This is a genomic window from Nitratireductor sp., from assembly GCF_017794765.1.
Taxonomy (GTDB): Bacteria; Pseudomonadota; Alphaproteobacteria; order Rhizobiales; family Rhizobiaceae; genus Nitratireductor.
On record NZ_CP051236.1, the window covers coordinates 627,474 to 684,299 of the forward strand.

Genomic DNA, 56,826 nt, shown 5'->3' on the forward strand with positions numbered 1-56,826 from the left:
ATCGAGGTATCGAGGCCGCCCGAATAGGCAAGAACGACCTTTTTCACGTCTTTGAGTTTCGTCATGGTCTTTCCCGGTATGAGAGGTTCGGCATGGCCGGCCGGCTCCGCACGACGGAGCCTTGGAAGTCGAGGCGACTAATATCAGGAATGGCGGCGCGGGCAAGGCCAGTCCCCGCAAATGCCGAAATCTGGACATGAAAAGGGCCACACCGTTTCCGGCATGGCCCGGGCCCCCTCCGCCAGGGAAAATCAGGCCGCCTTCAGTGTCTCCACTGTCTTGAGCGCCCCATCGAGCAACTCGCCCTTCTCGTCCTTGAGGGCGGCTTCGCGCAGCCGCCGCAACCAATCTGCCGCATCGTCGCGGCCCTCCAGCAGGGGCAGACCGGAGAGCACGCGGTCGAATTTGGAATGCGCGCGCACATGCGTGTCGCTGTAACCCTTGATGAGCCGGCGACAATTGAGAATCTCAACCGCCAGCGCATAGTCGCGCTGTGCCGTGTCGAGCGCCAGCGCGTACCATCGCTCCAGATGCGCTTCTTCCACCTGGTGACGCAGCAGCGACCGGCGCCATGGCCGCAGCGTTCCGATCAGCCAGAGCGCACCAAAGCCAAACAGGCTGTCGGTGCGGATGCGCCGGCCGCGATTGATGCGACGGTCGACCCAGTGGGCAAGGCCCGGCCGGTTTTCGATGAAGCGGCCAAGCCTCGCCGGCAGCGTGCCACAGAATTCTTCCACGCGCGGGTGAAAGAACTCGGTCACCTGGAGCACATTGGCTTCACCGACCTTCATTTCCGTGCGGATGCGTTCAGCGCGTGCAGTTCGCGTTTTGAGATCGGCAACGCGTAGAATGTCGTCATAGCACATGGCGTTTGCCACATGCTTTGCCGCCGCTTCTCCCAACGCATAACTCTTTTCCGCACTGTCCGCTGCCAGTGCCTTGTCCAGCCGGTCGAGATACTCCGCGCCATAAGCCAGGTCCTGATAGTCGACCACCTTGCGCAACCCGGCAAGCGCCATGCTCCTCACAGGTTCGGGATAGGCCTCTGCACGGGCGGCCAGCGCGTTCCAGCGCGCCACAAGCCTCTGCGGTCCGTCCACAGTGATCTGCTTTGAAGCCGGTGCAGCATCCGGGCGGCCTTCTTCCACACGCGCACCGGACACGGTGAGATCGTATGCCCTGCCGAATGCGGCAAGGCTGGCTTTCACCCCGCGCCCGGACGCCTCGATGGTCTTCTCGTAGCTTTCGCGCGGAAATGGCAGGGCACCGGAACCGGCCAGCGCCCCGAACAGGCTCGATGAAATGACGGAGCCGGCTTCCACGGCCACCTTTTCCATATCGAAGCAGATGTAGCGGCTCGCCGCCTCGCGCGCGTTTCGGTGAACGGTGGGCGAATCCGCCCGCCCGTCGCCTGGCTCGACCTTTTCCGAAACGGCGGCAATGCGGTGCGCAGAAGCAATCAGCGTCGTGCGGTCGGGCGTCACGAAACCGCGCATCACCGCACGCCCCGCCTCCATGAGCTCCGCCGCAATCAGAATGTCGATATCGCCCTGCGCAGGGGCCAGGGAGAAAACCGGACGGCGTCCCGTATCAGGGCACATTTCCACATAGTAGATCGTCGCACCCGTGCGCTGCGCCACGCCCGCAACGGAGGTCGCCTGAGCGAGATAGCCATTGCGCTCTGCCACATCGGTGATCCAGTTGGTGAGAACACCACCGCCCTGTCCGCCCACGGCGAGAATGGCGAGCTTGATGATTTTCTGGTCTTCTTTTGCTTTCATACGCTTGGCCATGATCGATCCCTCAAGCGTCGGCGAATGTCAGGCGCCGCTTTTCACGACGGGATTGCAGGAAGCCTGTCACCCCACGGCGCACCCTGTCGGTAAAACGGTCCCACCAGCCCGGATTGTGAACCACATCCGCGCGATAGAAGGACGGGCACAGAACCGCCGCGTCCGCCACCTCGCCGCAATTACCGCACCCTACACAGGTGTGGTCGATTGAGGCCACCGGGTCGTCCCGCAGCGGATCGTCCAGCTTCTTGACGGAGAGCGACGGACAGCCTGAAAGGCGCATGCAGGCGTGATCGCCCGTACAGACATCCTCATCGACACCGAAACGCGGTTTCACCACCCGCTCGCCGCCGGAGATCGCCTTGGCGGTCAGGGGCTTTTCGCGGCGCTGGCGGTTGAGCATGCATTCGGAAGAGGCCACGATCACCTTCGGCCCCTTCTCCTTGGTCGTCAGCGCCTCACGCAGCGCCGCGCGCACCTTCGTCACGTCATAGGTGCGGTCGATGTGCCGGACCCATTTCACGCCCATCCCCTTCACCGCATCGGTGATCGGATGTTTCGTGGACTTGGTGGGATTGTCGGCACGAGAGGAGAGAATGTCCTGCCCGCCGGTCGCCGCCGAATAGAAATTATCGACCACGACAATGACACCGTCATTCTCGTTGAAGACCGCATTGCCGATCGAGGAGGTCAGGCCGTTGTGCCAGAAGCCGCCATCGCCAACGAAGGAGATCGAGCGGCGTTTGGCGTCTGGCGAATTGAATGCGGATGCAGACGCCGGTCCGAGACCATAACCCATGGTGGTCGCGCCCAGCTCGAAAGGCGGCATAATCGAGAACAGGTGGCAACCGATATCCGATGAAATGTGGTGTGGCCCGAGCTCCTGTTCGATCAGCTTGGTGGCAGCGAAGATTGGCCGCTCGGGGCATCCGGTGCAGAAGCCCGGCGGCCGGCCCGGCACTACTTTGGCGAGATCTGCTGCCAGCGTGTTTTCGCCTGGTGCATTGGGGGCCAGCACCTGGGCCGCCAGAAGCTCCGGCGCATTGGCACGCAGATAGGCGCTGATGCCGTCGAGCATGACCTGGCCGGTATATTCACCCGCCATGGGCAGAATATCCTTGCCGAGAATGCGCGTGTCGACACCCTTCTTGTGCATCATCGAGGCGATCGCCTGCTCCAGATAGTTGGGCTGCCCTTCCTCCACGATCAGGACAGATTCCTTGTCCTCGCAGAAGTCGATCACCTCGTCATCGATGAGCGGATAGACCGCGTTGAGCACATAGAGCGGCACATCGGTCTCACCATAGACATCGGCAAGGCCGATGCGCTGAAGCGCCCGGATGACGCTGTTGTACATGCCACCCTGAAGGATGATGCCGGCCTTGCCCCGCTCTGGCCCGAAAAATTCGTTGATCTGGCGCGAGCGGATGAAATCCACCGCAGCCGGCATGCGCTTTTCCACCTTCTCCTTCTCATGCAGGAAGGAAGCGGGCGGCAGCACGATGCGGTTGGTGTCGCGACGCGGGTTTTCCAGCGCATCAGCCACCGTCATCTCCGGGCGCTTGTTGTCTTTCGTCTCAAAACTTCCGGTCACGTGGCAGCTTCGGATGCGCACCATCAGCATGACCGGAGTGTTCGAAACCTCCGACAGCTCGAACCCGTCTTCCACCGCCTTGACGATGGAAGGCAGATTGGGTCGTGGATCGAGGAGCCAGACCTGGCTCTTCATGGCGAAGGGATGGCTGCGCTCCTGCATGATGGAGGAACCTTCGCCATAATCCTCGCCGACGATGATGAGTGCACCACCCGTCACACCGCCTGAAGCAAGATTGGCAAGGGCGTCGGACGCCACATTGAGACCAACCGCCGACTTGAACGTGCAGGCGCCGCGAATGGGATAATGGACGGAAGCCGCCAGCATGGCGGTTGCGGTGGCTTCCGAGGCACTGGCCTCGAAATGGACGCCGAGTTCACCGAGAATGTCCTGGGCATCAGCAAGAACGTCCATAAGATGGCTGATCGGCGCGCCCTGATAGCCGCCGACATAGCCCACACCGCATTGCAAAAGCGCCTTGGTGATGGCGAGGATCCCTTCGCCGTGAAAGGTTTCACCGGCCCCGAGCCTGAGCTTCTGGACCTCTTTCACAAACGAACGTTCAGCCATAATCCAGTCTCCCGTCGCTGGCGCCGCGGTTTCGCACCGCAGTCAAGCTCGCTAAAAGTTATGCTTTCTGATGTTGCCGAGGATTTTCTGTAGCGTTGCGACGAACGCTGCGTACTCCGCATCGTCAATATCCCTGAACATCTCGGCAAAAGCGTCGTGCATGGCCGGCCACGCCCGATTGAATTCCTCCCGCCCCTTGTCTGTAAGGAAGATGTGGCGGGTACGGCTATCATCCTGACAGGCCTCGCGCCGGACAAGACCCTGCGCCTCCAGCGCGTCGAGCGTGCGGCTCATGGTCGATTGCTCGATCACCGTGTAGACAGAGAGCTCGTTGATCGACATGCCGTCTCCGACTGCCAGAACTGCAAGCGCACGCACCTGCGGCACCGTGAGCCCCTGCCGGCGCAGGTCCTGCCGCAGGGTCGCGTTGTAGCGCCCCATGATACGATTCATCAGATAGGGCGCAAATTGCTGGAGCCCCATCTGGCCCAGCGTTTCAATTCTCGAGTTCCTGCTATCCAAGCGTTCGTCCATCAAAGCTTCTCCGCCAACAGGCAACGTGAGATGCCAGCCCACCTGCCATCACACAGAAACGGGATAAGCCGCCCAGATCGTCCAGATCGCCCAGATCGCCCAGACCGAAGGACCTTTGGAGAAGCGGGCAGCGGATTGAGGCAGCTACCCTTGGTCCTTCTGTCGGGGTTCAGCATGAAGGAGCGAACCTAGTTTCGCGCCACGAGCGCCAGAACGCGGCAGGGACTTCCCGTACCATGCTCAATTTTAAGCGGTGCCGCGATGAGAATCGCTCCCTTCGGCGGCAATTTGTCGAGATTGGCAAGGCTGGCAAGTCCGTAACGATTGGCCTTGTGCAAGAGGTTGTGCGCGGGGAATGGAGGCTCCATCCCACCGGCCTGCCCGGCATCGGTTCCGATCGTTTCGCTGCCCCAGCCGATGATCCCCTTGTCAAGCAGATAGGTAATCGCTTCGGGTGTTGGCCCCGGTGAATGCGGGCCGGTTTCATCAGCGTTCAGAAAGCTTTCTTCTGAGCCATTGCGTTTGTACCAGTCGCTACGCAACACGACCCACTCGCCCTTCTGAATTTCACCATGTTCGGCCTCCCAGGCCTTGATGTGATCCACGGTCAGAAGGAAATCGGGATTCTCCGCGGTTTCCTTCGAACAGTCGATGACATTGACCGGAGCAACGAAATTCTTTGGATCAATCGTATCGGTGGAACCATCTGGATGATCGCGCCCGGTAATCCAGTGGATCGGCGCATCGAAATGCGTGCCGGAGTGTTCGCCAAGCTTGAGCCAGTTCCAGGCCCACCAGGGACCATTATCGTCGTAAGCGGAAATCTTGTGGATCTCGATCTTGGGCGTGTCCACGGCAAGCTCTGGTGGAAGCTTGAGAAGTGGCGTGTTGGGCCCCAACACCGCCGAAAGGTCGACAACCTCGACTTTGCCAGACAGCAACTGGTCCGCAAATTCGCTCATAATGGACTGACTCATAGGTCTCCTCCCAAAAACGTTCGAGACCGCTGCGGAACGTCACCGGCGGCCCAGAACGGTCTAACCGAAAAAGAATGCATATGCAAATATCTTCAAAAGCCCGGTCACATGCATAAAACCAGGAATCCGCACTTCAGAAAGCATATGCCTGCTGAAGTTGCGATATCAGCTCGAAGATCAGTAATCTCTCGTGGATCGCAACCCGCATCAGAAAGTTTCATATGCATATGAACTGAGCAAGGTTTGAAGCGTCCCGGTCGTTCACCTCCAACCGATCCGCAGGCTGGGTAAAGCATCCACCACGCCCTCCGCAGAAGAGAAGAGAGCCCCGTGTTCAACCACACTCAACGTGCTGACAGACACTCTTTTTTCACTGATGCCCTCGGCGGTCTGCTGTGGTATCCAGCCGACATGGCACAGAAGAAAGCGCATGAAGTTGACCGCTGGCTGACCAGGCCGGAGCAGGCTTACCGGATTATCCTGATATACGGACCGGATCGCGGTCTCGTCAGCGAACGCGCCAAACGCTTCGCCATGGGGACAGGCCTGCCTTTGGATGATCCCTTCACTGTAGTGCGTATGGAGGCAAGCGAAGTAGAGCAGCAGCCCGGACGGCTGGCCGATGAAGCGCAAACAGTGCCGATGTTCTCCGATCGGCGTCTGATCTGGGTGAAAGGTGCAGGCAATCAGAAGGCTCTGGTCAGCGACCTCACCACTCTCATCGCAGAGCCGCCAGCGGATTGTTTCATTCTCGTCGAAGCAGGCGATCTGCGCAAAGGTTCTTCTTTACGTTCTGCCGTGGAACGGGGCGCAGGCGCCATGGCGTTGCCCTGTTATGCCGACGACGGGCGCGGTATCGACGCCGTGATTGACGAAACCCTCGGCAGTGCGGGACTCAAAATTTCACTGGAGGCACGCCAGCTATTGAAAGCCAACCTCGGCGGCGATCGTCTGGCGACCCGCGGTGAGCTGGAAAAGCTGACCCTCTACTGTGCCGGGGCCAACGAGGTAAACCCGGAAGATATCCGGCTCCTCATCGGTGATGTGGCAGGACTGAGTGCGGATGAGGCGGTCGACGCGGTCATTTCCGGCCGCTTTCAGGCGTTTGACATTGCCTTCCAGCGCTTTCTGGCCGCTGGCAATCCACCTTTTCTGGTGCTCTCGGCAACACTTCGCCAAATACATGCATTGCAGATCATGCGACAGGCAATGGACAGCAAAGGTGTGAGTGCGAGTGCTGCCGTGGCCGGAGCCCGACCTCCGATATTCTTTTCACGACGCAAAACCGTCGAGAATGCGCTCAGCCGGTGGAATAGCATCGCATTGCAAAACGCGGCTGAAAGGCTGCAGGCGACGATCCTGCGCACGCGACAGAAGCCGGCACTCGCCGGCTCAATCGCCCGGCAGGCGCTGCTGGCCCTGACCGTGGAAGGCGCGCGCGCCCGTCGTTAACGCGTTGATAACCATGTAAAGTGCTGATCGAAAACGAAAGTTTCTCCCCGAGTTGCTTCCTGGCGTTGTCGGGAGCCAGCCTCAGGGAAAAAGGCCTGGTTCCTTTCATCAGACCTTCGGAGTTGTTCAGCGCTTCTTGGAAACGCCCTTCGACCTGTCTCGTTCTTCGCCTTTATGCGGCCGTCAGGTGTTTCTGCCAGACAGCGGGATACCCCGCGGTTTTATTGCTGAAGAAGCCGGCACAACTCATCCAACTGCTCGAGCGAGCGATAGGCAATCCGCATCTCGCCTCCACGCTCCTTGTGGTTGATCACCACTTTGAGTCCGGTGCGATCGCTCAAAAGTTTCTGGAGCGCCAGCGTATCCGCGTCCTTGTCTTTCTTGGGTGCCCGTGGCGCCTTTTCCTCACCGTGCGGCGCGGCGGCCAGCGCTTCCGCCTGGCGAACGGAAAGCCCGTCCTCGACAATACGCTGAGCAAGAGCGACAGGATCTTCGGCCGTCACCAGTGTGCGCGCATGACCTGCCGACAGTGACCCGTCGACAATAAGATCACCAATCGCATCCGGAAGCTTCAGGAGACGCAACGTGTTGGCGACGTGACTGCGGCTCTTGCCGATGACCTGCCCCAGATCGGCCTGCGTGTAATTGTGCTCATCGATAAGCTGCTGATAACCCCGCGCCTCTTCCAACGGGTTGAGGTCCGCGCGCTGAACATTCTCGATGATGGCCAGCTCCAGCGCCGCCTTGTCGTCCACTTCCCGCACAATCACCGGGATTTCCGTCAAACCGGCGCGTTGCGCGGCGCGCCAGCGGCGTTCGCCGGCGATGATCTCGAAGCGGCCTGGCGCATCTCCGGAGCGCACGACGACCGGCTGCACGATACCGTGTTCGCGGATTGACTGTGCCAGGTCGCTCAAATCGCTCTCGGCAAATTGCCGGCGCGGGTTGCGCGGATTGGGAGAAATGAATTCGATCGGAACAGAGCGGTCGGCCCGAACCGCCTCTTTCTGCTCGGCTTCCGGCTTGTCCATCTCGCCGATCAACGCGGCCAGACCGCGCCCCAGGCGCTTGCGTGAAGGATCTTCGTTCATGTCACAACACCATCAACCACAAAACTCAGTTTTCCTGCGAGCGCCTGCGCTTCCAGCTCATGCTGCGCGCAGCCGACGCTCCCGGCGAATCACTTCGGACGCAAGCTGCAGATAAGCCTGGCTGCCCGAGCACTTCAGATCGTAAAGAATCGCCGGCTTGCCATAGGATGGCGCTTCGGAAACTCGCACGTTGCGCGGGATTATCGTGTCATAAACCGTATCGCCCATATGCGCGCGCACATCCTCCACCACCTGGTTGGCAAGATTGTTGCGTCGGTCAAACATGGTAAGGACAATGCCCTGAATACCAAGATGCGGATTGATCGATCCACGCACCTGCTCGACAGTTTCCAGCAACTGACTCAATCCCTCCAGCGCAAAGAACTCACACTGCAGCGGCACCAGGATTGAATCCGCCGCAGCCATGGCGTTCAACGTGAGAAGGTTCAGCGACGGCGGGCAGTCAACCAGAACATAGGAATAGGGGATGCCGTCGGCACTGAGGGCGTTGCGCAACTTCAGGACACGATCTGGAGCGCTGGATATTTCCATTTCGATGCCAAGAAGATCGAGAGTGGACGCAACAATCGAGAGACCCGGAACCGCGGTTTCCATGGCGGCTTCAAGAATGCCCGCATTGCCTGTCAGGACGTCGTAAGATGACACCAGCCGTTTTTGACGGTCGATACCCAGACCCGTACTGGCGTTACCCTGCGGATCAAGATCAACCACGAGAACATTCTCGCCGATGGCAGCCAGCGCCGTAGCGAGATTGATGGCCGTTGTCGTCTTGCCGACCCCGCCCTTCTGGTTTGCGACTGTGATGATTCGCGTGCCGCTGTTCATCGCTGCTGCTACCCCGATCTGATCCTACTGAAAGGTCCTGCGGCAAAGCCGGCTATCGCCGAACCGGGTTACTCACCTCAAGAATGATGGCTGCCGCATCAACCTTATCCTCATGTTCTACCAGATCGAATCGCCACGTGTTACCGCTTTCTTCGACTTCCCGCCGGTAATCCCGGCCTTTGTGAAAGAGCGCTCTTGCTCCACTTCTTAGCCAGGGTTCCGTCAGCTCGATAAGCAGCGGCAACGATGCAAGCGCCCTTGCTGTGATGATCTGCGGTGTCGGGACAAGCTCATGGCAATCCTCAATCCTCTTTGCATGAACGCGGGGGGAAACGCCCACCTCATTGAGAGCAGAGATCAGAAACGCGGCCTTTTTTCGGTTGCTTTCAACAAGATGAACCTCCGCGCCGGGTTTCTCGGCCAGCAGAATGGCCATCACTGCCCCCGGGAAACCGCCGCCCGAACCCACATCCAGCCACCGCAGTGCTTCAGGTGCGAGACGAAGCAGCTGCGCACTATCCAGAATATGCCGCTCCCAAAGATCATTCAGGGTTGACGGAGCAGCCAGATTGATTCGCCTTGACCAACGTCGGAAAACGTCTTCAAACGCGACCAGCCTATCATATGTTTCACGTGAAACCGGCCCGGAAACCTCCAGCAGCCGCGAAAATCGCGCTGATTCCATCAGGCAGCGCCCCGCCTGCTCTCAAGCTGTCGCAAGCTGGCAATTATCAGCGCCAGCGCTGCCGGGGTCATGCCATCGATCCTTTGAGCATCGGCAATGCTTCTTGGCCGCCGCTCCCTGAGCTTCTGTTTGAGTTCGTTGGATAGTCCTGCAATTGAATCAAACATCAGCTCCGGCGGAATCAAGCGTGCCTCCTCACGACGTAACATGGCTGCGTCGGCGCCCTGCCGTTCCAGATAGACCGCATACCGCGCTTCCGTTTCAATACGTTCCGCGAGATCCGTTGAAATGCCTGAGAATTCGGGCCATATACAACTAAGCCGGCTCATATTCATGTCGGGGTAGGATAAAAGCTCATAAGCCGAGCGACGAACGCCGTCTTTGTTGAGATTGATGCTGTGGCGCTCAGCTTCGTTGGGACTTATATCTCGGCTTTTGAGAAGTTCGCGCGTCGTGGACAAAGCGCCCTCCAGCGCCTCGAATCTCTTCGTCCGCTCCCCGGAAGCAATACCGAGCCGAATTGCTAGTGGCGTCAGGCGGGTATCTGCATTATCAGCCCGCAGAGAAAGGCGGAATTCCGCCCGCGATGTGAACATGCGATAGGGTTCGCTCACCCCGCGGGTTACCAGATCGTCAATCAGAACCCCAATATAGGCATCGGCGCGCCCAAGCGTGATCATCTCCGCATCTGATGCAGAGAGGGCGGCGTTGAGGCCTGCTAGTATCCCCTGCGCCGCAGCCTCCTCATACCCCGTCGTGCCGTTAATCTGTCCCGCCAGGAAAAGACCGCGCACACGACGCGTCTCGAGCGTGGGTTCAAGATCGCGCGGATCCACATGGTCATATTCGATCGCGTAGCCTGGTTGCAGCATAACCGCACGCTCCAGCCCCGGGATCGTTTTCAAAAGAGCGAGCTGTGCATCCTCCGGCAGCGAGGTGGAGATACCGTTGGGATACACGGTATGGTCGTCGAGCCCCTCCGGCTCCAGGAATATCTGATGCCCCTCCCGGTCTCCAAATTTAACAATCTTGTCTTCAATTGAGGGGCAATAGCGGGGCCCGATGCCATCAATCGCACCGGAGTACATCGCAGAACGATGCAGATGCGCGCGGATCACCGAATGTGTCTCGCCTGTTGTGCGCGTAATGCCGCATTCGATCTGCCGATTGGTGATCTGATCCGTAAGCAGGGAAAACGGCGTCGGATCATCGTCCGCCGGTTGCATATCCAGCGAGGCCCAATCGATCGTCCGCCCATCAAGCCGCGGTGGTGTACCGGTTTTCAGGCGGCCCAAACGAAAGCCCGCCGCTTCCATGGAAATCGAGAGACGTTCTGCCGCCTGTTCATTCATCCGCCCCGCAGGAAAAGTCTTGTCCCCGATGTGAATGAGACCACGCAGGAAAGTTCCTGTCGTGAGAACCACGGACCCACAGGTCAGTTGGCGCTCTCCGGACACTATCAGCCCGCTTATCCGGCCAGCGCTGATCTGCAGCTCCAGCGCTTCCCCTTCGATCACTTCGAGATTGGGAGTTGCCCTGATCACTTTCTGAACAGCATTTCGATAAAGCTTCCGGTCCGCCTGCGTGCGCGGACCGCGCACAGCGGGACCCTTACGGCGATTGAGCAGTCGAAACTGAATTCCCGCTTCATCAGCCGCACGCCCCATAACACCGTCGAGCGCGTCCACCTCCCGCACGAGATGACCTTTGCCAAGCCCGCCGATAGCGGGGTTGCAGGACATCGCGCCGATCGTCTCGAAGCGAAGTGTTACGAGGGCGGTTCTGGCGCCAGAGCGCGCTGCGGCAGACGCCGCTTCGGTTCCGGCGTGTCCGCCTCCGATAACAATTACATCATAACTGCTGTTCGTCATTGTCCGGTTCCAACGGCGGTGCGGGGCATCGTGAAGACCGGGCGAAGCCCGGAATTTCGCGGGAATGAGGAGGGCCAGACATGTCCTTTTCTGCAAAAGCAGTCAAGTCATTTGCGAAGCGTATCCGTTTCACGTGAAACATTGTTGCGTAAAGCCAAAGCACGCCAGTGGATGTTTCACGTGAGTCACGCTGTGGCCCGCTTGCGCGTGTTTCACGTGAGTCATCGATCGGGATTCGGTTCCAAGTGTTTCACGTGAGTCACTTGCCTATGCAAAACTGCGAGAAAATTGTGTCGAGAAGATCTTCCACGTCAATTGTGCCTGTAATGCGCCCAAGGGCATCAGCTGCTAGTCTCAGTTCCTCAGCGCGGATCTCAAGTGGCAGGTTGTATTGCGTGGCGGCCCGCTCAACATGCTCGGCTGCTTCCAGGATCAGTTGAACGTGTCGCTCCCGAAAAGGAAGCGTCTCGGTAGCGCCGGTTGTGGCTGTCTCTGCAATCGAGCGCAGTTTGTTCAGAAGACTGTCAATCCCCTCCCCGGTACGGGCAGAGATCAGCAGGTCGTAGAGCGTACTTTTGGGAACACCGCCAGCAAGATCAACCTTATTACCGATTCTCAGATACGGTACGTCATGAGGAATATCTATGCTGACAGGGTTGCTGCAATCTTCAAGAAGAAGAAGGAGATCGGCCTGGCGCGCGCGGTCGATGGCACGGTCTATTCCCAATGCTTCAACACGGCCTGGGTTCTCTCGGATTCCGGCGGTGTCGGTGAGGATCACCTTGATGCCATCGACATCCAGAATCGCTTCAAGGACGTCGCGGGTGGTGCCTGGTTCCTCCGTCACGATGGCGATATCACGGCGCGCAAGGGTGTTCAGGAGGCTCGATTTTCCCGCGTTTGGCGCGCCGAGGATCACCACCCGAAACCCTTCCCTGATGATTTCGGCAGTACGATAGCCGGCCGCATGATGTTTAAGTGAAACCCGCAGGCGCTCCACTCCCTGCCACACCCGATCGCCAACCGAGCCCGGCACATCTTCCTCATCCGCGAAGTCGAGCTCCGCCTCGATCATTGCGCGGGTCTGAATAAGGATTTTGCGCCATTCATCGTAGAGCCTCTTATGGCGGTCCTCAGAATTCGACAGCGCGAAACGCCGCTGTGTCTCTGTCTCTGCGGCAATCAGATCAGAGAGCGCTTCCGCCTCCGTGAGATCGAACTTCCCGTTCAGAAATGCGCGCCGCGTGAATTCACCCGCTTCCGCCAGTCGAAAGTATTTTCGCCGGGAAAGCGTCTCCAGCACAGCCCTGACAACTGCACGCCCGCCGTGAAGATGCAGTTCGCCGCAATCCTCGCCGGTAAAGCTCTCCGGTCCGGGAAAGAAAAGAACAAGAGACTTGTCCAGAACCACGCCGTCCTGATCTCTCAGTTCTTTCAGCGTCGCGCGACGCGGCTGAGGCAATTCACCTGCCAGCGATACAAGCGCATCAGCAGTATCTGGCCCCGACAATCGCACGACGGCAACGCCCGATGGCAGCGCGCCGCTGGAGAGTGCGAATATGGTTTCTCTCATGTTGTTTGCTCTCGCGTGGAAAGCGCCCTACCGTGGCGCCGAAGTCGGGGTTAGATATTTTCCATAACCGTCGGATGTGCAAGGAGCCGCCATGTCGCTGCCCGCAAAAAACCTTCTGGCTGAAGAGACAAGTCCGTATCTCCTTCAGCACAAGGATAATCCTGTTCACTGGAGGCCCTGGACAGCAGATGCCCTGGAGGAGGCAAGGGAAGCCGGCAAGCCCATCCTGCTTTCGGTTGGCTACGCGGCCTGTCACTGGTGCCATGTGATGGCGCATGAGTCGTTTGAGGATCCTCGGATCGCGGAGGTGATGAACCGTTATTTCGTCAATATCAAGGTCGATCGGGAAGAGCGGCCGGAGATTGACCAGATATACATGGCTTCGCTTTCCGCGATGGGAGAGCAAGGCGGCTGGCCGTTGACGATGTTTCTCGATTCCGAAGCCAAACCCTTCTGGGGAGGTACATACTTTCCTCCGGAACAACGATACGGTCGACCCGGTTTTCCGCAAATCCTCGAAGCTGTACATGAAGCCTGGCAGAACAGGCGAAGCGAGCTTTCTAAGAGCGCCGGCGCACTCAGCGCACACGTCAAAGCGCAGCTTGCATCCGATCGGGGAAATCCAGTTTCGCCGCGCGCTACGCTTGAGTCCCTCTCCACCAGGATCTATTCGATGATCGACAAGGATCTCGGCGGGTTGCGCGGAGCGCCCAAGTTTCCCAATGCCCCGTTCATGCGCACGCTTTGGCTGAGCGGTACCGCTGATCATAGATCCGCCGTCACCGAAAGTCTCGCTGCGATGCTCGCTGGCGGGATCTATGACCATGTCGGCGGTGGGCTTGCACGCTACTCGACTGATGACAGATGGCTTGTCCCTCACTTCGAGAAAATGCTGTACGACAATGCCCAGCTCCTGCGTTTGTTGTGCTGGGTTTACAGCGACACAGCAGATCAGTTGTTCCGTATCCGAATCGAAGAGACCGTCAGCTGGCTACTGCGTGATATGCGGGTGGGGGGTGGCGCCTTCGCCTCCAGTCTTGATGCCGATACGGGTGGCGTTGAAGGAACAACCTATCTTTGGACGAAGGGACAGATCGCGGACGTACTGGGCAATCAGGCAGGCTCCTTCTTCGAGACCTTCTCTCTGGCCAGACCTGAGCATTGGGAGGGGGATCCGATCCTTCACCGCCGCGGCCACCCTCGATATCTCGGCGAACCGCGGGAAACGCACTTGCGGTCCATGCTGGATGAGCTCCTCTCTGCCAGACAGAGGCGTGATCAGCCCGACCGCGACGACAAGGTGCTTGTCGACTGGAACGGTCTCGCGATCGGTGCACTTGCAGAGGCGGCACGCCTGCTCGAGCGCCCAGACTGGTTGAACGCAGCACGACAGGCTTTTCGTTTCGTATGCGAATCGATGAAAGACGGACGTCTACCGCACAGCTTCCGCGATGGAAGAGGGGTTTTCCCAGGCCTCTCAAGTGATTACGCCTGCATGATTTCCGCCGCAGCGTCGCTTTTTCAATCAACCGCAGAGCAGGCCTATCTGGATCAGGCCAGGGATTGGGCGGACAACCTCCGTGCCTGGTACCTGGACGACAGCGGAACAGGCTACTATCTCACGGCAAGCGATGCGGCGGATCTGCCCATGCGGATACGCGGAGATGTCGATGAAGCCGTACCATCCGCCACGAGCCAGATTGTTGAGGCCCTTCTGGCGCTCTCGATGCTTTCCCACGAGACGCTGAACACGCATGTTTCAGACGTGGCGGAGGCCGCTCTGGGCCGGGCAGTGGGGCAAGCCTATGGCCAGGCGGGCATTGTCTACGCCGTGGCACTGGTTGAGATGTCCAAAAAGCTTCTTATGGTCGAACCCGACCGTCATCGCTTTTTCGTTCCGGTAGCGAATCGAAATCTGGATCCATCGCGATTCGATATTGTGATCACCGATGGCCGCCCTCAAAACCTGCCGGACGGAATGAGCATCAATGCTGATAAGAGAGCGGCCTATCTCTGCATCGGGCAAATCTGTCTGCCACCATTTCAATCGTCTGAGGAGCTGGAGGCCGCCCTGCGCCGAGCCAACCAGCCGAAAACTTCTTGGTGAACAAATGATAAAGGCGGCACATAAGCGCCGCCTTCAGTTTCGTGAGAAGCGTTGAAAAACCGCAAACCGATCAGGTGTTCATGGAATCGAAGAATTCCGAGTTCGTCTTGGTCTGCTTCAGTTTGTCATTGAGGAACTCAATGGCGTCGGTCGTGCCCATCGGTGCGAGAATACGGCGCAGAACGAAGATCTTCTGCAGATCTTGACGGGCAATGAGCAGGTCTTCCTTGCGCGTGCCGGACTTGAGAATGTCGATCGCCGGGAAGATGCGTTTATCGGCAACCTTGCGGTCGAGCACGATTTCCGAGTTGCCCGTTCCCTTGAATTCCTCGAAGATCACTTCATCCATACGGCTGCCCGTATCGATAAGCGCGGTTGCGATAATCGTCAGCGATCCACCTTCTTCGATGTTGCGCGCGGCACCAAAGAAGCGCTTGGGACGCTGCAGGGCATTGGCGTCAACACCGCCTGTCAGAACCTTGCCGGAAGACGGCACGACCGTGTTGTAAGCTCGGCCCAGACGCGTGATCGAATCGAGCAGAATGACCACGTCGCGGCCGTGTTCCACAAGACGTTTAGCCTTCTCGATGACCATCTCGGCGACCTGCACGTGGCGAGAAGCCGGCTCGTCGAATGTCGAGGAAATCACCTCACCATTCACCGAGCGCTGCATATCCGTCACTTCTTCCGGACGTTCGTCAATCAAAAGCACGATCAGAAAGCATTCCGGGTGATTGGATGTGATGGAATGCGCGATGTTCTGAAGAAGAACTGTCTTACCCGTACGCGGCGGCGCGACGATCAGGCCGCGCTGGCCTTTTCCGAGCGGTGCCACCAGGTCGATGACACGCGCTGACAGGTCTTTCTTCGTTGGGTCTTCGATTTCCATATTCAGCCGCTCGTCGGGATAGAGCGGCGTCAGGTTATCGAAATGGATCTTGTGACGGATCTTCTCCGGATCCTCGAAATTGATCGTGTTAACCTTGAGAAGGGCGAAATAACGCTCACCTTCCTTGGGGCTACGGATCGGCCCTTCCACCGTATCACCGGTTTTCAGTGAGAAGCGGCGGATCTGCGAGGGAGAGATATAAATATCGTCAGGGCCAGGCAGATAGTTTGCTGTCGCCGAGCGGAGGAAACCGAAACCGTCCTGCAACACTTCGACAACACCCTCACCGATGATCTCGATATCCTGGGTGGAGAGCTTCTTTAAGATCGCGAACATCAGCTCCTGCTTGCGCATGATGCTGGCGTTCTCGACCTCAAGCGATTCTGCGAACGCGATGAGATCGGTGGGCGATTTGCTTTTCAGCTCTTGAAGTTTCATTTCCTGCATGTGCGGACTCTGGAAGGGCAAAGGGAAGATGGAGATTGGGTAGGCGTATTTGAGGCCTGCCGGCTTCACTCAAAAAGGAAGATATGGGTGAAACCGGACAAAGAGGAAGGAACCGACTCTTACCGCTGTCGCAACCAAAGGGCAAGACAGCTTTGGCGATCCCTTTAAAAGGCAGTCCCGAAACCCGTATCAGAAGGGTTTGACGATAACAAGGATAACGATGACGATCATCAGAAGCGTCGGCACTTCGTTCATTATACGCCAATGACGCGCCGGCTTGGTGTTCTGATCTGCCGCAAAGCGCCGGACAGCGGCCGAGAAGTAGCCATGGACGCCCGACATGGCGACCACCAGTGCGATCTTTCCATGCAGCCATCCGCCGGAAAATCCAAAGCCGCTCCAGGCAAGCCACAGTCCGAACACCCAGGTGACCATCATTGCCGGGTTTATGATCAACCGTAAGAGACGTCTTTCCATAACCTTGAAGGTCTCGGACTTCTCCGAGCCCGGCTCCGCATCCGCGTGATAGACGAAGAGACGCGGCAGGTAGAGCATGCCCGCCATCCAGGCGATCACCGCGATCACATGAATGGCTTTGGCCCAGAGGTAGAATCCGGACGGGTTGTAGATGAACAGAAGCGCCGTGAGACCACCGAAGATCGCCAGTGCCGCAAAGGCCCTGCCTGCGGCTTTTCTGCCGCCCGTGTCGCTTTCAGCCATCACTCGGTCTCCCGAACGCGTTTCAGCATCGCTTCCACATGCTCAACCGGAGTTTTCGGCGTGATGCCATGTCCCAGGTTGAAAATGAACGGGCCATGCCGCAGCGCATCCACAATAGCGTCCACGCCCTCATGGAGAGCCTTCCCGCCGGCAATCAGCCTCAGGGGGTCCAGATTGCCCTGAACCGCGCCCTCGGCCTGCAGGCGGCGCGCTGTGCCCAGCGGAACCGTCCAGTCGAGACCAAGCGCCGTCACGCCCGTTTCCCGGCGATAGCCCGCATAAAGCGCACCTGCGCCCTTCGGAAAGCCGATGATCGGTGTATCGGGGTGCTTCTCCCGCACCTTTGCCACCATCCGCGCGACTGGTCTGACGCACCATTGCTCAAAGGAAAGTTCGTCAAGAACACCCGCCCAGGAATCGAAGATCTGCACGGCGTCCGCGCCAGCATCAATCTGCCGGATGAGATAATCGGCGGAGCAGTCCGCAAGGCAGTCGATCAACGCGGAGAAGGCTTCAGGCTGTTCCAGAGCAAACATACGCGCCGGAGCCTGGTCTGGCGTGCCGTGTCCGGCAATCATGTAAGTCGCCACTGTCCATGGCGCCCCGCAAAAACCAAGTAGTGTCGTCTCTTCGGGAAGTTCCTTCCTGAGCCGCCGCACCGTTTCGTAGACCGGCGCCAGATGATCGTGAAAACCCGATGCTTCAAGTTTTCCGATGCCGTCCACATCGATCGGCGTCAGGATGGGTCCTCTGCCCTCTTCAAAGCGCAGATCGCGTCCGAGGGCGTGAGGCACAACAAGAATATCGGAGAAGAGGATGGACGCATCAAAGCCGAAACGGCGGATTGGCTGCAATGTCACTTCCACCGCCAGGTCGGGATTGTAGCAGAGATCGAGAAAGCTACCCGCCTGCTTACGGATTTCCCGGTATTCTGGCAGATACCGTCCTGCCTGGCGCATCATCCAGACGGGAGGCGGAAACACCGTTTCGCCTCTAAGGACATCAAGGATTTTCCGGTGCCCCATCAGGCTGCTCCACAGTCAGGATTCAAAAGATAACTACTGATTTGATGATTCTTTTGATTCTTAGACTCTGTTTGTAATGTGGATTCAAATCTGTCCACGGTTTTGCGCATCATCATCCCGGTCTTATTGCCGCGCCCCGAGGAAACGCACATCTTCAGAAGATCGGGGATAATGCGGATTCAACGCGCAGATTCAACAGGATGACAGGACTTCATTTATTCTGCCGCAGTGGACAATGAAGGACGCTTCGGGAATTGTCGATTGTTCTCCACATGGGACGATCGCAATTCACATAGGGCTGATCTGTGGAAGAACAGGTGGAGTTATCAAAGGGTGCGGCCTCGCCATTCTTTCGGGCCCGCGTTATCAACAGGCATCCACATGGCGGGGCAAAAATCCGTGCAACAGCCACAGCGCTTCTTCCATCTTCACATGATTTCTGATGCGACCGGTGAGACTCTGCTCGCTGCCGGACGCGCCGCGGCCGCTCAATACAAGGACGCGCGGGCGATCGAGCACATCTATCCGCTGATTCGAAACGAGAAACAGCTTGCCCGTGTACTTGATGAGGTGGAACGTGAACCCGGCATCGTGCTCTATACGGTGGTGGACCAGAAACTCGCCCGCCAGGTCGACGAGAGCTGTGCTGCCCTGGGCCTGCCCTGCGTGTCGGTGCTCGAACCCGTTTTGATGGTCTTCCAGTCTTATCTCGGAACGCCGGCAGGAAGGCGTATGGGTGCTCAGCACGTGCTCGATGCCCAGTATTTTCACCGCATAGAAGCGCTGAATTTCACGATGGACCATGATGATGGACAGCTCCCGCTCGATGTGGAGGAAGCCGATGTCATACTCGTGGGCATTTCCCGCACTTCAAAAACGCCGACCAGCATCTACCTGGCCAACAGGGGTGTTAAGACCGCGAACGTACCCATCGTTCTGGACATGAAGCTTCCGGAGCAGCTTTCCAGTGCGCAAAGGCCCTTGATCGTGGGACTGGTCGCCTCGGCGGAACGCATTTCGCAAATCCGCCAGAACCGGATTTTGGGGTCGGTGGATGAAAACGCCTTCAACCCCTATACCGATCGCCTGACCATTTCCCGAGAGATCGCCTATGCCCGCCAGCTCTGCGCGCGCCATGGCTGGCCGGTAATTGACGTAACCCGCCGCTCGATCGAGGAAACCGCCGCAGCAATTCTCGCATTGTATGCGAAGTCGAAGGAGAACAGAGGGTGACGACATGACCGACAACCCCGACATCATTCTTGCGTCTGGCAGTGTCTTTCGCCAGAAAATGCTGCGCGATGCCGGAGTGACGTTCCGCGTGGAGCGCTCGCAGATCGACGAGCGCGCCGTGGAAAAGGCCCTGGAGGGCAGTGGTTCTGACCCCGAAACCGTCGCGCAAATTCTCGCTGAAGCCAAGGCCATCGACGTTTCCGAACGAGAGCCGGGCGCTTTGGTGATTGGTGCCGATCAGACGCTTTCGCTGGGCGATGAGGTGTTTCATAAGCCGGCTGATATGGAGGGCGCGCGCCGCCACCTTCTGAAGCTTTCCGGTCGTACGCATCAGCTCAACAGTGCTGTGGTCATTGCACGCGATGGCGAGGTGATCTGGCGGCATGTGGGCGTTGCCCGCCTCACCATGCGTGACCTCGATCCCGGCTTTGTCGGCAGACACCTCTCCAATGTGGGAGAAAAGGCGCTCGCAAGCGTCGGCGCTTATCAGATCGAGGGCGAAGGGATTCAGCTTTTCGAGAAGATTGAGGGCGACACGTTCACCATCGTCGGCCTTCCGCTTTTGCCTTTGCTTGCCGAGCTTCGCAGCCTGGGAGCCATTGATGGCTGAGATCCGCGCTTTTGTTTGCGGTCATCCGATCGCCCACTCGCGTTCGCCACTCATTCACGGATTCTGGCTTGAACAGCACGGCATCGACGGCAGCTATGAAAGGCTTGACGTTGCGCCACTTGATTTCCGTGGATTTCTCGATGATTTGCGAGCGACCGGGTATGCTGGGGGCAATGTCACCCTGCCCCACAAGGAAGCGGCCTTCTCGGCGGTTGATGGCCGCGATGAGGCAGCGGAGATGATCGGTGCGGTCAACACGCTCTGGTTTGAATCCGGCAAACTGATTGGTGGAAACACGGACGCTTATGGCTTTGCCGCACATTTGAGCGCCAGCGCACCGGGCTGGGCTGATGGCCAAACGGCAGTCGTGCTCGGCGCGGGTGGTGCGGCACGTGCCATCGTCCATGCCATTCATAAAGCCGGCTACAAGAAGATCTGCATCGTCAATCGCACACTTGCCCGCGCACAGGAACTCGCGACCCGCTTCGGCAAAAGCGTCAGCGCTCACAACTGGGCGGAAATACCTGCGCTTCTTGGCAGAGCGGACCTCGTGGTCAATACCAGCTCGCTCGGTATGACCGGTCAGCCACCGCTGGATATTTCGCTCGTCCCTCTGCCGGAGGGCGCGATTGTCAGCGATATCGTTTATGCCCCGCTAAAGACTGACCTTTTGGCTGCTGCTGAGCAGCGTGGGCTGAAAGCGGTCGATGGTCTCGGCATGTTGTTGCATCAGGCCGTGCCTGGTTTCGAGCGCTGGTTCGGTGTCCGGCCAGACGTGACGGATGCGCTGCGGTCGCATGTGCTTGCAGGTGGAGATTCGGCATGACAATCGTTCTCGGCCTGACCGGCTCCATTGGCATGGGAAAATCGACCACGGGCAGGATGTTCATGGACGAGGGTATCCCGGTTCACGATGCCGATGCGGCGGTTCATCGTCTATACACTGGCGTCGCCGCGCCGCTGATCGAGGCGCGCTTTCCCGGAACCGTGATCGAGGGCACGGTCGACCGGGCCCGCCTTGCCGAAGCGGTGATGGGCAAGCCGGAAGCCTTCAAAGCTCTGGAAGAGATCGTCCATCCCCTTGTACGTCAGGATGCCGATGATTTCGTCGCCGGTCACCGGGAGAATGCCACACCCCTCGTCGTGCTCGATATACCGCTTCTTTTCGAGACTGGCGGGGAAGATCGTGTCGACCGCATCGTCGTGGTAACCGCCCCTGAGGAAGAGCAGCGCAGACGTGTCCTTTCTCGTCCTGGCATGACGGAAGAGAAGTTCGCGGCGATTCTCGCACGACAGGTGCCTGACGCGGAAAAACGCAGACGCGCGGATTTCATTATCGACACGGGCGAGGGCATGGAACCGGCGCGTCAGGCTGTGAAAGCCGTGATAAGTGAACTTTCCCCAGCGGATTAGGATGCAACCTGACGGCAACCTTGCGTCTACCGCAGCGGGTGCGCATGTTGATTTGGTCCGACCTTCGGAGTGTGGGAATGCGCGAAATCGTTTTTGATACGGAAACCACGGGTCTTGATCCCAATGAGGACCGGGTGATCGAGCTTGGCTGTGTCGAACTGGATAACCGGTTTCCGACGGGCCGCTCACTCCATCATTTCATCAATGCTCAGGGCCGCTCGGTTCATCCTGAAGCGCAGGCGGTACACGGCATTTCCGACGCGGATCTGGCTGACAAACCGGTGTTTGGAGCGATTCTCGATGAGTTTCTCGAATTCATCGATGGCGCAAAGCTCGTCGCGCACAACGCAAATTTCGACATCGGCTTCATTAATGCCGAGTTCGACCGGCTTGGTGTGCCGCCGGTGGATCCCGCTCTGGTCGTTGATACACTGGCGATCGCACGGCGCAAACATCCGATGGGTCCGAACTCGCTTGATGCGCTCTGCCGCCGCTACGGGATCGACAACAGCCACCGTACCAAGCACGGAGCTCTGCTCGACGCCGAGCTTCTCGCCGAGGTGTATATCGAACTTATCGGCGGAAAGCAGGCCGCACTCGGACTTGAAGTCTCGTCCGGTGGCGATGATGCGGGGCAGGATGCGAACCATGGCTCGGTGAGAGTTTCAGCAAGGCCTGTACCCTTACCCCCCAGGATTAGCGAAGCCGAGCGGGCGGCGCATGAAGCGCTGATCGAGAAGCTCGGTGAAAAATCCCTGTGGCACGCTTTGCGCACCTGAACTGCTCTGTCTCAATGCGCCCGGCATCGGGCGTTGCCCAGAGTGTTTGATTTTAACCACAGTGCTTGATTTTAAAATGAAACGGGGCAGCGCCCGAAAGCACCGCCCCGTCTGAAAACCTGGAAATGGCTGGTTCAGGAAACCTGAACCTGCCCCTTCGCCTGTTCCTCGGCAACACGCTGCTGGAACATGCGGGCAAAATCGATCGGATCGATCATCAGCGGCGGGAAGCCACCTGCACGCGTCGTATCCGCGATGACCTGACGGGCAAACGGGAACAGCAGACGCGGGCATTCGATGAAGAGAACCGGAAGCATGTGTTCCTGGGGGAACCCGGCAACCCGGAAGACACCGCCATAGATCAGCTCGACATTGAACAGGACTTTGCCTTCTGCCTCGGCCTTGGCATTAAGCGTCAGCACCACGTCATAGTCCGTGTCGCCGAGCGGGTTGGCATTGACATTGACATTGATGTTGATCGCCGGTGCCTCGGAACGGCCACGCAGCGACTGCGGAGCGCCAGGGCTTTCGAAGGAAAGATCCTTCACATACTGAGTCAGCACATTGAGAGAGGGCTGAGCGCCATTGCCTGCCTTGGCAGCTTCGGTCTTTTCTTCTGGTTTCTTCGCCATGCGTCTATTCCTCAAGCGTGGTTCGGCAGCCGCCGCGGCTCCCCTTTTTTGAATTTGCCTGCTCGCTAGCATGGGCATTGGCGCATGACAAGGCGGCGCCAGGTCCGGAAACTAGTCCTGATCGGGTTTGCGCCATGGTGATTCGTGGTTTCCCGTATGGCTGTAATCGTCCTCTGAGAGATCGATTGTCTGAGCGCCGCGGTCAGGCCGATAGGCCGAGGTGGGTCCCGTACCATGCGGTGCCGGATCGCCAAGGATCACGATGCGGTTGCGCAGGAATGACCAGCCCGCCTCGCGGATCGCCGGGACAAAGAGCAGGAAACCCAGCGTGTCGGTGACGAAGCCCGGGGTCAACAGCAGCACCCCGGCAACCATGATCATCATGCCATGGACAAGATCCCGGCCGGGCACACCACCCTCATTCATGGTTTCCTGGATTCGGCGAACAACGCCAAATCCCTGAATCCGGAGCAGGATGGAGCCGGCAATGGCCGTCACGACCACGAGACCGAGCGTGGGAAAGACACCAATCTGGCTGCCGACCACGACAAAGGTCGCGATTTCTGCGAGCGGTATGGCGAGAAGCAGGAAGGGGACGAGGGAAAAGCGCACGAACCTGTTAGCCTTGTTGCGTGTTTCAGCCGATTCTGACCGTTCCATGCTGGCCAGTTGAGAAAACATAGGTATTCTGACCGGAAATTTGAATGATGGCTCTCTGCGTTCTATATGATTTCCAGTAGGGACGGGATGCCGTCGCCTCTGCGCCTGCCCCGAGCCGGCAGGTGCTGTGGACCATAGTGGCTCGTTTGGCTGGACGTTATGGAATTCTTCGATTTCGGCACGATTTTCTTCCTGATTGCCGCTGTGGTGATCTTTTTCCAGTTGCGCAATGTGCTGGGCCGGCGCACGGGCAATGAGCGTCCACCGTTCGATCCTTACACGGCTGGACGCAATGCTTCCCGGAAAGAACAGGCCGCCGACGGCGAAAACGTGGTTTCTCTACCGCGGCGTAAAGGCGCTGCGGAACCTGACCAGACCTATGCCGATATCGACAGGGTTGCCAAGCCCGGCACCGAACTGAACAGGGGAATGCGCGCCATACGGGATGCCGACCCGTCCTTTGCCCCCAAAAGCTTCGTTGAGGGCGCAAAGATGGCCTATGAGATGATTGTCATGGCTTTTGCAGATGGTGATCGTCGTACGTTGAAGAACCTGCTTTCCCGTGAGGTCTACGAGGGTTTTGTTTCTGCCATCGACGAACGCGAGAAGCGCAACGAGAAGATTGAATCCTCATTTGTCGGCATTGATGACATGACCATCATCGCAGCCGAGATGAAGGGCTCCGAGGCACACGTTACCTTGCGCATTGTCAGCGAACTCATCTCTGCCACGCGCGACAGCGCCGGCGAGGTGATCGACGGCGATCCGGAGACGGTGGCTGAGGTCAAGGACGTCTGGACTTTCGCGCGTGATACGCGTTCCCGCGATCCCAACTGGAAGCTCGTCGCCACCGAAGCCGAGGATTGATCCTTGCCAGGCGAAGCGTCGTGTACGGCCGCACCCTTTGCGGCGCTTTCGCCAGGCTTTGAACGCCTCTCGTTCGAAGATGTGCCGGGATGGCAGCAGGACACTGTACTCGACGCCTTTCACGCCTTTGCCCGCTCGGCGGCCCATGTCGAGACAAAGCCATATCGTTCGGGCTCTCTCGGTATTGTCCTTTCCGCCTTTGCCCCTGCGTACACGGCAGCGCGTGCCATGTCGGATGCCCCGGATGCCGATGAGCGGGCAGCGCGCGCCTTCTTTGAAGATCACTTCATTCCCTGTCGCATCAGGTCGGAGGATGGAGGCCCGGGTTTCGTAACCGGTTACTACGAACCGGAAGTCGAGGCCTCGCGCGTCAAAACCGGACGCTTCCATGTCCCCCTCTATCGGCGTCCGCGCGATCTGGTTGATGTCGATGACAGCAACAGGCCTCGTGATCTGGATCCCTATTTCGCCTTTGCCAGAGAGACGGACAGCGGTCTGGTTGCATACCATGATCGGGGCGCAATCGATCGCGGTGCCTTGACGGGCCGCGGGTTGGAGCTTGTCTGGTTGGACGACAGGGTCGATGCCTATTTCATCCACGTCCAGGGCGCAGCGCGACTGCGTCTCCAGGATGGATCGGTAATGCGTGTCACCTATGCCGCCAAGTCCGGTCACTATTTCACAGGCGCGGGAAAGGTGCTCATCGAACTCGGTGAACTCTCTCCGGAAGCGGTGACGATGCAAAGCATTAGGGCGTGGTTTTCGGAGAATCCCGACCGTATCGACGAAATTCTGTGGCAGAATCGCTCATTCATCTTCTTTCGGGAGACACAGGTAGGCGATAGCGAATTGGGGCCCGTCGCCGCCGCAAAGGTTCAACTGACACCCGGGCGCTCGATTGCGGTTGATCGGCTCCTTCACACATTTGGCACACCCTTTTTCATCGACGCGCCGGATCTTCGTGCAGTGGATGGGGGGCAGCTCCGCCGCCTGATGATCGCCCAGGATACGGGTTCGGCGATTACAGGGCAGGCACGCGCCGATCTTTTCATCGGCAGCGGATTCGCTGCCGGAGAGGTCGCCGGCGGAATCCGCCATAAAGCGGATTTTTATGCACTGGTTCCGCGCACACTCCTGGGAGGCTGAACAATGACCAGCCACCCACCCAAACGACTGAGCATGGAAGACCGCATTCTTTGGAACCGGGTGGCGCGGTCAACCGAGCCGCTAAAGGGAGAAATGCTGGAAGAGGCGTCGGAGCCTACCGACGACACGATGGCAGAACTTTCCCGCCTTGTTGCAAAGGACACGAGCAGCAAGAGCTCTGCCAGGCCGGCGCTCAGGGAAACACCCCAGCCGAAAGCGCATCCCACACGGCGGATAGACAAGCCTACCCATACCAAGCTCGCACGGGGCCGGCTTGCGTTGGAAGGCCGCGTGGATCTGCACGGGCTGACGCAGCCTGAAGCGCATAGCCTTCTCCTTTCCTTCCTGAGCCGGGCCCATGCGGATGGTGTGCGCCATGTGTTGGTCATCACCGGAAAGGGAGCTTCGTTCGGAAGTGACGGCGTGTTGCGGCGTGCCGTTCCGCAATGGCTTGCAACGCCGCCATTTTCCACCCTTGTCAGCGGAATCGACGAGGCGAGCCGCCGGCATGGTGGGGGCGGTGCGTTTTATGTTCGGCTGAAACGCAAACACAGGAGCGGGATGTGACACCGCTTGGGGAGAAAATCCGGCGCCTTCGCAGGGAACGCGGCGTTAGCCAGAAGGAAATGGCGGCTGCCATTGGTGTGAGCGCCGCCTATCTCTCGTCTCTGGAACATGGCCGCGCCAGCCCACCCAACTGGGCAATGGTTCAGAAGATCATTGGCTATTTCAACGTGATATGGGACGACGCAGACGAGATGCAGCGCATCGCGGAGCTCTCCCATCCGCGTGTTGTGGTGGACACGGCAAGGCTTTCTTCCAATGCGACCGAGCTCGCCAATCTCCTGGCGGCGCATATAGGTTCTTTGAAAAACGCCGAGATAGACCTGCTGCTGAAGCAGTTGCGTGATATCACCGGGGACCGCGCGGCCAGCAAAAAATAGAATATGTCACGAGTCCTGGAATAGCGCCTTCAGCTCGTCCAGCTTGTCGTTCACCAGCCAGCCATAATAGTTTTCTTCGGGAAGCTTGATCCGCTGCCCCTTAGCCCGGCGAATGCGGTTTTCGGCCGCGAGCCGCGCGGCGCGCGCCTCGGGATTTCCAAGATTGTAAAGCGTTGCCGTAATGCCGGGATTCCCGGAAATGTCGAAATCGGCAATGCGCTTATAAGCGGAGATGGACTTTTTCACGGTCGCCGCGACATAGGCGAGCGACTTATCCGGGTCCATGATGGTCTGGTAAACTTCCTGCGGGTTGTCATGGCTGATCCGTCTGAATCCGGAGACCTTGTGCACCATGTCGGTCATTTTAAGCGCGGTCAGCGGATTGAGCTGGCCAATACCAAAGGTCTGACCGGCATAGAAGGGCTGGAAGAAAACCGCGCCGAAACGATCATTCGGCCATTTTGTTCCATCCACGCTCTTGCCGCGAAAGGCTTTGTCCCACACTGCCTCGCGACAGCTCCATAGTTCGTAGCTGCCGTCTTCCTTCTCGCATTCGGCGAACTCGGGTCGCTTTATGAACTGCCCAACGGTCTCACCGCCATGGGAAAACGAGAAATCGCTCTTAAGATAGGAGATTGCCTTCACATAGTAGGTTTGCAGGCGGTCGTAGGCATCCACATTGTAGGTGTGTTCGCCGACGATAGCGCCGACCATGTGAACGGGATCGATCTGATACCGGGCGGAAATGGAGCGGATCTTGGAAACCAGCCCACTGTCGTTCTTCAGAAGCTGATAGACCTTTCCATATTTGGCATCATAAGTGGTTTGCGCAGACTTGGTGCGTTTTGCGGAAACCCCGGGTATGGGGGGCTGTTCGGCATTGCGATTGCCTTCGGGCACCAGGTTTGCCGCTGCCACAGGCAAATTGCCGGCGCCCATCAAGCCGGCGCAAATGCCAATAACCAATCGAGCCCGTGATGCCATGTCGCGCCGCTTGCGCCCCCGGTGCATTCTTTTTTTGGATGAAGCGCAAGTTAGGCAAAGCCTGTCAGCAAGTCGAGAGGCATTCGGATCCCTGGCGCGATGACATCGCGACCGCGGCAGAGATGTCACACTTGAAAAAGCGGTTTCACGGCCCCGTCCCGGCGGGCCATGAAACCGCGTCTGCCTAGAGTATGAAGCGCGACAGGTCTGTGTTTCTGGCCAGATCGCCGACATTCTCGTCGACATAATCTGCATCGATCTTGAGTGCGCTACCCGAGCGGTCGGGCGCATCGAAAGATATCTCGTCGAGCACACGTTCCATCACCGTTTGCAACCGGCGGGCTCCGATGTTCTCGACGGTCGCGTTGAGATCGACAGCGATGGCCGCCAGCCGGTCGATGGCATCGTCAGTGAACTCCAGCGTCACGCCTTCCGTCTCCATCAGCGCCACATACTGCTTGATGAGGCTCGCTTCGGTTTCCGTCAGGATGCGGCGGAAATCGTCCTTCTCCAATGCCCGCAGTTCAACGCGGATCGGCAGCCTGCCCTGAAGCTCCGGCAGAAGATCCGATGGCTTGGAGACATGGAACGCACCGGAGGCGATGAAGAGGATGTGATCGGTCTTCACCGGCCCGTATTTTGTCGCAACCGTGGTGCCTTCCACCAGCGGAAGCAGATCGCGCTGTACACCTTCGCGCGAAACGCCCGCCCCCACGCCGCCCTCGCGGGTGGCGATCTTGTCAATCTCGTCGAGAAAGACGATGCCATCGTTCTGCGCCGATTCCAGAGCCCGCTGGGTCACTTCGTCCTGGTCAAGAAGCTTGTCGGATTCATCGGCGATCAGGAGTTCGTAGGATTCCTTGACCGTCGTCTTGCGCTTCTTGGTCTGCTGGCCGCCCATGGCCTTCTGCAGCATGTCGTTGATGTTCAGAACGCCGATATTGGCGCCCGGCATGCCGGGAAGCTCGAAACCGGGCATGCCCCCACCGGAATCGGAAACCTCCACCTCGATTTCCTTGTCGTCCAGCTCGCCACTGCGCAGCTTCTTGCGGAAACTGTCCTTTGTGGCCGGGCTTGCCGTTTTGCCAACCAGCGCTTCAAGAACCCGCTCTTCAGCGTTCATATGAGCCCGCGCCTTGACATTCTCGCGCATCTTCTCGCGTGTCAGCCCGATTGAAACCTCGACCAGGTCGCGGATGATCTGTTCCACATCGCGTCCGACATAGCCGACCTCGGTGAATTTCGTTGCCTCGACCTTCACAAACGGCGCACCGGCGAGCTTGGCCAGGCGTCTGGAAATTTCGGTCTTGCCGACGCCGGTGGGGCCGATCATGAGGATGTTCTTGGGCATCACCTCTTCGCGCAGCTTGGGTTCAAGCTGCTGCCGGCGCCAGCGATTGCGCAGCGCGATGGCCACGGCGCGCTTGGCATCCTTCTGGCCGATAATGTAGCGATCGAGTTCGGAAACGATCTCGCGCGGGGAAAATGTGGTCATGTGTCCGTCTCGTTGTTCTTGTCGTATTGCATGATGAGAGCGCTTCCGGAGCGTCCTTCGAGATGAGGAATCGGTCGGAAGCCCGCTTTCTCGTAGGCACGCACGGCACGGCTATTTTCGCGCTCCGGGTCGATCACGATGTTGGTATATCCCTTGCCCACAAGCCGATGGACCATCTGCTTCACCGAGCGGCTGCCGATACCTCTGGAAAGAAGCGCTTCTTCGCCGATAGACAAATCAACGCCCACGGCATCGTCCGGCAACTCGGCCACCCAGGGCTCATCCACAAGGATTTCGGGGCCCCTGTTGTCAGCTACAAACCAGTACTGGATGTAGCCAATGGGGTTCCCATCCAGAAGGATCAGAAAAGGCCGGGAGCTATCGCGCCCTTCCACCATATCGCGGATATACTCAAGCTCCGTCTCGGGTTCGCCCCACCATCGCCGCACGTGCGGCCGGTGGAGCCAGTCAAGCAGGAGCGGATAGTGCTCGGCCGTGACCGGGGTAAAGTCGATCTGCCCCGGGTCACTCGGCATCGAGCGTTTCCACCACGACATTGTCATTGGTGTAGATACAGATGGATGCGGCGATCTCCATCGCCCTACGGGCGATCTCTTCGGCGTCCTTGTCGGTGTCGGCCAGCGCACGCGCTGCGGCGAGTGCAAAATTGCCGCCGGAACCGATGGCCATGATGCCCCCTTCCGGCTCCAGCACGTCGCCATTGCCCGTCAGCGCCAGGGTGATGTTCTTGTCGGCGACCAGCATCATCGCTTCGAGCCGGCGCAGATAGCGGTCCGTACGCCAGTCCTTGGCCAGTTCCACACAGGCGCGCATCAGCTGCTCGGGATACTGTTCCAGTTTGGCCTCGAGCCGTTCGAGAAGGGTGAAGGCATCGGCCGTCGCTCCGGCAAAGCCGGCAATCACATTGCCCTTGCCGATGCGCCGCACCTTGCGCGCATTGCCCTTCATCACGGTATTGCCAAGGCTGACCTGCCCGTCCCCGGCAATCACCACCCTGCCGCCCTTGCGCACAGTGACGATTGTCGTGGCGTGCATGGAATTCTCGTTGCTCATCGCACACTCCTTTTCGTGCCGCCCGATAAGGCACGGCACCGTCAGAGCGAATATGTAAGTTCAACATCGTGGAATGCAAACGCGAGAGACGAGATTGGCGAGAGTGCTTGGCGCTGCCCGAACATGCTGCTAGAAGGCTGGCCTTCATGCAGCGCAAAGGGAAAGACCATGGCTTCCAGCAAGACGCGCACCGCCGAAATCAGCCGCAAGACCAATGAGACGGCCATTTCGGTCAAGGTTGATATTGATGGCGCCGGCCGCTTCGAGGTGGCCACCGGTGTGGGCTTTTTCGACCATATGCTGGAGCAGCTTTCCCGTCATTCGCTGATCGACATGACAGTGAAGGCCAAGGGCGATCTTCATATTGACGATCACCACACGGTGGAGGATTGCGGCATCGCGCTGGGCAAGGCGATCTCCGATGCGCTCGGCGAGCGGCGCGGCATTACCCGCTATGCTTCACTCGACCTTGCCATGGATGAATGTCTGACACGCGCGGCGATCGATGTGTCGGGGCGCCCCTTCCTTGTCTGGGATGTGGCGTTTCCGACCCAGAAGATCGGCACGTTCGACACCGAGCTGGTGCGTGAGTTCTTTCAGGCGCTGGCGCAGAACGCCGGCATCACCCTGCACGTGACCAATCACTACGGCGCCAACAGCCACCACATTGCCGAGACCTGTTTCAAGGCAGTGGCGCGTGTGCTGCGCACCGCCTGTGAGGCAGATCCGCGCCAGGGCAACGCGGTGCCCTCCACCAAGGGCAGCCTGAAGGGATAGGCCGATGGCAAGCTATATGGTGATGGAGCCGCCCGAGGGAGGTCCGGAACAGGCAATCCTCGTGCGCGATGGTTTTGCCCTGCTGGCCTTCATCATGCCGTTTCTCTGGTTTCTCTGGCATCGCATGTGGCTGGAAGCACTGGCGGCTCTTGCCGCCGCCCTTCTCATTGCCGCGCTGGGAACGCTGGAAGGCTGGTCTGCGCCTGCCACGGTCGCTTCGCTGTGCCTCTCGCTCTTTCTTGCCCTCGAGGCGCGCAATCTGCGCGTCGCCATGCTCACACGGCGCGGCTGGCGTGAATGGGGTGTGGTCGATGCGACAACCCGTGACGAGGCCGAGACCCGCTATATGGCCGGGCTCTTGTCCGACGAGCCGGAAGCCCGCAGGGAAACACCACTTCCCGCTCTCCGGGAAACGCCTGTTCCGGCAAGAGTTGCAGGCCGTGCCAGCGAACCGGCGCTCGGTCTCTTCACCTATCCTGGAGCGCGTTGACCATGAAGGTTGCGATCATCGACTACGGTTCGGGCAATCTGCGCTCGGCCGCAAAGGCCTTTGAGCGTGCCGCTCGTGAAAACGGCATAGCGGCGGAAATCGACGTGACTGCCGATGCCGATGCTGTGCGCACCGCCGACCGGGTCGTTCTGCCGGGCGTCGGTGCCTATGCGGACTGCCGGCATGGGCTCGATGCAGTACCCGGCATGGTCGAGGCGATAACGGATGTCGCCATCCACCAGGCGCGTCCCTTCCTCGGCATCTGCGTCGGCATGCAGCTCATGAGCGAGCGCGGGCTGGAGAAGACGGTCACGGACGGGCTTGGCTGGATCGCCGGAGATGTGGTCGAGATGACACCCTGCGACCCGGGACTGAAGATTCCACAGATCGGCTGGAACACGATTCACGTGAAACATTCGCACCCGGTCTTCGCGGGGATCCCCACCGGAGCGGACGGTTTGCACGCCTATTTCGTGCATTCCTATCACTTCGCCGCCCGCAATGAGGCCGAGATTCTCGCCACCGCTGACTATGGCGGGCCGATCACCGCAACGGTCGCGCGGGACAATCTAGTAGGCACGCAGTTCCACCCGGAAAAGAGCCAGGCGCTTGGCCTGGCCCTGATCGCCAATTTCCTTCGCTGGAGGCCTTAGAAACCCGGCAGCATCGGTTCCGAACCTGCCTGCCTCTGCAAGCGCATGAAGCGAGGCTGGTGCTTCTCGAATCTATCCTTAACTGGTTGATTCGGAAGCAGTCGTCGGAACACCTTGATAGCAGCTTCTTTACTGCCTGGACATTCTATCTCTTCCCATACCTCGTATAGGCGACGCGGGTCGACGTCGAAGCGTGCTTGAATGTCTCTTAGTTTCCAGCCGCAAGCCCTCAATACCCAGGACTTTACGGCGTCGGTATGTGTTAACTTGGCATGAGCCATTGCTCTTCTCCTTGGGAGGAAAATGCGGATGCCGGCCAAAGGAAGGAAGTTGACTGAGATTCAGCGATATGATTTGAAACTCCAGTAGGAAATATCCTATTGCCCTCGGCATCCAATTCGTTGCGGGCTTCAAAAAGCCGGGCCGGAATCCCGGCTTTTTGTATTTGGCGAATCGAGTCTTACGTAGGGAGCGTGAGGGAGTCCAGATTGGTTTAATGCAGATTAACAGCCGCTTATGCTTTTTGGGGATAAGTGGCCGAATGAGAATTGCAGCATCTATTCAAGTCGAACACCGCTGGATTCTTATTTTTCATTCTGAATCCCTTCCAAAAGTGCATGAACAAAAAAGGCTACTGGATCGCGCAGGTCGAGATCGCCGACCTCGAGGGCTACAGGAAATATATCGAAGCCAACGCTGTGGCCTTCGAGAAATACGGCGCGAAATTTCTGGTGCGGGGCGGGCAGTCGGTTGCGCCGGAGGAGCCGGCGGGCGATCGTCAGGTGGTCATCGAGTTCGCATCCTATGAGCAGGCACTCGCCTGTTACCACTCGCCGGAATACCAGCATGCGATCACATTCCGGCAACCCGTTTCAAGAGCCAGGCTCAGCATTATCGAAGGCGTCTGACACATGATCCTTTTTCCCGCCATTGACCTGAAAGACGGCCAGTGCGTTCGGCTCAAACTGGGCGACATGGACGAGGCGACGGTCTACAACACCGACCCCGCCGCCCAGGCCCGCAGTTTCGAAGAGCAGGGCTTTGAATGGCTGCATGTGGTCGACCTGAACGGCGCCTTCGCCGGCGCGAGCGTCAATGGCGATGCCGTCGAGGCGATCCTGAAAGCGACGAAAAACCCGGTACAGCTCGGTGGCGGCATCCGCACGCTCGCCCATATCGAGGCCTGGCTCGACAAGGGCCTGTCGCGCGTGATCCTCGGCACTGTCGCGGTGCGCGATCCCGATCTGGTGAAGGAAGCCTGCAGGGCGTTTCCGGGCAGGATCGCCGTCGGCATTGATGCGCGCGGCGGCAAGGTGGCCGTCGAAGGCTGGGCGGAAACATCCGATCTCTCGGCCATCGAACTCGCCCGCCGGTTCGAAGGCGCAGGCGTGGCTGCGATCATCTATACCGACATCGACCGCGACGGTGTTCTGACCGGGATCAACTGGGAATCGACCATCGAGCTTGCCGATGCCGTTTCCATCCCCGTAATCGCCTCTGGCGGCCTCGCCTCCCTCGCCGACATTGTGCGCATGACCATGCCCGACGCGGCGAAGCTCGAAGGCGCCATCTCCGGCCGCGCGCTTTATGACGGGCGGATTGATCCCGCAGAGGCGTTGAGAGTTCTGCAGAAGAACGGATAGAAGTCATTTTCTCAGCAAAAAGAATCACTTGCTTTGATTTCCATAAGCGATTGGAATCGCTCCTGTTTTCTTGACATTTTTGGGCGATGCCCTATATTGAGGTTAAATGGATTGGGGTTTCCCGGTCGGCGTCGGGCCTTGGAGTAATCCGAGGCCTTTCGCTTTTATGGCACGATGATGCCCTGGCTCGGTCGACTGTAACGTCGACCTCGATGGAGTTTGCCGCGGATCAATTCAAACGCCCGGTTTTTCTGATTTTTCCGGAAAATGCTTAATCCAATCGGGCGCGCTGTCAGATCGGCGATCTGCATTCCCGTCGAATTGGCCTTCTTGTCGCAAAAGACAATCTCAAATCGGTCCAATGGTAGGGAAAGATCGTTTTGGCCAGACACGATCCGGCGAAATTCGAGCTCCAGTTCTCCGTCTTCCTTGGCGCCGCGCTTTTCGAAAATGAAGTAGGTTCGCTTGCCAAATTGTCCATTTCGTTTCAGAAAACCGCACACATGCTGGAGACTGATGCGAAGGGAGATGGCGTAGGGATTCTCGGGAAAGAGATCCAGCTTCAGGTCCGGCTTGTAAATCACGGTGCTGAGGATTTTGAACGGCGCATTGGTGAGGCAGTCGGAAAGGTCGTCAAGAAAACTTTCCCTGACAACACGGTCGGTCAATATCCGGAAAGCGCCATTCTGTTTGCGGATGTCGTGCTCGTGAAGAATGATTGCATCGTGTCCGAAATATCGGAATTTCAGGGCCTGAAAACGGGGAACGATGCGGCTGCAATAGGTGGTTTTCTTGAAACCACAAAGAGATAAAGAAAATACGGGATAGGATGGATCGATGGATCTAAGGGAGTGATCGCCACTCTCATCGGCATAGAATATGTATTCGCTGTCAACAGATCGAGAATCCATCTGAGAAAACTAATGGAACTTAAAGTTGTGTGCAAAGTGAACAAATGACACTCAAAGCCCGCGTCATTCCCTGTCTCGATGTGAAGGACGGCCGCGTCGTCAAGGGCGTCAATTTCGTCGATCTGATCGATGCCGGCGATCCGGTGGAAGCGGCAAAAGCCTATGACGCCGCAGGTGCGGACGAACTCTGCTTCCTCGACATCACCGCCTCCAGCGACAACCGCGAGACGATCTTTGATGTCGTGGCGCGCACTGCCGAACAGTGCTTCATGCCGCTGACGGTGGGCGGTGGCGTGCGCGAGGTTTCCGACATCCGCAAACTTCTGCTCGCCGGAGCCGACAAGGTGTCGATCAACACAGCCGCGGTGAAGGATCCCGAGCTGGTGGCGCGCGCGGCAGACAAATTCGGCGATCAATGCATTGTTGTGGCGATAGACGCCAAGCAGGTCTCTGGTGAAGGGGAACCGCTGCGCTGGGAAATTTTCACCCATGGCGGGCGCACACCCACCGGCATTGATGCAGTGGAGTTCGCCCGAAAGGTAGTGGATCTCGGTGCCGGCGAAATCCTGCTTACTTCCATGGATCGCGATGGCACCAAGGCCGGCTACAATATCCCGCTGACGCGCGCCGTGGCCGATGCGGTGCGCGCGCCGGTGATCGCCTCGGGTGGAGTGGGCACGCTCGATCACCTGGTCGAAGGCGTGCGCGATGGGCATGCGAGCGCCGTGCTGGCCGCCTCGATCTTTCATTTCGGCACCTACACGATCGGCGAGGCCAAGGCGCATATGGCCGCCGCCGGCATTCCCATGCGGCTCGATCCCGCGCAGACCCCGGAGCAGGCATGAGCCAGTTCGACCTCACCCGCCTGGAAGCGATCATCGCCGAGCGCGCGCGTTCAGGTGACGAAAATTCATGGACGGCCAGGCTGTTTTCCAAAGGCACGTCAAAGGCTGCACAAAAGCTTGGCGAAGAAGCTGTTGAAACGGTGATTGCCGCTGTTTCGCACGACAGGCATGAGCTCGTTTCCGAAAGCGCCGATCTTCTTTATCATTGGTTGGTGGTTCTGGCTCTTGAGGGAGTCTCGCTTGATGAGGTGATGTCCGAGCTCGAGCGTCGCACGGCGCGCACGGGTGTTGAGGAAAAGGCATCCCGAAAGGGATAGATCGTTTCTGCGCAGGATGGCATCATCTGGCACATGAGCGATAGCCAGAGATCCCGGAGGGCGAAGACAGCCATGGCGGCGAGGAAGGGGGCCGCGAATTTCATGGACCAGCTTGTCTCAGGGGAGAAATATTCCCCCTATCGCATTTTCACGGCGGAAAACTGGGCGAAGTTTCGCGCCGACACGCCACTCACCCTGACCGAGGACGAGGTTCGGCGGTTGCGTTCGCTGAACGACCCCGTCGATCTGGAAGAAGTGCGCCGGATATATCTGTCCATGTCGCGGCTTCTTTCGGCTCATGTGGAGGCCACGCAGCTTCTGTTTCGCCAAAGACAGGCGTTTTTTGACAGCCAGGACGTAGTGAAATCACCCTTCATCATCGGCATCGCCGGCTCGGTGGCGGTCGGCAAGTCAACAACTGCCCGCGTTCTGCAGGAACTGCTCGCTCGCTGGCCTTCCAGCCCGAAAGTGGATCTGGTGACAACGGACGGTTTTCTCTATCCCAACGAAATTCTGCGGCGCGACAACCTCATGGAGCGGAAGGGATTCCCGGAAAGCTACGACCTTGGCGCGGTGCTGCGGTTTTTGTCTGCGATCAAGGCGGGGTTGCCAAACGTTCAGGCGCCGCTCTATTCACACCTTACCTATGACGTTCTGCCGGGCGAATTTCGCACCATCGACCGACCGGATATTCTGATTTTCGAAGGGATCAATGTCCTGCAGACACGCGATCTGCCGCAGGATGGAACAGCGGTTCCGGTTGTTTCGGACTTTTTTGATTTCTCGATTTACATCGACGCGCCGGAAGACCTGATTCATCAATGGTATGTGGACCGCTTCATGCGGCTGCGCGAAACAGCGTTCCAGAACCCCCAGTCGTTCTTTCACCGCTACGCAGCACTAAAACCCAATGCGGCGCTCGCAATTGCAGAACAGCTCTGGGAGAACATCAATCTCAAGAATCTGCGCGAGAATATTCTTCCCACCAGGCCGCGTGCCGACCTCATTCTGCGCAAGGGCGCCAACCATTTGACGGAAGAGGTTGCGCTCAGGAAGCTGTAACGCGTCGCAGGGTCAGATTGATGCGACCTGGTGCTGAGAGCAGCGTGGACGTGCCCGGATAGATGCGGTCGACCCCGTGAAAGGCAAGTCGACCTGCCCCGCCGAGCACCACCACATCGCCGGACTGGAGCCTGACTGACAGGGTTTTGTCGCTGCGTTTTGTTCCACCGACACGAAAGAGACAGGCATCGCCGAGGGATACTGAGATCACAGGTGCTGCGAAAGCTTCCTCATCGCGATCCTGATGCAGGCCCATCTTTGCCCCTTCGGTATAGTGGTTGACAAGGCAGGCTTCAGGCGGAGCGGGAAATTCCGCGACCTCGTTCCAAAGTGCAAGAAGCCGTGCCGGGATGGCAGGCCAGGGCTTCCCGGTGACAGGGTGCGTCTCCTGATACCGGTATCCGCGTTCCTTGTCCGTAACCCAGCCGAGCACTCCGCAATTGGTCATGCGGACACTCATTTCCTTGCCGGTCCGCGGCATGGCCGGCACGAACAGCGGCGCCTCGCGCACCACGGCGCGTATCTCGCCGAGCAGCGCCTCCTGTGCCGAGCGGTCGAGATATTCGGGCAGGTGGATCACGCCTTCGGTGAGGGTGGGCAATCAAATCTCCTTGCATCGAGTAAGGTGCATGATGCGCCGTTGCATAGATGGAGTGCGTGGTTCGACACGCTCACCACGCAGACAGCCTCGCGTAGGAAACTTACGCCTGCAAACGAAAAACGGCGACCCGAAAGCCGCCGTCTCATGCCAGATCATGACAGGTGCGATCACGCCTCGGCGAGATCGGGAATGCGCAGCACCTGGCCGGGATAGATCTTGTCCGGATCGTCAAGCATGGGCTTGTTGGCCTCGAAGATGACGGTGTATTTCGCACCTTTGCCCTTGCCGTAATTGGCCTCGGCAATCTTCCAGAGATTGTCGCCTTTTTTCACGGTGTAGAAGACCGGTGCCTTTGCCTCGGCTGAAGCGACCTTGAGCTCGCCAGCCTCCACCTTGGAAATGCCGAGCGTGTTGCCGACCGCGACAACAGCCTTTTCAAAAGCCGACTGATCAGCCACCTCACCTTTGAGAACGACCTTGTCACCTTCCACGACCACATCGACCCTGTCGGTTCCGAGCTTGTGGGAATCGAGTTCTTTCTTCAGTTCGTCCGCTGCTGGTGGCTCTTCGTCCACCATGCCGAGCTTCTTGCCGACTGATTTGACAAAATCGAAAATGCCCATGGAAATGTCTCCGGTTAGAATTCGCTGATATTTGACGTGTATCAGCCCAAAATTTCAACTGCAAAACAGTCACTGGGCATAAGTTACGGTAGCAGGTCCGCCGGCGAGACTGTGACAATCTCAATCGAAACTGATTTTCCCGCGTAGTTTCTTGACCGATGAACGACCGGCTTTGGCCTTCAACCGGCGTTCTATCGCGGAACGAGAGGGTTTGGTCTTCTTGCGGGGTCTGGGTGGGGGTTCGGCGGCGCGGGTCAGAAGTTGGGTCAGCCGATCGCGTGCGTCGGCGCGATTCAGTTCCTGGGTGCGGTAGCGGCCTGCCTCAATTACGACCTCGCCTTCTTTGGTGGCACGGCTTCCTGCGAGCTCCAGAACCTTTTCCCGCACGCGCTGCGGTAGGCCGCGTGCTGCCCTTGCGTTGAAACGCAGCTGCACGGCGGTTGCCACCTTGTTGACGTTCTGACCGCCGGGACCGGAGGACCGGATAAACTGTTCTTCCAGCTCGTCCTCGAAAACCGTCATACCGTCCCTGATATTGAGGTCGCCCTCGGCCATCGCTCCTGTCCGCCATAATGAAAAGGCCCGGTCTTGGAGACCGGGCCTGAACATGCGCATTCAGCCAGTGGGATGCAAGCGTGCTGGTGCTATTCTGCGGCTTGTGCCATCTGCGGTGCCGCTTCGCGCACGGTGGCATCCACATGCGTTTCGAACTTTTCGAAATTGTCGATGAACATGCCGACGAGCCGGCGTGCCTGCGCATCGTAGGCTGCTTTGTCAGCCCAGGTGGAGCGCGGATCCAGCACGTTGCTTTCGATGCCCGGTACCGCCACAGGCACGGCGAAGCCGAAATGCGGGTCGGTCCGGAATTCCGCGTCGTTCAGCTCACCGCTTAATGCTGCGTTGAGCAGGCCCCGCGTCACCTTGATTGGCATACGATTGCCGACACCATACGCACCGCCGGTCCAGCCCGTGTTGACCAGCCAGCAGTCGACACCGTGACGGGCGATCAGATCGCGCAGCAGGTTCCCGTATTCGGAAGGATGACGCGGCATGAAGGGTGCCCCGAAACAGGTGGAGAAGGTGGCCTCGGGTTCCGTCACGCCCTTTTCGGTTCCGGCCACTTTTGCGGTGTAACCCGACAGGAAGTGATACATGGCCTGGGCAGGGGTGAGTTTGGCGATAGGCGGCAGAACACCGAAAGCATCCGCTGTCAGCATGATGATGTTGCTTGGATGACCGCTACGACCGGTTTCGCTTGCGTTCGGGATGAAGTGCAGCGGATAGGCGCAGCGCGTGTTTTCGGTCAGTCTGCCATCGTCAAAATCCGGCCGGCGCTCTTCATCCAGAACCACATTCTCCAGAACCGTGCCGAAACGGCGCGTGGTGGCAAAGATTTCCGGCTCGGCCTCTTCAGAAAGGCGTATCGTCTTGGCGTAGCAGCCGCCCTCGAAGTTGAAGAGGCCCGTTTCGCCCCAGCCATGCTCGTCGTCGCCGATCAGCGTCCGTGACGGATCCGCCGAAAGCGTGGTCTTGCCGGTACCCGAGAGGCCGAAGAACACGGCGGCATCGCCATCCGGTCCGACATTGGCCGAGCAGTGCATCGGCATCACGCCCTTTGCCGGCAGAATGTAGTTGAGGGCGGTGAAGACCGACTTTTTCATTTCGCCCGCATAGGAGGTACCGCCGATCAGAACGATATTGCGGGTCAGATCCACGGCGATGATGGTTTCCGTACGGCAGCCATGACGCTCCGGGTCGGCGCGGAAGGACGGCAGATCGATGATCGTCATCTCCGGCACGAAGGAGGCGAGCGCCTCCACCTCGGGCCGCAGGAGCAGATTGCGGATGAACAGCGAATGCCATGCATATTCCGTGATGACGCGCACGGGCAGGCTGTTTTCGGGATCGGCTCCGCCGACGAGATCCTGCACAAACAGATCGCGGTCGGCTGCATGGGCGATGAAATCGGCGTGAAGCGTCTCGAAATGCGCCGATGACATGGGCTTGTTGTTGTCCCACCAGACCGCATCTTCCGTCTCGGCGGTACGCACGACGAACTTGTCCTTGGCGGAGCGGCCCGTGTGCTGGCCGGTTTCCGCGACCAGGGCACCATCTGCGGTGAGTTTCGCCTCCCCGCGGCGGATCGCCTCCTCATAAAGCGCAGCCGGCTGAAAATTATAATGGACGGCACCCGTCGTTTTCAGACCATTGCTGTCGATCCCGCAAGCCGGGTTGCGCATGCCGGTTTCGTTCATCGTAACCACCAGATTTCCCTTGAGATGCCTGTCCGCGCAGGCGATCCAAGCTGAAAACACAAATAAGCAAGAGATATCAAACCATTAATCGATTTAAATTTTTTAAAATCGTTTAAATCGTTTAAATCGGGTTGGATTCGACCAGTATTTGCACAGCTTCGCAGCGTCGGGAGGTGTCATGAGAAGCACCCGTGTGACACGGGGGGCTTTATATGCCACATTTTGTACCCAATTTGTCCTGCATCTGCACAGCCGACCGATGCAGATAGGGACGACATGCCCATGAGGGAGCCGCTGGATATGGCAACAATCGCGCTTGTCGATGACGACCGCAACATTCTCACCTCCGTTTCCATTGCACTGGAATCGGAAGGCTATCGGGTCGAAACCTATACGGATGGAGTTTCGGCGCTGGAAGGACTTGGTGCCCGTCCACCCAATCTCGCGATTCTCGATATCAAGATGCCGCGGATGGATGGCATGGAGCTTCTGCGCCGACTGCGCCAGAAGAGCGATGTGCCGGTAATCTTCCTGACTTCCAAGGATGACGAGATCGACGAACTTTTCGGCCTCAAGATGGGCGCCGACGATTTCGTCCGCAAACCGTTCTCGCAGCGCCTTCTGGTTGAGCGGGTCCGGGCAGTTCTGCGCCGCGCGAGCAATCGCGAAACCGCTGCAAAGACGCCGGGCAAGCAGTCGCAATCGCTGGAACGCGGACAGCTCGTCATGGATCAGGAACGCCATACCTGCACGTGGAAGGGCCAGCCGGTCACGCTCACCGTCACGGAGTTCCTGATCCTGCATTCTCTGGCCCAGCGTCCAGGCGTGGTGAAGAGCCGCGATGCGCTGATGGATTCAGCCTATGACGAGCAGGTGTACGTGGACGACCGCACCATCGACAGCCACATCAAGCGCCTGCGCAAGAAGTTCAAGGCAGTTGACGGCGAGTTCGACATGATCGAAACGCTCTATGGCGTAGGTTATCGCTTCCGCGAGATCTAGACCTTGGGATCATCCCGGAGATGCGGTTGCCCGGCGCGCGCGTCGGCAAGACAGTGGCGATGAGTGCAGAAGCAGACAAGACGGAGCGGCGGTCCTCGAAGGCCGCACGTCCAGCGGGTCAGCCCTTTCTGGGTCGGCTTGCCGTGCCGCTGCGTCGTCTTTTCGGCCACTATGTATTCTCCAGCCTCACACGGCGTATCCTGTTTCTCAATCTCGCTGGCCTTGGCGTTCTGGTGGTCGGCGTTCTCTATCTGAATGAGTTTCGCGAAGAGCTGATCAGCGCTCGCGTCGAGAGCCTGATGACCCAGGGCGAGATTATCGCTGGCGCCATCGCCAGCTCTGCCGAGGTGGAGACCGATTCCATCCTTGTGGATCCCGACAAGCTGCTCGAGCTGCAGGCGGGGCAAAGCCTTCCGCCGCGAGGCGACCAGTTGGAGAGCCTTGATTTCCCGATCAATCCGGAACGTGTAGCCCCTCTTTTGCGAAGGCTCATACCGCAAACCCGCACCCGTGCCCGCATCTATGATCCGGATGCCAACCTGCTGCTGGATTCCCAGTATCTCGGACAGGTTCTTCGCTACGAATTGCCGTCTATAGAGGATGACGATGCGAGCATTTTCGATCAGGTCTGGCAGCGGATAAAAGAGATTTTCCGTCGCCGGGATCTGCCGGTTTACAAAGAGCAGCCGGGAGGCAGCGGCGTGGCCTATCCCGAGGTGATGCGGGCACTCACCGGCACCACCAACCACGTGGTGCGCGTCAGCGAACAGGGCGAGCAGATTGTCTCCGTTGCAGTACCGATTCAGCGCTTCCGGGCTGTCCTCGGCGTGTTGCTTCTGTCGACGCAGGGTGGAGATATCGACAAGATCGTGGCTGCCGAGCGCAAGGCCATTCTGCGCGTTTTCTTTGTGGCTGCTCTGGTCACAGCCATCCTGTCCCTGCTTCTTGCTTCCACCATTGCAAACCCGCTGCGGCGGCTGTCTGCGGCAGCGGTGCGGGTGCGTCGTGGTGCGCGGTCACGAGAGGAAATTCCCGACTTTTCCCATCGCCAGGATGAGATCGGCAATTTGTCCTCGGCTCTGCGCGATATGACCAAGGCGCTCTATGCGCGCATTGATGCCATCGAAAGCTTCGCTGCCGACGTGGCCCATGAGCTCAAAAATCCGTTGACCTCGTTGGGCAGCGCCGTTGAAACGCTTCCGCTTGCCAAAGACGAGCGCTCACGCGAGCGGCTTCTGGAAATCATCCAGCACGATGTGCGGCGGCTGGACCGTTTGATCACCGACATTTCCGACGCCTCGCGCCTTGACGCCGAGCTTTCCCGCGAGGATGCAGACCGTGTGGAACTAAAGCAGTTCGTTGGCGATCTGGTCGGAGCGATCCGTGAGGCAGGCTCGACAAAGAAGCCCGTGGAGATAACCTTTACGGCCGAACCGAAGGGTGAAACCGAGACGGCCTATCTCATCCAGGGGCACGATCTGCGTCTCGGGCAGGTGATCACAAATCTCATCGAGAATGCTCGTTCCTTCGTGCCGGAAAAGACGGGACGGATTGATGTACGCCTGTCGCGCGCCGGCAAGCGCATCATCCTCACCGTGGAAGACAATGGGCCGGGGATTCGCGTGGAAAATATCGATCGGATTTTTGAGCGATTCTACACGGATCGTCCGGCCGGTGAAGCGTTTGGCCAAAACTCCGGCCTTGGTCTTTCGATCAGTCGCCAGATCATCGAAGCGCATGGCGGCACATTGACGGCGGAGAACATCGCCGGGGCGAAGCCTGGTGACATCAAGGGCGCCCGCTTCATTGTGGCTCTGCCCGCCGAGACCTGACCGAAATGCCCAACTGCCACGCCACCGCCATTGTCGTCGCCGGAACCGGAATACTGGTCGAGGGTCACTCGGGCAGCGGCAAGACGATGCTCGCTCTGGAGGCCCTCGCCTTTTTCCAGGCGGCAGGCATCTTTGCAGCCTTTGTTTCAGACGATCAGGTCTGCCTCTCGGCACGAAACGGGCGTCTCGTCGCACGCACGCCTCGTTCCATCGCCGGGTTGGCCGAAGCGCGCGGTCTGGGGCCGGCAAGGCTGGACCATGTGCCGGCTACGGTCATCGATCTTGCCATTCTTCTGGTCGATGAGCAAAAGGCGCCACGCATCTCCGAGGAAACGGAGATTGTCCGCGAGGGCATTGCGATTCCGTGCGTGGTATTGCCGCAACGGCAGGCACGAAGGGCGGTCCATGCCATTGCCGCAACCCTGCAATTGCCGCCTTTTGGTCCGGGTTGCACCGCCGTTTGAACTTTATTTAGGCGAATCGCCGCAGTTTTGGGCTTGTCAACGGCCTGTGCGTTGACAAGATAGCGCTCTTGCCATGGGGCAGGACGAGACTGGGGCGTTTCCGGTCCTGTCTCCAACAGGGGTGGACCATCAGGGTCCGAACGCTAAGTGAAGAAAAACCGGATAAACGGGCAGGCCCGTGAAGCCAGTGGATGGAGTGAACGCGTGACAGGCTCGAGCGCAAAACCAAGCATTCGGATGATGTGCCGATGATCGGGCTCGTCTTGGTGACGCATGGCCAGCTGGCCGAGGAATTCCGCCACGCTGTGGAGCATGTGGTGGGCCATCAGGAAAACCTGGAAACGGTTTCCATCGGCGCCGAGGACGACATGGAGCAGCGCCGCCGCGACATTGTCGATGCGGTTGCTCGGGCAGACACCGGTTCGGGCGTGATCATTCTCACCGACATGTTCGGTGGAACGCCCTCCAACCTCGCGATTTCGGTGATGGACGCGGGCCGTGTCGAGGTGATAGCGGGCGTAAATCTGCCCATGCTCATCAAGCTCTCTTCCGCACGCGCCAATGACGACATGGCGCAGGCGCTTGATGAGGCGCAGGCGGCCGGTCGCAAATACATCAATGTCGCAAGCCAGGTACTGAGCGGAAAATGACCGGGGCCCAGGCAAACGATATCTCTGCGCGGACGCGGCCTTCGGAAGCGTTGACGCGCGAGTTCAGCATCGTCAACCAGCGCGGCCTTCACGCGCGGGCGTCGGCCAAGTTCGTGCAGATGGTGGAAAGCCACGATGCTGATGTCGAGGTCGAGAAAGACGGCATCACCGTGGGCGGTACCTCCATCATGGGGCTGATGATGCTCGCCGCGAGTCCGGGCTGCAAGATCCGCGTGAGCGCCAGCGGCCCGGAGGCGGAAGCACTGCTCGACGCCCTGCAGACCCTCATTGCAGAGCGCTTCGGTGAGGAGTGTTGAGGCTTATGTAGTCTCACACATGCACGAATAAAGATTTCTTTATGTCCATTGTGAGCGGCGGCGTGATCTGGTAGTCAGACACCAGCATTCGCGCCCGGCTTGCTGCTCGTGGCGCCCGGATTCATGAAAATCGGAGAGTACACCAATGAGCGCTGACAAGGATTATGTGGTCGCTGACATTTCTCTGGCCGACTGGGGCCGCAAGGAAATCGAGATCGCGGAGACGGAAATGCCGGGCCTGATGGCCTGCCGCGAGGAGTTTGGCACCGAGCAGCCGCTCAAGGGCGCGCGCATCTCCGGCTCGCTGCACATGACGATCCAGACCGCCGTTCTTATCGAGACGCTGAAGGCGCTCGGCGCGGATGTGCGCTGGGCCTCCTGCAACATTTTCTCCACCCAGGACCATGCCGCTGCAGCAATTGCAGAGAGCGGCACGCCGGTGTTCGCCGTCAAGGGTGAGACGCTTGAAGAGTACTGGACCTACACGGACCAGATCTTCCAGTGGAGCGATGGCGAGCCCTCCAACATGATCCTGGATGATGGCGGCGACGCCACCATGTACATTCTGATCGGCGCCCGCGCTGAGGCCGGTGAGGACGTTTTGTCCAACCCGGGCAGCGAGGAAGAAGAAGTCCTGTTCGCGCAGATCAAGAAGCGCATGGCTGAAACCCCGGGCTTCTTCGCGCGCCAGAAGGCAGCCATCAAGGGCGTGACAGAAGAAACCACGACCGGTGTGAACCGCCTCTATCAGCTCCAGAAGAAGGGCCTCCTTCCCTTCCCGGCAATCAATGTCAATGATTCCGTGACCAAGTCGAAATTCGACAACAAGTATGGCTGTAAGGAATCGCTGGTCGACGGCATCCGTCGCGCTACCGACGTGATGATGGCCGGCAAGGTGGCCGTGGTTTGCGGCTATGGCGATGTCGGCAAGGGCTCGGCCCAGTCGCTGGCGGGTGCCGGTGCGCGCGTGAAGGTCACGGAAGTCGATCCGATCTGTGCCCTTCAGGCTGCCATGGACGGTTTCGAGGTGGTCACGCTCGATGACGCCGCCCCCACCGCCGACATCGTTATCACGACGACCGGCAACAAGGACGTCATCACCATCGATCACATGCGCAAGATGAAAGACATGGCGATCGTCGGCAATATCGGCCATTTCGACAACGAGATTCAGGTCGCGGCGCTGCGCAATCTCAAATGGACGAACATCAAGCCGCAGGTGGACATGATCACCTTCCCGGACAACAAGCGGATGATCCTCCTGTCCGAAGGCCGTCTTCTCAATCTTGGCAACGCCACGGGCCACCCGAGCTTCGTCATGTCTGCTTCCTTCACCAATCAGGTGCTGGCGCAGATCGAGCTCTTTGTGCGCGGCGATCAGTACAAGAACGAGGTCTATGTCCTCCCGAAGCATCTCGACGAAAAGGTCGCGCGCCTGCATCTCGACAAACTGGGCGCTCAACTGACCACACTTTCGGAAGAACAGGCCTCCTATATCGGTGTCACACCGCAGGGGCCGTTCAAGCCGGAACACTACCGCTATTAAGTAAAGTTAACTAAGACACAATATATTGATACCGGGCCATTGACTTTTGGCCCGGTATTATTTTTGTCGCGTGCCCTTCTTCACGGCGATTCGCTCACGCGGTACAGTGCTGTGATTCGCGAGGCGGCTGACCTTCCGGGCTGCGGGCCTGGCGAAAGGAAGGGGCGGTCTTGCCAGATCATGCGGCGGAGAAGGAACAAGACATGCCGGGGCTGGACCCGCTGAACGGCGGATCTACAGGCCCTAGGGGCCGACAGCGCAAAGCAGGCATCGTGCGGGGGCTGATGCGGTTACTGACGCTGACGACTGGTGTGGCAGTGCCTTCCGTGGCCGCCGCGCAGGCGACTGCGCAACTTGCACCGGGCATATCGGTCACCGCTGTCGAGGTCATCCAGATCGCGGTCTTTGCCGGCGTCATGGGCGCAGCATTTCTCTCTGCCATATGGTTGATCCGCCAACGCGCCCGCATCGCGTCTGAAAATCTCGAACTGCGCGCGCGGATTGCTGAGTTGAGTGGCGCACTCGGCCGCTCCGAGGCTCTCCTCAATCTGAAGGATCAGCGTGCGGTCGTCTGGGGCGGCGGTTCGGACAAGCCGGCGATTGTAGGCGATCTTCCACCTGGATGCGGTGCGCCGGACGAGCGTTCCGCATTCCTGGCGTTTGGGCGGTGGATGATGCCGCGTTCCGCCTCTGCGCTCGACCGCGCGCTCGCCACTCTGCGCGAGACCGGAGAAAACTTTGACCTGACCATCGAAACCAGATCCGGCACGATGCTGGAGGCTCAGGGGCGCAAATCCGCGCAGCACACGGTTCTGCGGTTCGTCTCGCTTGCCGGCGTGCGTGAAGAACATGCACGTCTTCAGCTTGAGCAGGATAATCTGTTGTCTGAACGTGCCACGCTTCTGGGTCTGCTCGATGCGCTCGACATGCCGTTCTGGCTGCGCGACAAGGCAGGACAACTGGCCTGGGTAAACCGTGCGTTTACCGGTGCGGTGGATGCCGCCACGGGTGATGCGGTTCTGCGCGAACAGGTTGAGTTCCTGCCCATGTCGGCGCGGGAGGAAATCATCAGCCGTCACCGCGAGGCCAATGAGGTGTTCCGGCAATCCTTGTCCGCCGTTGTTCATGGCGAGCGGCGGGTTTTTGCTGTCACCGATTACGCTGGCGGGCACGGCTCGGCGGGCATTGCTGCCGACATCAGCGAAGTGGAAACGATCCGTCGGGAATTTGAGAGCACGGTCCAGAGCCACTCCGACACGCTCGATCAACTCACCACAGCGGTGGCGATTTTCGACGAAAACCAGAAGCTGCGCTTCTTCAATCAGTCGTTCCAGAAGCTCTGGGACCTCGATACGCCCTTTCTTGAGAGCAGACCTGACAACGCATTGTTGCTCGACCGGCTGCGCAGCGAAGGCACGCTGGCCGAACAGCCCGAATGGCGGCGCTGGAAGGAAGGCCTCCTGTCCGCCTATCGCAGCATGAAGCCACAGGAACACTGGTGGCACCTGCCTGACGGACGCACGATCCGCGTGATCGCCAATCCGCAACCCAAGGGTGGCGTGACCTGGGTTTTCGAGAATTTGACGGAAAAGTTCGATCTGGAGAGCCGCTACAATGCGGCGATGCGCGTTCAGGGCGAAACGCTGGACAATCTCACCGAAGGCGTCGCGGTGTTCGGGCCGGATGGGCGTCTGCGCCTTTCCAATCCCGCATTCCAGCGCATCTGGAACCTGCCGGACCAGCTTGTCACGCCCGAGGCGCACATTGCCGATATTCGAGCGGTGTGCGACCCGCTGGCCAAGGAAAGCCCGTGGCACAGCTTCGTCGCGTCGGTCACCGGGTTCGATGACGAGCGGCGCAGCCAGCATGGTCAGGTGGAGCTCTCAAACGGTTCCGTACTGAGCCATGCCACGATTCCGCTGCCCAACGGCCAGGTGATGATAACCTTTGTCGACATGACCGACAGCGTGAATGTGGAACGCGCGTTGAAGGAAAAGAACGACGCGCTGCAGAAGGCAGACAAGCTCAAGAACGATTTCGTGCAGCATGTTTCCTATGAACTACGCTCACCGCTGACCAACATCATCGGCTTTACCGAACTCCTGAACCTTCCGGAAACGGGTCCGCTCAATCAGAAGCAGCGTGAGTATCTGGATCACATAGGGTCCTCATCCTCCGTGCTGCTCACTGTCGTGAACGACATTCTCGACCTTGCGACGGTTGACGCGGGCATCATGGAACTGGAGATCGGAGAGGTCCGGGTCGGCGACATGGTGGAGGCTGCGGCCGGGCTCATTTCCGAGCGCCTGCGCGAGCACCAGATCCGCCTCGACGTGCAGATGGACGATGGCGCACTCGTTTTCCATGCAGACGAAAACCGTGTGCGGCAGGTGCTGTTCAACCTGCTCTCCAATGCGGCCAATTACGCGCCCGAACACAGCACAATCCGCCTTTCTGCGCGGCAATATGACGACGCGGTGGAATTCAGCGTCCATGATGATGGGCCGGGCATGGCACCCGATGTGCTTGAAACCATCTTCAAACGTTTCGAACCGCATGTTAATGGCGGCCGCAGACGTGGTGCGGGGCTTGGCCTCTCCATCGTCAAGAGCTTCGTTGAGCTGCATGGCGGCTCGGTTCACATCGACACGGGCGAAGGGCGCGGAACCACGGTAACCTGCCGGTTCCCCTCCGCGCCGACACAGGCGCGGGTCGCCGCAGAGTAGCCAAACCGTATGACAGCACGCGTTCTGGAACGCTTCCTGCCGGATGAAGACGCAACCACGCTTTTCGGCGAGGATATCGCCGTGGCGTTGCGGCCCGGCGATATTCTGGCTCTCCGAGGCGATCTCGGCGCCGGCAAGACGACCCTCGCCCGTTCCATCATCCGCGCTTTGGCCGACAATCCGGAGCTGGAGGTACCAAGCCCCACCTTCACGCTGGTGCAAAGCTACGACGCGCGCATCCCCGTGCATCATTTCGATCTCTATCGGCTGGCCGATCCCGACGAGTTGGAAGAGCTCGGCCTGTTCGAAGCGGCAGAAGATGGCGTTGCGCTTGTGGAGTGGCCGGAGCGTGCTGGCGAGCGTTTTGCTGATGCGATCCGCATTGAGCTGCACGACAGCGGCGAGGGCAGGCTTGCGGTGATCGCGGGGCCCGGGGAAGCGATGCTACGGCTGGAGCGCAGCTTCGCCATTCGTGATTTTCTCAACAATGCCGGCGAGCCGCGCGCCCACCGTGCGTTTCTCCTCGGGGACGCCTCACTGCGTGCCTATGAGACCGTGACGACACGCACGGGTGCCCGTCGCATTCTGATGAACGCGCCGGAGCGCCGCGATGAGCCGCTGCTTGCCTGCGGACGCCCCTATAGCCGGATCGCCCATCTGGCGCAGTCCGTCGCCGCCTCCGTTGCCATGGCAAACGCCATCCGCGCCCGTGGCTTCTCGGCCTATCAGGTCTATGCACAGGATCTGGAAACAGGGCTTCTCCTGACAGAGCATCTTGGCGAGACACCGTTTCTCTCGGCCGAGGGCGAACCGGTTGCGGAGCGCTATATGGAGGCCGCGCGCCTTCTGGCGGCACTTCACCGCGATGCCTGGCCGAAAGAGATACCCGTCAACGATCAGCTCATCCACGAGCTGCCGCCCTATGACGGCGAAGCGCTCGGCATCGAAGTGAGCCTTCTGACCGACTGGTACATGCCGTTCATGGCCGGACGCCCCGCAAACGATGCGGAACGCGCGGGCTATATGGAACGCTGGAACCGGCTCTTCGCACGCCTTGAAGACTTCGAGAAAAATCTCGTCCTGCGCGATTTTCACTCGCCAAACCTGATCTGGCGCGGCGAGCGCGAAGGGTTCGACCGGCTGGGGCTGATCGATTTGCAGGATGCGGTGTGCGGACCGGCGGCCTATGACGTCGCCTCGCTTGCGCTCGATGCCCGCGTCACCATGCCCGAAGCGCTGGAACGCGCTGTGGTGGAAGCCTATTGCGCCGCCCGTGCCGAGCAGGGGCCGTTTGACCGCGAAGCTTTCGACGAGGCCTATGCGATCTGCGCCACCCAGCGCAATTCCAAGCTGCTTGGCACCTTCGTGCGGCTGGAGCAGCGCGATCACAAGCCTTTCTACATCAAGCACCTGCCGCGCATCCGCGCCTATCTTCGCCGTGCAATGCGCCATCCCGTGCTGGACGAGCTGCGCACATTCTATGAAGAAGCCGGTTTCCTGAGCGGAGACGAGGCATGAGTGGCGCACTCCCGAAGAAGGCGATGGTGCTGGCCGCCGGGCTCGGCAAGCGCATGCGCCCCATCACCGACACCATGCCCAAACCGCTGGTGAAGATCGCCGGACGCACGCTGATCGACCGAGCGCTCGACATGCTGGAGCGTGTCGGGGTCGAGACGGCCGTGGTGAATGTGCACTACCTCGCCGAGCAGATGGAGGCGCATCTGGCAGGCCGCACCGCGCCGAAGATCGTCATTTCCGATGAGCGCGCGCAGCTTCTGGATTCGGCCGGTGGCATCATTCACGCCCTGCCGCATCTGGGAAACGCGCCCTTCTTCATTCTAAACGCCGACACGTTCTGGCTTGAATCTGGCACGTCCAATCTCGAGCGCATGGCACTTGCCTGGGAGCCTGACAACATGGATATTCTCCTCATGGTTGCAGACACCGAACAGGCGACGGGTCATTCCGGATCGACCGATTACAGCATGGATGCGCAAGGCCGCCTCACCCGTGACCGGGGCGTGGAGGGCGGCGTCATCTATGCCGGCGCGATCGTCCTTCATCCGCGCATCTTTGCCGGTGCAGGCAATGAGCCGCAGTCTCTCAACGCCTATTTCGACGCAGCCGAAGCCAAGGGCCGGCTTTTCGGCATGAGAATGGACGGCGCGTGGATCACCGTCGGCACGCCGGATGCCATCGCGCCCGCCGAAGCGGTGGTGGCGATGCACACCGAGAAGAGCGATGCTGGCTGAAGATAAAAGCCGCGTCTTTTCCATTCCCCCCGGTGTCGGCTTTCTGGAGACGCTTGTCGAAGCTCTATTCGGTGGAAAGCTCGTGCCGGGCTTTCGCCACACGGGCGATCCGCTGGCGCTGGCCGATGTCACCATCTATCTGCCGACCCGCCGTGCCGCCCGCGCCCTGCGCGATGTCCTGCTGCGAAAGCTCGACGGCCAGTCCGCCATCCTCCCCGTCATTCGTCCGCTGGGCGAGTTCGATGAAGAGGCCGCGCTGTTCGATACGGAGGGTGCCACCGCGCTCGATCTCGCCCCGCCGATAGAGGCGCTGGATCGCATCCTGTTGCTGGCACCGCTGGTGCAGGCGTGGAAGGCGCGGCTGCCCGGCCACGTGGCGGCATTGTTTGAGGAAGGTGTCGTGGTGCCGGCTTCGGCATCGGATTCCATCTGGCTCGCGCGCGATCTCGCCGGCCTGATGGACGAGATCGAAACCGAGGAAGCCGACTGGACGAAACTCGCCAGCCTCGCGCCCGATGCGCTGGCGCACTGGTGGCAGGTGACGCTCGAATTCCTGCAGATCGTCACCGCCCATTGGCCAAAGCTGCTCGAAGAGCTCGACCGTTCCAACCCCGCCGCACACCGCAACGCGATGCTGGCAGCAGAAGCCGCGCGTCTCAGGGCCCACGCACACAAAGGCCCGGTCATCGCCGCCGGCTCCACCGGCTCCATTCCGGCGACAGCGCGGTTGCTGGCGACAATCGCCGGGCTGGAAAACGGTGCCGTGGTCCTGCCGGGTCTCGACACGCGGCTCGACGCACGGGCCTGGGAGGCGGTGGGCGATGCGGACGAGCCATCTGCCTTCGGCCATCCGCAGGCCGGCTTGAAAAAGCTGCTTTCAGCGATGGGCATCGCGCGCGAAGCGGTGGTGGAGCTTGGCGAGCCTGCCCCGCCGCTCGCCCTGCGCCGTGCACTGGTCAGCGAAACCCTGCGTCCTGCTGAAACCACGGATGCCTGGCTCGAAAATCAGGCGCTGGCAGCCGATGCGACAGAAGGGGATGCGCTTTCCGGCGTGACCCTGGTCGAGACCGCAAACGAGCGTGAGGAAGCGCTGTCGATTGCCGTTGCGCTGCGCATGGCCCTGACCGACGAGAACGCCACGGCAGCACTCGTCACACCCGATCGCGGTTTGGCGCGGCGTGTCGCGGTGGAGCTGCGCCGCTTCGGCATCGAGGCGGATGATTCCGGCGGCACGCCGCTCGCCGACACCCCGCCGGCAACGCTCGCACGGCTGCTGCTCGAAACCGTGTTCCGCCCGGGTGAACCCATCGCCATGGTGGCCCTGCTCAAGCATCCCTTGCTCCGGCTGGGGCTGAAGCGCGCCAGCGTGCGCCGCGCTGCCGAGACCATCGAGCTCGTGGCGCTGCGCGGTGGCACGGGTCGGCCAGACATCGCCACGCTCGATGCGCTCTTTGAAACACGCTGGGGAGCGTTTGAACGCGACACGCGCAAGCCTTTCTGGTTCCCGCGTGTCAACGACGCTTCACTGGCCGAGGCGCGCGCGGTGCTCGGTGCTCTGGTCGAAGCGCTGCGCCCACTGGTCGCCCTGCGCGGGCAATCGGGCATCGGCGTGCCCGAGATGGCGCGCAAGACAGTCGAGGTTCTCGAAGCGCTGGGTCGCTCAGAGGATGGCAGTCTCACCAGTTATTATGACGGCGAGCGCGGACAGGCCATGGCCGCCTTCCTGCGCGGTCTGGTGGGTTCGCAAACCACCCTGCCCTTCGATGCCGCCGAGTGGCCGGCGGTCTTTGCCGCGCTGATCGCCACCGAGGTGGTGAAACCCACCATGGGCGCAGACAGGCGCGTGGCCATCTGGGGCACGCTGGAAGCACGGCTTCTGCATGTCGACACGATGGTTCTGGGCGGCATGAACGAGGGCACCTGGCCTGCCATTCCCTCCTCCGACCGCTTCATGTCGCGGCTGATGAAGGCCGAGCTTTCGCTGGAGCCGCCGGAGCGACGCATCGGCCAGGCCGCGCATGATTTCATGATGGCGATGGGCACGAAAGAGGTGGTGCTGACACGCGCCGCCCGCGCCGGCGATGCGCCGGCTGTCGCTTCACGCTGGCTGCAGCGCCTCACGGCGTTTGCCGGCAAAGATGTTGCCGAAACCATGCGCGCGCGGGGCCGGGAGCTGATCGCCTGGGCACGCCTTCTGGACGACAGGCCGGACGAGGATTTCGCCCCACGGCCCGAGCCAGCGCCGCCCGTCGAGGCGCGCCCCACCCGCTTCTCCATCACCGAGATCGAGACGCTGCGGCGCGATCCCTATGCCGTCTACGCCAAACGCATTCTGGCGCTTGTCGCGCTCGACCCGCTGATCCGCGATCCGGGTGCCGCAGAACGCGGGAATCTCTTCCACGATGTTCTGGAGCGCTTCATCAAGGAGGTGGAGGACCCGACGGCCCCCGACGCGCTCGACAGGCTGATCGCCATTGGCCGCCAGCTTTTTGCCGAAGCCGGTCTCCCGCAGGATGTGGCAACGGTCTGGTGGCCGCGCTTCGAGCGCACGGCGGCCTCCGTCGTCGAATGGGAGCGCGGTCGCGCCGAAGGCATCGCAAAGCGCCATGCAGAAATCCGCGCCTCGGCCATCGAGGTGGCAAAGCTCGGGCTCACCCTTTCAGGCCGCGCCGACCGCATCGACATCCGCGCCGATGGCAGCGCCGAGATCCTCGATTACAAGACCGGCGCCTCGCCGTCGCGCCGGCAGGCACACACGCTTCTCTCGCCACAGCTTGCGCTGGAGGCGGCGCTGCTTCAGCGTGGCGCCTTCGCCGATATCGGCCCCGCCGAGCCCGGCGACCTCGCCTATGTGCGGCTCAAGGCCAATGGCGAGGTGGTGCCTGAATCCATTCTCCGCATGAAGGACAGCGACAAGACTGCGCCCGGCATGGCCGAAGAGGCATGGGAACGGCTGGGGCAGCTTCTCGCCCATTATCACAAGCCTGAGACAGGCTATCGCTCGCGCGTCCTGCCCTTCCGCGAGGGCGATGTGGATGGCGACTACGATCATCTGGCGCGTGTGCTCGAATGGTCTGCCGGCGGCGATGCAGGCGATAGCGGAGGGGACGAATGAAAAAGTTTCCCTTCATCCCCGAGGACACGATAAAGGCGCAGTCGCTTGCCGCCGACCCCGCCACATCGGCCTGGGTTTCGGCCAATGCCGGCTCCGGCAAGACGCACGTCCTTGCCCAGCGCGTGATCCGGCTTCTGTTGCAGGGGGCGGACCCGTCCAAGATCCTCTGCCTCACCTACACGCGCGCTGCCGCTGCCAACATGGCCAACCGCGTGTTCCGCGATCTTGCCGGCTGGAGCCTCCTGCCCGACGAGGCGCTGTCCGATGTGATCGCAAAGATGGAAGGCAAGGCACCCAGCCGTGAAAAGCTCGCCCGCGCGCGGCGGCTTTTTGCCCGCGCGCTGGAAACGCCGGGCGGTCTGAAAATCCAGACCATCCACGCCTTCTGCGAGGCGATCCTGCACCAGTTCCCGCTGGAGGCAAACATTGCCGGCCATTTCGAGCTGCTCGACACGCAGATGGAGGAGGCGCTTCTCGCCGAGGCGCGGCGCGATCTTCTGTCCGGGGCCGCCGGCGAGGATGGCGCGCTGGCCGAAGCCTTTGCCGAGGTGCTGGAGCGTGGTGGCGAGAGCGGCTTGCAGGAGCTCCTGTCCGAGATCATCGCCCGCCGCGACGGGCTGCGCGCCTTCATCGATGAGATCGGCAACGACCCGGTTCCCTACAGTGCCCTGTTCGAGGAGTTCGATTTCGCGCCCGATGACACGGCAGCGTCGATTGCCGCCTCCATCTGGCCGCTTCCGGGCTTCGATGCCGGCACGTTCCGCGCCTTTGTCGCCGAGGCGGAGGCCGTCGACGCCAAAACCGTTTTGAAGAGCATCGTGCCCGATGCCAGCCGTGCATTCGAAGAAACGGACCCGCTGCGAAGGCTCGACCATCTGCGCAAGGGCTTTTTGAAGGCCGATGGCGGCGTCTATGGCGAAAGCACGTTCAAAAAGGCGCTGCGCACTGCCTTGCCAGATATCGTCGAGCGCTATGGCGAGGCGGCGGAGGCAATCCGCAATGCGGCCGACCGTGTGGCGCTCTTCCGCATGCTGGAGGCAACGTGTGCGGCCCTTGTCATCGCCGATGGCATGATCGCCCGCTATGAGCGGCTGAAGCGCGCGCGCGGCTTTCTCGATTTCAACGATCTCATCATGCGCACCATCCGGCTTCTGGACCGTACCGATGCCGGGCCATGGGTGCAGTACAAGCTCGACAAGGGCATCGACCATGTGCTGATAGACGAAGCGCAGGACACGAGCCCCGAGCAGTGGCAGATCGTGCGCCTTTTGGCGGAAGAGTTCTTTGCCGGCGAAGGTGCGCGCGAAGGCCTCCTGCGCACCATCTTCGCCGTGGGCGATGAAAAGCAGTCCATCTATTCGTTTCAGGGTGCGGAGCCTGCGGCCTTCGGCGAAAGCGGTCGCGCGTTTGAAAAAAAGGTGCGCGAGGTCGAGCGCCGTTTCGAGCGTCTGCGCCTGCGCTATTCCTTCCGCTCCACCGAGGATGTGCTGCGCGCCGCCGATCTCGTGTTCTCGAAGGCCGATGTGGCGCAGGGGCTGACGCACGATCCCGAGCCGATCGAGCATCTGGCGGTTCGCGCGGGCCAGCCCGGCTATGTGGAAGTCTGGTCGCCCATCGCGCCGGTCGCGGTGGACGAGCCGGAAGACTGGACGGAGGCCATCGACCATGCCTCCGCCCCCGCCGTGCGGCTGGCCGAAACCATCGCACAGACCGTCGAGGACTGGATCCGCGATGGCGAAATCATCGAAGGCACGGGCAAGCGCCTCACGGCGGGCGATGTGCTGGTTCTCGTGCGCAAGCGCGACCGCTTCGTGCACGCGCTCTCGCGCAGCCTGAAAAACCGCCACATCGACGTGGCCGGCGCGGACCGCCTGCGGCTCACTGCGCACATCGCCGTGCAGGATCTGATCGCGCTTGGCCGCTTCCTTCTCCAGCCGCATGACGACCTCTCGCTGGCAGCAGTGTTGAAAAGCCCTCTTTTCGGCATGGATGAGGAACGCCTCTTCCGCCTTGCCTGGTACCGCGGGCGCGCCGTGCCGCTGTTCGATGCCATGCGCGCGCAGGCGCTGGAGGATCCGGCCGTGGCCGGCATGGTCGAGACCCTGCAGAACTGGCAGAACGAAGCGGCTTTCAAGCCGGCTTTCGAGTTTTATGCCAGTCTTCTCACGGGCACACGTGAGCGGGAGGGCGCGCGTCGGCTTTTCGTTGCCCGGCTTGGCCATGAGGCAAACGACATTCTCGACGAGTTCCTCTCCTTCGCGCTCGCAGGTGAGCGGGCGGGGCTGAACGGGCTCGAAGCGCTGCTTTCGGCGCTTGAAGGGCAGGCGCCGGAAATCAAGCGCGAGATGGACCAGACGCGCGACGAACTGCGCATCATGACGGTGCACGCTGCCAAGGGTCTTGAGGCTCCGGTGGTGTTTCTGGTCGATCCGGGCAGTGCGCCCTTCGTCTCCCAGCATCTCCCGAAGCTGATGCCCTTCGCGCCGCGCGGTGAAGGCTGGCAGGGCAAGGGTTTCCTCTGGCGCGCCGGCAAGGATCTTTCCAACACGGTGGCCGCGCGTTTCGAAGCCGATGCAAAGGTCAAGGCGGAGGAGGAATACCGCCGCCTTCTCTATGTGGGCATGACGCGGGCCGAGGACCGGCTGATCGTCTGCGGCTATCATGGCCAGCGCGAGCCTCAGGAATTGACCTGGCTCAATGTCGTGCGCACCGCGCTTTCCGGGGCCGACCGGGT

The 56,826-nt window shown here is 59.9% G+C and carries 54 protein-coding genes (2 of these 54 running past the window's edge); 30 read left to right on the forward strand and 24 right to left on the reverse strand.

Annotated features, from left to right (window positions below; translation table 11 throughout):
• The 5 genes from HF949_RS03045 to HF949_RS03065 form a co-directional block, all read right to left on the reverse strand.
• Positions 1 to 65, reverse strand: partial view of an argininosuccinate synthase gene (locus tag HF949_RS03045; RefSeq protein ID WP_229449462.1) — the start only. Its footprint begins 1,159 nt before the window's first position; 65 of the gene's 1,224 nt are visible here — the first part of the coding sequence; its start codon is at positions 63 to 65; the stop codon falls past the left edge of the window.
• Positions 66 to 251: 186 nt separating this feature from the next.
• Positions 252 to 1,793, reverse strand: coding sequence for an indolepyruvate oxidoreductase subunit beta family protein (locus HF949_RS03050; RefSeq protein ID WP_292898240.1), 1,542 nt, complete (start codon positions 1,791 to 1,793; stop codon positions 252 to 254).
• Between the two features lie 10 nt (positions 1,794 to 1,803).
• Entirely contained in the window at positions 1,804 to 3,957 is a 2,154-nt protein-coding gene (locus tag HF949_RS03055; protein ID WP_292898241.1) for an indolepyruvate ferredoxin oxidoreductase subunit alpha, read from the reverse strand.
• A 51-nt stretch (positions 3,958 to 4,008) separates the two neighbouring features.
• A complete protein-coding gene (locus HF949_RS03060) occupies positions 4,009 to 4,491 on the reverse strand; it encodes a MarR family winged helix-turn-helix transcriptional regulator (RefSeq protein ID WP_292898242.1) in 483 nt (160 codons plus the stop codon).
• Between the two features lie 188 nt (positions 4,492 to 4,679).
• Positions 4,680 to 5,468, reverse strand: coding sequence for a cyclase family protein (locus tag HF949_RS03065; protein WP_292898243.1), 789 nt, complete (start codon positions 5,466 to 5,468; stop codon positions 4,680 to 4,682).
• A 411-nt stretch (positions 5,469 to 5,879) separates the two neighbouring features.
• Here HF949_RS03065 and holA point away from each other — a divergent pair, with 411 nt between their 5' ends.
• Positions 5,880 to 6,920 (forward strand): DNA polymerase III subunit delta, encoded by a 1,041-nt coding sequence (gene holA / locus HF949_RS03070; protein WP_292898244.1) that lies wholly within the window; start codon positions 5,880 to 5,882, stop codon positions 6,918 to 6,920.
• 221 nt (positions 6,921 to 7,141) lie between these two features.
• Here the strand turns inward: holA and HF949_RS03075 are convergent, their stop codons facing one another.
• The 5 genes from HF949_RS03075 to mnmE form a co-directional block, all read right to left on the reverse strand.
• A complete protein-coding gene (locus tag HF949_RS03075; protein WP_292898245.1) occupies positions 7,142 to 8,011 on the reverse strand; it encodes a ParB/RepB/Spo0J family partition protein in 870 nt (289 codons plus the stop codon).
• A gap of 57 nt (positions 8,012 to 8,068) precedes the next feature.
• Positions 8,069 to 8,857 (reverse strand): ParA family protein, encoded by a 789-nt coding sequence (locus tag HF949_RS03080; protein ID WP_292898246.1) that lies wholly within the window; start codon positions 8,855 to 8,857, stop codon positions 8,069 to 8,071.
• A 52-nt stretch (positions 8,858 to 8,909) separates the two neighbouring features.
• Entirely contained in the window at positions 8,910 to 9,542 is a 633-nt protein-coding gene (rsmG, locus tag HF949_RS03085) for a 16S rRNA (guanine(527)-N(7))-methyltransferase RsmG (protein WP_292898247.1), read from the reverse strand.
• Positions 9,542 to 11,413, reverse strand: coding sequence for a tRNA uridine-5-carboxymethylaminomethyl(34) synthesis enzyme MnmG (gene mnmG / locus HF949_RS03090; RefSeq protein WP_292898248.1), 1,872 nt, complete (start codon positions 11,411 to 11,413; stop codon positions 9,542 to 9,544). The genes rsmG and mnmG overlap by 1 nt, the downstream gene beginning before the upstream one ends.
• A gap of 259 nt (positions 11,414 to 11,672) precedes the next feature.
• Complete coding sequence (gene mnmE, locus HF949_RS03095; RefSeq protein ID WP_292898249.1) at positions 11,673 to 12,986, reverse strand: tRNA uridine-5-carboxymethylaminomethyl(34) synthesis GTPase MnmE; 1,314 nt, start codon at positions 12,984 to 12,986, stop codon at positions 11,673 to 11,675.
• A 91-nt stretch (positions 12,987 to 13,077) separates the two neighbouring features.
• On the opposite strand from mnmE, the gene HF949_RS03100 reads away from it, so the two are divergent.
• On the forward strand, positions 13,078 to 15,093 hold the full coding sequence (locus HF949_RS03100) for a thioredoxin domain-containing protein (protein WP_292898250.1): 2,016 nt from the start codon (positions 13,078 to 13,080) through the stop codon (positions 15,091 to 15,093).
• 70 nt (positions 15,094 to 15,163) lie between these two features.
• Here the strand turns inward: HF949_RS03100 and rho are convergent, their stop codons facing one another.
• The 3 genes from rho to hemE all read right to left on the reverse strand — a co-directional run bounded on the left by rho (position 15,164) and on the right by hemE (position 18,174).
• Entirely contained in the window at positions 15,164 to 16,429 is a 1,266-nt protein-coding gene (gene rho, locus HF949_RS03105) for a transcription termination factor Rho (protein ID WP_113153616.1), read from the reverse strand.
• A 189-nt stretch (positions 16,430 to 16,618) separates the two neighbouring features.
• A complete protein-coding gene (hemJ, locus tag HF949_RS03110) occupies positions 16,619 to 17,149 on the reverse strand; it encodes a protoporphyrinogen oxidase HemJ (RefSeq protein WP_292898251.1) in 531 nt (176 codons plus the stop codon).
• On the reverse strand, positions 17,149 to 18,174 hold the full coding sequence (gene hemE, locus HF949_RS03115; RefSeq protein ID WP_292898252.1) for a uroporphyrinogen decarboxylase: 1,026 nt from the start codon (positions 18,172 to 18,174) through the stop codon (positions 17,149 to 17,151). Before hemE ends, hemJ begins: the two co-directional genes overlap by 1 nt.
• 399 nt (positions 18,175 to 18,573) lie before the next feature.
• Between hemE and HF949_RS03120 the strand changes: the two genes are divergently transcribed.
• The 5 genes from HF949_RS03120 (at position 18,574) to dnaQ (ending at position 22,209) form a co-directional block, all read left to right on the forward strand.
• Positions 18,574 to 19,407, forward strand: coding sequence for a pyruvate, water dikinase regulatory protein (locus HF949_RS03120; RefSeq protein WP_292898253.1), 834 nt, complete (start codon positions 18,574 to 18,576; stop codon positions 19,405 to 19,407).
• A gap of 4 nt (positions 19,408 to 19,411) precedes the next feature.
• On the forward strand, positions 19,412 to 20,017 hold the full coding sequence (locus HF949_RS03125) for a Maf-like protein (protein ID WP_292898254.1): 606 nt from the start codon (positions 19,412 to 19,414) through the stop codon (positions 20,015 to 20,017).
• Positions 20,010 to 20,843 (forward strand): shikimate dehydrogenase, encoded by an 834-nt coding sequence (locus HF949_RS03130; protein WP_292898255.1) that lies wholly within the window; start codon positions 20,010 to 20,012, stop codon positions 20,841 to 20,843. The genes HF949_RS03125 and HF949_RS03130 overlap by 8 nt, the downstream gene beginning before the upstream one ends.
• Positions 20,840 to 21,430 (forward strand): dephospho-CoA kinase, encoded by a 591-nt coding sequence (gene coaE, locus HF949_RS03135; RefSeq protein WP_292898256.1) that lies wholly within the window; start codon positions 20,840 to 20,842, stop codon positions 21,428 to 21,430. The genes HF949_RS03130 and coaE overlap by 4 nt, the downstream gene beginning before the upstream one ends.
• Before the next feature lie 77 nt (positions 21,431 to 21,507).
• A complete protein-coding gene (dnaQ, locus tag HF949_RS03140) occupies positions 21,508 to 22,209 on the forward strand; it encodes a DNA polymerase III subunit epsilon (RefSeq protein WP_292898257.1) in 702 nt (233 codons plus the stop codon).
• A 134-nt stretch (positions 22,210 to 22,343) separates the two neighbouring features.
• On the opposite strand, the gene secB is transcribed toward dnaQ, so the two are convergent.
• Both secB and HF949_RS03150 read right to left on the reverse strand, forming a co-directional pair.
• Positions 22,344 to 22,841 carry a protein-export chaperone SecB gene (secB, locus tag HF949_RS03145; RefSeq protein ID WP_229449443.1) on the reverse strand — a complete coding sequence of 166 codons (498 nt, stop codon included), beginning with the start codon at positions 22,839 to 22,841 and terminating at the stop codon, positions 22,344 to 22,346.
• A 111-nt stretch (positions 22,842 to 22,952) separates the two neighbouring features.
• Positions 22,953 to 23,501 carry an FxsA family protein gene (locus tag HF949_RS03150; protein WP_366931276.1) on the reverse strand — a complete coding sequence of 183 codons (549 nt, stop codon included), beginning with the start codon at positions 23,499 to 23,501 and terminating at the stop codon, positions 22,953 to 22,955.
• Between the two features lie 159 nt (positions 23,502 to 23,660).
• Between HF949_RS03150 and HF949_RS03155 the strand changes: the two genes are divergently transcribed.
• From HF949_RS03155 to HF949_RS03170, 4 genes are read left to right on the forward strand one after another with little or no spacing between them, the layout of a single operon-like run.
• Positions 23,661 to 24,368: a Tim44/TimA family putative adaptor protein gene (locus HF949_RS03155; RefSeq protein WP_292898258.1), complete on the forward strand. Its 708-nt coding sequence runs from the start codon at positions 23,661 to 23,663 to the stop codon at positions 24,366 to 24,368.
• Positions 24,369 to 24,371: 3 nt separating this feature from the next.
• Entirely contained in the window at positions 24,372 to 25,514 is a 1,143-nt protein-coding gene (mltA, locus tag HF949_RS03160) for a murein transglycosylase A (protein ID WP_292898259.1), read from the forward strand.
• A 3-nt stretch (positions 25,515 to 25,517) separates the two neighbouring features.
• Positions 25,518 to 26,081, forward strand: coding sequence for a Smr/MutS family protein (locus tag HF949_RS03165; RefSeq protein ID WP_292898260.1), 564 nt, complete (start codon positions 25,518 to 25,520; stop codon positions 26,079 to 26,081).
• On the forward strand, positions 26,078 to 26,458 hold the full coding sequence (locus HF949_RS03170) for a helix-turn-helix domain-containing protein (RefSeq protein ID WP_292898261.1): 381 nt from the start codon (positions 26,078 to 26,080) through the stop codon (positions 26,456 to 26,458). Before HF949_RS03165 ends, HF949_RS03170 begins: the two co-directional genes overlap by 4 nt.
• A 6-nt stretch (positions 26,459 to 26,464) precedes the next feature.
• Here HF949_RS03170 and HF949_RS03175 read toward each other — a convergent pair whose 3' ends face one another.
• The 4 genes from HF949_RS03175 to hslV all read right to left on the reverse strand — a co-directional run bounded on the left by HF949_RS03175 (position 26,465) and on the right by hslV (position 30,011).
• Entirely contained in the window at positions 26,465 to 27,442 is a 978-nt protein-coding gene (locus HF949_RS03175; protein WP_441338383.1) for a DUF1402 family protein, read from the reverse strand.
• A 184-nt stretch (positions 27,443 to 27,626) separates the two neighbouring features.
• On the reverse strand, positions 27,627 to 28,937 hold the full coding sequence (gene hslU, locus HF949_RS03180; RefSeq protein WP_292898262.1) for an ATP-dependent protease ATPase subunit HslU: 1,311 nt from the start codon (positions 28,935 to 28,937) through the stop codon (positions 27,627 to 27,629).
• Positions 28,934 to 29,473, reverse strand: coding sequence for a GNAT family N-acetyltransferase (locus HF949_RS03185; RefSeq protein WP_292898263.1), 540 nt, complete (start codon positions 29,471 to 29,473; stop codon positions 28,934 to 28,936). The genes hslU and HF949_RS03185 overlap by 4 nt, the downstream gene beginning before the upstream one ends.
• Positions 29,463 to 30,011, reverse strand: a complete 549-nt coding sequence (gene hslV / locus HF949_RS03190) for an ATP-dependent protease subunit HslV (protein ID WP_292898264.1) — start codon at positions 30,009 to 30,011, stop codon at positions 29,463 to 29,465. Before hslV ends, HF949_RS03185 begins: the two co-directional genes overlap by 11 nt.
• A 168-nt stretch (positions 30,012 to 30,179) precedes the next feature.
• Between hslV and hisB the strand changes: the two genes are divergently transcribed.
• From hisB to hisA, 5 genes are all read left to right on the forward strand, one after another.
• Positions 30,180 to 30,788: an imidazoleglycerol-phosphate dehydratase HisB gene (hisB, locus tag HF949_RS03195; RefSeq protein WP_292898265.1), complete on the forward strand. Its 609-nt coding sequence runs from the start codon at positions 30,180 to 30,182 to the stop codon at positions 30,786 to 30,788.
• 4 nt (positions 30,789 to 30,792) lie between these two features.
• A complete protein-coding gene (locus tag HF949_RS03200; RefSeq protein ID WP_292898266.1) occupies positions 30,793 to 31,278 on the forward strand; it encodes a DUF2628 domain-containing protein in 486 nt (161 codons plus the stop codon).
• Positions 31,279 to 31,280: 2 nt separating this feature from the next.
• Positions 31,281 to 31,931, forward strand: a complete 651-nt coding sequence (hisH, locus tag HF949_RS03205) for an imidazole glycerol phosphate synthase subunit HisH (RefSeq protein ID WP_292898267.1) — start codon at positions 31,281 to 31,283, stop codon at positions 31,929 to 31,931.
• 617 nt (positions 31,932 to 32,548) lie between these two features.
• Positions 32,549 to 32,839 carry a DUF1330 domain-containing protein gene (locus tag HF949_RS03210; RefSeq protein ID WP_292898268.1) on the forward strand — a complete coding sequence of 97 codons (291 nt, stop codon included), beginning with the start codon at positions 32,549 to 32,551 and terminating at the stop codon, positions 32,837 to 32,839.
• 3 nt (positions 32,840 to 32,842) lie between these two features.
• Positions 32,843 to 33,574 (forward strand): 1-(5-phosphoribosyl)-5-[(5-phosphoribosylamino)methylideneamino]imidazole-4-carboxamide isomerase, encoded by a 732-nt coding sequence (hisA, locus tag HF949_RS03215; RefSeq protein WP_292898269.1) that lies wholly within the window; start codon positions 32,843 to 32,845, stop codon positions 33,572 to 33,574.
• A 164-nt stretch (positions 33,575 to 33,738) separates the two neighbouring features.
• On the opposite strand, the gene HF949_RS03220 is transcribed toward hisA, so the two are convergent.
• Positions 33,739 to 34,485, reverse strand: coding sequence for a DUF3800 domain-containing protein (locus HF949_RS03220; protein ID WP_292898270.1), 747 nt, complete (start codon positions 34,483 to 34,485; stop codon positions 33,739 to 33,741).
• A gap of 44 nt (positions 34,486 to 34,529) precedes the next feature.
• Here HF949_RS03220 and hisF point away from each other — a divergent pair, with 44 nt between their 5' ends.
• The 3 genes from hisF (at position 34,530) to coaA (ending at position 36,709) form a co-directional block, all read left to right on the forward strand.
• Complete coding sequence (hisF, locus tag HF949_RS03225) at positions 34,530 to 35,330, forward strand: imidazole glycerol phosphate synthase subunit HisF (protein ID WP_292898271.1); 801 nt, start codon at positions 34,530 to 34,532, stop codon at positions 35,328 to 35,330.
• A complete protein-coding gene (locus HF949_RS03230) occupies positions 35,327 to 35,647 on the forward strand; it encodes a phosphoribosyl-ATP diphosphatase (RefSeq protein ID WP_292898272.1) in 321 nt (106 codons plus the stop codon). Before hisF ends, HF949_RS03230 begins: the two co-directional genes overlap by 4 nt.
• A gap of 102 nt (positions 35,648 to 35,749) precedes the next feature.
• Positions 35,750 to 36,709: a type I pantothenate kinase gene (gene coaA, locus HF949_RS03235; RefSeq protein WP_292899976.1), complete on the forward strand. Its 960-nt coding sequence runs from the start codon at positions 35,750 to 35,752 to the stop codon at positions 36,707 to 36,709.
• Here coaA and HF949_RS03240 read toward each other — a convergent pair.
• The 4 genes from HF949_RS03240 to HF949_RS03255 all read right to left on the reverse strand — a co-directional run bounded on the left by HF949_RS03240 (position 36,696) and on the right by HF949_RS03255 (position 40,188).
• Positions 36,696 to 37,310, reverse strand: coding sequence for an alpha-ketoglutarate-dependent dioxygenase AlkB family protein (locus tag HF949_RS03240; protein WP_292898273.1), 615 nt, complete (start codon positions 37,308 to 37,310; stop codon positions 36,696 to 36,698). The two genes, coaA and HF949_RS03240, sit on opposite strands and share 14 nt — an antisense overlap.
• Positions 37,311 to 37,477: 167 nt before the next feature.
• On the reverse strand, positions 37,478 to 37,933 hold the full coding sequence (gene lysM, locus HF949_RS03245) for a peptidoglycan-binding protein LysM (protein WP_292898274.1): 456 nt from the start codon (positions 37,931 to 37,933) through the stop codon (positions 37,478 to 37,480).
• 120 nt (positions 37,934 to 38,053) lie between these two features.
• Entirely contained in the window at positions 38,054 to 38,488 is a 435-nt protein-coding gene (arfB, locus tag HF949_RS03250; RefSeq protein ID WP_292898275.1) for an alternative ribosome rescue aminoacyl-tRNA hydrolase ArfB, read from the reverse strand.
• Between the two features lie 89 nt (positions 38,489 to 38,577).
• The gene (locus tag HF949_RS03255; RefSeq protein WP_292898276.1) at positions 38,578 to 40,188 is read right to left on the reverse strand and encodes a phosphoenolpyruvate carboxykinase; all 1,611 of its coding nucleotides are present in this window, start codon (positions 40,186 to 40,188) and stop codon (positions 38,578 to 38,580) included.
• 300 nt (positions 40,189 to 40,488) lie between these two features.
• On the opposite strand from HF949_RS03255, the gene HF949_RS03260 reads away from it, so the two are divergent.
• From HF949_RS03260 to addA, 11 genes are all read left to right on the forward strand, one after another.
• A complete protein-coding gene (locus tag HF949_RS03260) occupies positions 40,489 to 41,190 on the forward strand; it encodes a response regulator transcription factor (RefSeq protein ID WP_229450074.1) in 702 nt (233 codons plus the stop codon).
• A 59-nt stretch (positions 41,191 to 41,249) separates the two neighbouring features.
• Positions 41,250 to 43,022, forward strand: coding sequence for a stimulus-sensing domain-containing protein (locus HF949_RS03265; protein ID WP_292899978.1), 1,773 nt, complete (start codon positions 41,250 to 41,252; stop codon positions 43,020 to 43,022).
• 5 nt (positions 43,023 to 43,027) lie between these two features.
• Positions 43,028 to 43,486, forward strand: coding sequence for an HPr kinase/phosphorylase (locus HF949_RS03270; RefSeq protein ID WP_292898277.1), 459 nt, complete (start codon positions 43,028 to 43,030; stop codon positions 43,484 to 43,486).
• Between the two features lie 248 nt (positions 43,487 to 43,734).
• Complete coding sequence (locus HF949_RS03275) at positions 43,735 to 44,136, forward strand: PTS sugar transporter subunit IIA (RefSeq protein WP_292898278.1); 402 nt, start codon at positions 43,735 to 43,737, stop codon at positions 44,134 to 44,136.
• The gene (locus HF949_RS03280) at positions 44,133 to 44,453 is read left to right on the forward strand and encodes an HPr family phosphocarrier protein (RefSeq protein ID WP_292898279.1); all 321 of its coding nucleotides are present in this window, start codon (positions 44,133 to 44,135) and stop codon (positions 44,451 to 44,453) included. The genes HF949_RS03275 and HF949_RS03280 overlap by 4 nt, the downstream gene beginning before the upstream one ends.
• A 145-nt stretch (positions 44,454 to 44,598) precedes the next feature.
• Positions 44,599 to 45,999: an adenosylhomocysteinase gene (gene ahcY, locus HF949_RS03285; protein ID WP_292898280.1), complete on the forward strand. Its 1,401-nt coding sequence runs from the start codon at positions 44,599 to 44,601 to the stop codon at positions 45,997 to 45,999.
• A 203-nt stretch (positions 46,000 to 46,202) separates the two neighbouring features.
• Positions 46,203 to 48,725, forward strand: a complete 2,523-nt coding sequence (locus HF949_RS03290; RefSeq protein ID WP_404934100.1) for a sensor histidine kinase — start codon at positions 46,203 to 46,205, stop codon at positions 48,723 to 48,725.
• A gap of 9 nt (positions 48,726 to 48,734) precedes the next feature.
• Positions 48,735 to 50,243 carry a tRNA (adenosine(37)-N6)-threonylcarbamoyltransferase complex ATPase subunit type 1 TsaE gene (gene tsaE / locus HF949_RS03295; RefSeq protein ID WP_292898282.1) on the forward strand — a complete coding sequence of 503 codons (1,509 nt, stop codon included), beginning with the start codon at positions 48,735 to 48,737 and terminating at the stop codon, positions 50,241 to 50,243.
• Complete coding sequence (locus tag HF949_RS03300) at positions 50,240 to 50,977, forward strand: nucleotidyltransferase family protein (protein ID WP_292898283.1); 738 nt, start codon at positions 50,240 to 50,242, stop codon at positions 50,975 to 50,977. The genes tsaE and HF949_RS03300 overlap by 4 nt, the downstream gene beginning before the upstream one ends.
• The gene (addB, locus tag HF949_RS03305; protein WP_292898284.1) at positions 50,967 to 54,092 is read left to right on the forward strand and encodes a double-strand break repair protein AddB; all 3,126 of its coding nucleotides are present in this window, start codon (positions 50,967 to 50,969) and stop codon (positions 54,090 to 54,092) included. Before HF949_RS03300 ends, addB begins: the two co-directional genes overlap by 11 nt.
• On the forward strand, positions 54,089 to 56,826 hold the 5' portion of the coding sequence (addA, locus tag HF949_RS03310; protein ID WP_292898285.1) for a double-strand break repair helicase AddA. Its footprint extends 787 nt past the window's final position; only the first 2,738 of its 3,525 coding nucleotides appear in the window; its start codon is at positions 54,089 to 54,091; the stop codon falls past the right edge of the window. The genes addB and addA overlap by 4 nt, the downstream gene beginning before the upstream one ends.

Coding starts and splice junctions, on each gene's coding strand:
- HF949_RS03050 (WP_292898240.1), bottom strand. CDS start 1,793: ATGGCCAAGCGTATGAAAGCAAAAGAAGACCAGAAAATCATCAAGCTC.
- HF949_RS03055 (WP_292898241.1), bottom strand. CDS start 3,957: ATGGCTGAACGTTCGTTTGTGAAAGAGGTCCAGAAGCTCAGGCTCGGG.
- HF949_RS03060 (WP_292898242.1), bottom strand. CDS start 4,491: ATGGACGAACGCTTGGATAGCAGGAACTCGAGAATTGAAACGCTGGGC.
- HF949_RS03065 (WP_292898243.1), bottom strand. CDS start 5,468: ATGAGTCAGTCCATTATGAGCGAATTTGCGGACCAGTTGCTGTCTGGC.
- holA (WP_292898244.1), top strand. CDS start 5,880: ATGGCACAGAAGAAAGCGCATGAAGTTGACCGCTGGCTGACCAGGCCG.
- HF949_RS03075 (WP_292898245.1), bottom strand. CDS start 8,011: ATGAACGAAGATCCTTCACGCAAGCGCCTGGGGCGCGGTCTGGCCGCG.
- HF949_RS03080 (WP_292898246.1), bottom strand. CDS start 8,857: ATGAACAGCGGCACGCGAATCATCACAGTCGCAAACCAGAAGGGCGGG.
- rsmG (WP_292898247.1), bottom strand. CDS start 9,542: ATGGAATCAGCGCGATTTTCGCGGCTGCTGGAGGTTTCCGGGCCGGTT.
- mnmG (WP_292898248.1), bottom strand. CDS start 11,413: ATGACGAACAGCAGTTATGATGTAATTGTTATCGGAGGCGGACACGCC.
- mnmE (WP_292898249.1), bottom strand. CDS start 12,986: ATGAGAGAAACCATATTCGCACTCTCCAGCGGCGCGCTGCCATCGGGC.
- HF949_RS03100 (WP_292898250.1), top strand. CDS start 13,078: ATGTCGCTGCCCGCAAAAAACCTTCTGGCTGAAGAGACAAGTCCGTAT.
- rho (WP_113153616.1), bottom strand. CDS start 16,429: ATGCAGGAAATGAAACTTCAAGAGCTGAAAAGCAAATCGCCCACCGAT.
- hemJ (WP_292898251.1), bottom strand. CDS start 17,149: ATGGCTGAAAGCGACACGGGCGGCAGAAAAGCCGCAGGCAGGGCCTTT.
- hemE (WP_292898252.1), bottom strand. CDS start 18,174: ATGGGGCACCGGAAAATCCTTGATGTCCTTAGAGGCGAAACGGTGTTT.
- HF949_RS03125 (WP_292898254.1), top strand. CDS start 19,412: ATGACCGACAACCCCGACATCATTCTTGCGTCTGGCAGTGTCTTTCGC.
- HF949_RS03130 (WP_292898255.1), top strand. CDS start 20,010: ATGGCTGAGATCCGCGCTTTTGTTTGCGGTCATCCGATCGCCCACTCG.
- coaE (WP_292898256.1), top strand. CDS start 20,840: ATGACAATCGTTCTCGGCCTGACCGGCTCCATTGGCATGGGAAAATCG.
- dnaQ (WP_292898257.1), top strand. CDS start 21,508: ATGCGCGAAATCGTTTTTGATACGGAAACCACGGGTCTTGATCCCAAT.
- secB (WP_229449443.1), bottom strand. CDS start 22,841: ATGGCGAAGAAACCAGAAGAAAAGACCGAAGCTGCCAAGGCAGGCAAT.
- HF949_RS03150 (WP_366931276.1), bottom strand. CDS start 23,501: ATGGAACGGTCAGAATCGGCTGAAACACGCAACAAGGCTAACAGGTTC.
- HF949_RS03155 (WP_292898258.1), top strand. CDS start 23,661: ATGGAATTCTTCGATTTCGGCACGATTTTCTTCCTGATTGCCGCTGTG.
- HF949_RS03165 (WP_292898260.1), top strand. CDS start 25,518: ATGACCAGCCACCCACCCAAACGACTGAGCATGGAAGACCGCATTCTT.
- HF949_RS03175 (WP_441338383.1), bottom strand. CDS start 27,442: ATGGCATCACGGGCTCGATTGGTTATTGGCATTTGCGCCGGCTTGATG.
- hslU (WP_292898262.1), bottom strand. CDS start 28,937: ATGACCACATTTTCCCCGCGCGAGATCGTTTCCGAACTCGATCGCTAC.
- HF949_RS03185 (WP_292898263.1), bottom strand. CDS start 29,473: ATGCCGAGTGACCCGGGGCAGATCGACTTTACCCCGGTCACGGCCGAG.
- hslV (WP_292898264.1), bottom strand. CDS start 30,011: ATGAGCAACGAGAATTCCATGCACGCCACGACAATCGTCACTGTGCGC.
- hisB (WP_292898265.1), top strand. CDS start 30,180: ATGGCTTCCAGCAAGACGCGCACCGCCGAAATCAGCCGCAAGACCAAT.
- HF949_RS03200 (WP_292898266.1), top strand. CDS start 30,793: ATGGCAAGCTATATGGTGATGGAGCCGCCCGAGGGAGGTCCGGAACAG.
- hisH (WP_292898267.1), top strand. CDS start 31,281: ATGAAGGTTGCGATCATCGACTACGGTTCGGGCAATCTGCGCTCGGCC.
- HF949_RS03210 (WP_292898268.1), top strand. CDS start 32,549: ATGAACAAAAAAGGCTACTGGATCGCGCAGGTCGAGATCGCCGACCTC.
- hisA (WP_292898269.1), top strand. CDS start 32,843: ATGATCCTTTTTCCCGCCATTGACCTGAAAGACGGCCAGTGCGTTCGG.
- HF949_RS03220 (WP_292898270.1), bottom strand. CDS start 34,485: ATGGATTCTCGATCTGTTGACAGCGAATACATATTCTATGCCGATGAG.
- hisF (WP_292898271.1), top strand. CDS start 34,530: ATGACACTCAAAGCCCGCGTCATTCCCTGTCTCGATGTGAAGGACGGC.
- HF949_RS03230 (WP_292898272.1), top strand. CDS start 35,327: ATGAGCCAGTTCGACCTCACCCGCCTGGAAGCGATCATCGCCGAGCGC.
- coaA (WP_292899976.1), top strand. CDS start 35,750: ATGGACCAGCTTGTCTCAGGGGAGAAATATTCCCCCTATCGCATTTTC.
- lysM (WP_292898274.1), bottom strand. CDS start 37,933: ATGGGCATTTTCGATTTTGTCAAATCAGTCGGCAAGAAGCTCGGCATG.
- arfB (WP_292898275.1), bottom strand. CDS start 38,488: ATGGCCGAGGGCGACCTCAATATCAGGGACGGTATGACGGTTTTCGAG.
- HF949_RS03255 (WP_292898276.1), bottom strand. CDS start 40,188: ATGAACGAAACCGGCATGCGCAACCCGGCTTGCGGGATCGACAGCAAT.
- HF949_RS03260 (WP_229450074.1), top strand. CDS start 40,489: ATGGCAACAATCGCGCTTGTCGATGACGACCGCAACATTCTCACCTCC.
- HF949_RS03265 (WP_292899978.1), top strand. CDS start 41,250: ATGAGTGCAGAAGCAGACAAGACGGAGCGGCGGTCCTCGAAGGCCGCA.
- HF949_RS03270 (WP_292898277.1), top strand. CDS start 43,028: ATGCCCAACTGCCACGCCACCGCCATTGTCGTCGCCGGAACCGGAATA.
- HF949_RS03275 (WP_292898278.1), top strand. CDS start 43,735: ATGATCGGGCTCGTCTTGGTGACGCATGGCCAGCTGGCCGAGGAATTC.
- HF949_RS03280 (WP_292898279.1), top strand. CDS start 44,133: ATGACCGGGGCCCAGGCAAACGATATCTCTGCGCGGACGCGGCCTTCG.
- ahcY (WP_292898280.1), top strand. CDS start 44,599: ATGAGCGCTGACAAGGATTATGTGGTCGCTGACATTTCTCTGGCCGAC.
- HF949_RS03290 (WP_404934100.1), top strand. CDS start 46,203: ATGCCGGGGCTGGACCCGCTGAACGGCGGATCTACAGGCCCTAGGGGC.
- tsaE (WP_292898282.1), top strand. CDS start 48,735: ATGACAGCACGCGTTCTGGAACGCTTCCTGCCGGATGAAGACGCAACC.
- HF949_RS03300 (WP_292898283.1), top strand. CDS start 50,240: ATGAGTGGCGCACTCCCGAAGAAGGCGATGGTGCTGGCCGCCGGGCTC.
- addB (WP_292898284.1), top strand. CDS start 50,967: ATGCTGGCTGAAGATAAAAGCCGCGTCTTTTCCATTCCCCCCGGTGTC.